Raw genomic sequence first — 45347 nt, forward strand, 5'->3', positions numbered from 1 at the left:
CTCGTGCTCGCCCCCCCACGACGAGGTGGCCTCGACGACGTACGCCGGACTCGGCCCGTGCGCCCCGAAGTTGAAGTACGCCGCCTCGGCGAGCGCCGGGACGTCCGCGCGCAGTTCGCGGGGGGTCATCCCCTCCGCCTCGGCTCCGGGGGCGTTCGCGGCGTCGGACATTCAGGCGGTGAGTCCGGCGACCACGTCGGTCAGGGCCTGCTCGGTCTGCGCGCCGACCATCCGATCGGCCAGCTCGCCGTCGGAGAAGACCAGAAGCGTGGGGATTCCCTGCACCCCGTACTCGCCCGCGAGGGCCTGATGGACGTCGACGTCGACCTTCAGGACGGTCGCGTCGGTGTCGCTCGCGATCGACTCCACGGCCGGCTCCATCATCTGACAGGGGCCACACCAGTCGGCGTAGAAGTCGACGAGGACGACGTCGTGGTCGGCGACGATCTCGTCGAAGTCGTCGGCGTCGGTCAGCTGGATCGGTTCCGTGGGGACGGATTCGGGTGAACTCATCATCGCACCGTACGCCCCGCGCGCTGATAATAGTTTTGGACAGATCTCACAATATCGCACACCGAGCCGTGATGCGACGACCGAAGGGCCGAGATACGGCGGCGAGGACCGAGCATCGTCGACGCGACCGCGGACGACGGTCGACAGTCATTAGGCGGAGAGGCACGGTCTCGTACAACGATGCACGACGCGACGCCCGAATCCGTCCGACGGCGAGCACGGACCCACCGAGCCCGGCTGCTCTCGACGCTCCGCGTTCAGTACCCGGACGTGCTCGCGGAGCGCGGGTACCGGCTCCTCCACCCGGAAACGGGGGACCGCTACACGGGCGTTCAACGACACCTCGTCGCCACCTGTCGGTCGGTCGCCAACTTCGCGGCGGGGGCGCTCGCTGACGGGCCGGACTGGTGCGGTTCGGCCGCCGAACACGGGCTGGCGTTCCTGCGGGAGGCCCACCGGGGCGACGACGGGGGCTACCACCTCGTCGTCGAGGAGGACGGGACGCCGGTCGACCGCACCCGGTCCGCGTACGGGCACGCGTTCGTGCTTCTGGCGTACGCCCGCACGGCGGACGCCGGCGTCGACGGCGCTCGCGACGGTCTCGCGGAGACACACGCGCTGATCGACGAACGGTTCCGCGACGGATCCGGTCTCCTCCGGAGCGACTGCGACGAGGACTGGGTTGAGCTGGCGGCCTACCGGGGTCAGAACGCCAACATGCACGCGTGTGAGGCGTACGTCGCCGCCTACGAGGCGACGGGCGACGAGACGTACCTCGAACGCGCGCGCCACGTCGCGGAGTCGATCGCGTTCGATCTCGCCGCCGAGACGAACGGGCTCCTGTGGGAACACTACACGGCTGACTGGGAGCACGACTTCGCTTACAACGCGGATCGGCCGCGCCACCAGTTCCGTCCGCCGGGGTACCAACCGGGTCACCACGCGGAGTGGGCGAAGTTCCTCGCTCTGCTCGACCGGTACGACGATCCCGACGCCTCGACCGCCATCGGGCCCGGAGACGGCTGGTACGCCCGGGGCCTCGACCTGTTCGACGCGGCCGTCGAGCACGGCTGGTCGGAGAACGGGTTCGTGTACACCCACGAGGCCGACGGATCCGTTCTCGTCCCGGATCGATACGGGTGGGCGCTCGCGGAGGCGATAGGCGCGTCCGCGGCGCTGGCCGAGCGGGCGGTGGCGCGCGGCGACGCGGAGGCGGCGGAGCGGCTTCGTCGGTGGCACCGGCGGTTCATCGTTCGAACGGACCTGTTCCGCGGCCCCGCGGGCGTCTGGTACGAGAAGCGGCTGCCGCCGGACGCGAACGGGGACCTCGTGGCGGCGGAGCCGCCCGGCGTCGAGCCCGATTACCACCCGGCCAGCGCCTACTTCGAGGGCTGGCGCTCGGCGCGCGGCGAGCTGGCCGGTCGCGACGCGTGAGGTCGTCGCGGCGGGTAGCGAGTTCGTCGCGGCGGGTAGTGAGTTCGCCGCGGTGGGTAGCGAGTTCGGCGACTGGGGCGTTGGCGGCGTTCACCGCCCCAGCATCATTTACTTAAAAACAACTCACCGCGGCGGGCCGTCGTTTCTATACCGATCGGGGAGATACGGGGCCGCCGCTGCGGGCACGAGGGAGATTGCGAGCGCGGCCAGCTCTGCGAGGTGGCGGCGGAGCGCGGTGTACGCGACCGCGACGATCAGCGTCGCGACTACGATCAGCCGGAGCGGGCCGTTGAGCAGGTAGAGGAGGGGAAGAGACAGACCAACGGAGAGCGCGAGATCCTCGACCGCTCCGTCGTACCGGACGCCACGGCGCGGCGCGATCCACCGCTTCCGGTAGTGGTCGTACACCGCGCGGTCGGAGGTTCCCTCCCACGGGCGGAGCTCCAACCCCCCGCCGTACATGTCCGCGACGCTGTGGATCGCCGCGCCGAGGGCGAACAGCGCGATCCCGACCGTGACGGCGGATGGCGCTACCAGCGCGGCGAGGACGGCGATCCCCGCGATCGCGGTGTAGTACACGGGGAAATGGAGGGTTTTCCGGTGGCCGACGTACATGTCGAGGTCCGGAAAGAGGCCGCCGAGGAACCCGGCGACGAAGCCGATCGGTGCCAGTTCCGGGGCCACGCGCACCAGCGGCGCGGCGAGCAGCATCCCGCCGAGCACGTGGGTCGGAAGCATCATCGTGCCGTTAGCGAAGCGACAGAAACATATGAACGTATCGGCCGACTCGTTGCGAGCCGTCGGCGTGAAACGGCTCGAACGCGCGCCACAGCCGTCGAATTCCTTCGATTTCTCTCGATTCGGCTCTGTTGAAAATCCTCTTTGTCAGATATAGGTGCGTGGCGCTGTTGAAATCCTGAGCCGATAGTAGGTTTCAACCGCCGTGCTGAATACAGCGGATGGATCGAGCAACGCTTGTGACCGATGGCAGCTATCCACGTATTTAGCTACCGGCCGGACATCGCAGTCCCCAGACAACTATGTTAGCAATGGTGCATGCTAGCTTATCTCGTCTGGGCGCGTCTCTACAAGTGGATTACCATGCCTGCACTAGTCGATAACAAGGAGATCGTCCGCCGGTTCGCGGAGGAGTTCATCAACGAGGGGAACTACGACACAGCCGAGGAGCTCCTCGCCGAAGATATCGCCGACCACACTCCGTTGGGCGATACGACCGGCCGTGAGACGGTCGTGGAAACCCTGAAGACGGTACGGACTGCGTTCCCCGACTTCGTCATTACCCCACAGGAAATCGTCGCGGAGGATGACACCGTCGCTGTTCGGATGACTCAGCGGGGAACCCATCAGGGCACGTTTATGGGAATCGAGCCGACCGGAAACGCGTTCGAGATCGAGGCGATGGCGTTCGTACGACTGGAGGACGGGAAGATCGTGGAGCGCTGGGGCAGGCCCGATTTGCTCGGACTGCTTCGGCAGCTCGGGCTGACGGAACTTCCTGCTGCGCCAGCCTGAAACGATCGTCGGGTCCCATATTTCTCCCTGGTGCTGCACTCGCGCCCTGTCTCTCACACAGCGTTCGTGACAGCGAGTGAGTGATTTAACGTTCGTCTCTTGTACTGGGTCCTTGGGGCACAAACTATCAACTTTTAGCTGGATATAGGGGCTAAGCCCCCACCCTCAACGGAGCGACCGAAGGGATCGGAGTAGGGTGGGGATACAGCGCCGTCATCACCTGTTCATATAGCGATACGGTTACAGGCCCACAGGCCCACGTAGTCGCAACGTTTTTGCGTTGGGGTACCGCATAATAGTACGAACCCAATGGAATACGACCTCGATTCGGGAGCGCATTCGACGTACTCCCTGCACTACCACCTGATACTCACCACGAAGTATCGGCGTGGAGTGCTAACTGAGGAGCGAACACAATTCATTCGCGGCGTTATCAGTGGGTTCACGGACAAGTACGGCGTCGAACTGACGAACCTCGACGGCGAGGACGACTACGTTCATATCCTGTTCCGAGCGAAACCCACCACCGACCTCGTGAAGTTCATCAATACGGTCAAGGGCGCAACCGCCCGCCGTATCCGAAACGAGTACCAGAATGAACTGAAGACCGAACTGTGGGGTGACTCGTTCTGGAACGACTCGTACTGTCTCATCTCGACGGGGCAGGTGTCTTTGGACGTTCTGAAACAATACGTCGAAGACCAGCGGGAGAACTGATGTACTACGCCTACAAGTATCGCCTCAAGCCGTCCGACGCCCAACGAGAGGAGTTGGACCGCCACCGCGATATTTGTAGGCAACTGTATAACCACACGCTCTACCGCCTCAACGAGTACCAAGACGAAAACGGTGAACTCCCGTCCATGACCACGCTTCGGTCGGAACTCCCCGACCTGAAGAAGTGGTGGGACGGTCTCTCGGACGTGTACTCAAAGGTTCTCCAGACCGTCGTGGAACGGCTGTTCGACAACCTCAAAGGCCTCTCCAAGCTCAAAGAGAACGGCTACGGCGTCGGTCAACTCAAATGGAAGCCACCACGGGAGTTCCGCAGTTTCACGTACAGTCAGTCTGGCTTCAAGCTCGACAAGAAGAGCGGTCAGACTGTCCTGTCACTCTCGAAACTCGCGGATATCCCGATCCGGCTCCACCGCGCCATTCCCGACGTTCATAAGAGCGACAGCTCTTGTGCAGCCCATCAGAAGTCTCCGATTTCTGAGGACGACGCGAATCTCAAACAGGTCACGGTCAAGAAAGAGCCGACGGGCGAGTGGTTCGCCACGTTTGGCGTCGAAATGGACCGAGAACCGCCCGAACCGCCTGAGAACCCCGAGCGGTGCGTCGGTGTCGACGTGGGGGTTCTCAAGTACGCCCACGACACCGACGGAACCGCCATCGGGTCGCTTGACCTTTCCGCCGAACGGGAACGACTGGAACGTGAACAGCGGTCCCTCTCACGGAAGGAACACGGGTCGAACAACTACGAGGCGCAACGGCGTCGAGTCGCGGAGTGCCATGCTGACCTCCGACGGAAGCGCCGCGACTTCTTGCACAAACTCTCGGCGTACTACGCGCGAGAGTACGATTTTGTGGCGGTCGAAGACCTAAACGTGAAGGGGATGATGGAGTCGCCGTCGAACAGCCGCAACACGGCGTCTGCCGCGTGGCGGACGTTCCTCTCGTTGCTCGAATACAAGTGCAAGCGAGAGGGGGCGCACTTCGTGGCGGTCAACCCAAGAGGGACGACCAAGGAGTGCGCTTGGTGCGGCGTCTCCACCGACAAACCGTTGTGGGTCCGTGAACACTCCTGTCCCGCCTGCGGGTTTGAGGCGGATAGGGACGCGAACGCGGCGTGGAACATCCTTTCTCGCGGTCTCGAAGATGTAGGAGTGGGACACTCCGAAAGAACGCCTGTGGAGAGTGCGCTCCCTACGGACACCTCCGTGTCTGCAAAGCGCGTCGTGGAATCAGGAAGCCCTACCCTTAAGGAGCGAACGGCGTCAGCCGTCAGCGAGTAGGGTAGGGTAGTTCACTAGTTTAATAGGGTCATTTACGTCTAAAACGCTGGTCGTTGACCAGTGTCGTCTGATCGTTTACGGGAGTGGGTATTGCACGCGGGTGGAGTGGTCATTTATAAGTGAGTGAGTGGTGTTGCCGGCGGCTGTTTATATATCGTTGCTGGCGCGGTGAATTGCTGTGTCTCTGGAGGTGATTGCGTATAAGTGATTGTTGTTGACAGAGCCGAGAACACCTCCAAAGCCCCAGCCGCGACGGCTCACGGCTTCGTCGCCGGCGGCTTCCAGAGGCGCTTCGCGCCGGCGACTGCCCCTTTGAGCCCCACCCGACCGCAACAGCCCCGCACCTCACGCCTCCCCAACCTCGCCGCTCGCTTCGCTCGCGGCGTCCCTCGCGGGCTCCTCGCGCCCTCCGGGCGCTCAGAGGCGCGCCGACAGCCTCGTTTATTTATAAGTAGCCGTCGCCGTCGCGCTCGACCATTTAAATACCGCGTCGCCGGCGGCGGATTGCAATACCCACTCCCGTTATTGCTCACCACGCTTCCTGTATTGACGGCACCCAGCACAGGAAATATCACTTGTTGAGAGTTTCAACAGGACCATCGATTCAGATATCTCGGCGTTGGAACAGCGCCTGCGCGAGGATGAGCAGGCCGACGAACGCGACGAGCAGGATGGCCGAATCGATCGGCTCGAACGACCCGTCTATCAGAATGGGGGTCGGCTCGTAGTACTGCGTCGGACTCAGGTACTGTATCCAGTCGTACGCGTCGGCCCCACCGACGACGGATTCGACGAGGTACAGGACGAAGACGGCCCCGACTGCGCCTCGCTCGGCGATCGCCGCGCGATCGACCGCGACCGAGAAGACGAGACCGATCCCCGCACAGACGAGGAGGAACGGGACGGACAGCAGGTGCGCGAGGAAGAGGTTCTCGACGGGCATCGACTCCCCGACGGCGACGACGAACAGGTAGATGATCGGGCCGCCGAGGGCGTTGACGGCGATCATTGGGACGAGCAGGGCGGCGAACTTCTCGACGAGCAGCCGGGCCCGCGTGACGGGAAACGACAGGAGGAGGTCCATCCGCTCCGTCTCGATGTCGCCCGCGACGGTGCCGCCGGCGACGTACGCGAAGTACAGCCCCAGCCCGAGCAGCCAGACGAAGTTGAACACCTGCGCGCCGAGGAACCCCTCGATCGTCGACAGGTTCTCGATGCCGAACGCCTCCAGCATCGCCGGCGGCAGGTCCTCGAAGACGTCCTCGTAGTTGACGCCCTCCAGCACGGTGAAGTACCAGACGATGAACCCGGAGTACGCCCCGACCCCGGCCGTGAGAATCGCGGCACCGCGAAGCCGCCGTCGCCCCTCGTACCGAACCGTCTCAAGCATTCGTCGTCCCCGCTCCGTCGCCCTCGCTCCCGTCCACCGCTCCGTCGCCCGCGGTCTCCTCGCCCTCGTCTGTCTCCTCTTCGTCCTCGCTTCCGATCGTCTCCTCTTCCACCACCTCCTCGCCCCCGTAGTAGTGAGCGAACACGTCCTCGATCGGAGGCTCGCCGATCTCCACGTCGCGGACGTCGTGGGCCGCGAGCTCGCGGAGGAGCGCGTTGGCGTCGCCGGCGTAGATGAACTGGGCCCCCTCGGCAAATCGCTCGGGGTCGACGACGCCGTCGAGGTCGGTTATCGCCGCGACCGCCGCGTCGCTCGCGTGAACGCGAACGTGTTTCCCGCCCCGGTGGAGCAGCGCTTCGACGTTCTCGAGTTCGACGAGTGACCCGGCGCGGAGGATGCCGACGCGGTCGCAGACGCGTCGCACCTCGCTCAACACGTGCGAGGAGAAGAACACGGTCGTGCCGCGGTCGCGCTCGTCCCGGACGAACTCGTTGAACCCCTCCTGTTTGAGCGGGTCGAGCCCGGCCGTGGGCTCGTCCATGATCACGAGATCGGGGTCGTGCATGAACGCCTGCACCAGTCCGAGCATCCGCTTGTTCCCGGTCGAGTACTCGCGTACCGGTCGCTCGATCGGCGGGGTGAAAAGCTCCAGCAGCTCGTCCCGGCGGCTCTCGCCTTTCACCGCGCCGTGGTAGTCGAGCACCGCCTCGCCGGTCACCTCCCCGTCGAACCCGAGGTGCGCGGGGAGGTAGCCGATCCGACGCTTTGCCTCGGTCAGCGCGGCCTCGTCGCGGATGTCGGCCCCGAGCACCGACGCCGTCCCCGAGGTGGGCTTTAACAGTCCCAACAGCATCCGGATCGTCGTCGACTTCCCCGCGCCGTTGGGGCCGAGGAAACCGAACACCTCCCCTTCCTTCACGGCGAAGGATACGGCGTCGTTCGCGACCACGCTACCGTAGTCCTTCGTGAGCTCTTCGACGACGAGAGGGTGATCAGCCTGGCCGGCCAGCGGCTGGTCTACTTCACCGGACATAGAACCACCACGCGCCGGCGGCGACGAGGATCAGGAGGATGATCAACACGCCGGCCTCGATGGGAATCTCGCCCCCGGACGACTCGACGACCGAGGCCGCGACCGTCGCGCGGTCTCCGGTGACGCGGATTCCGTCGGGGTCGGTGTGCGTGATCTCGACGGTCGCGGGGTACCGGCTCACCGGCGCGTTGCCGTCGACGGCGAGGTCGAACGCGACCTGATCCGTCTCCCCGGGCGGTAGCGACGGGATCACGGTCGTTCGGAACTCGCTCTCCAGCGGCTGGTCGACGGCGAGGCGCAGTTCGACGTCCCGGAGCTCGACGTCGCGGCGGTTCGTCACCTCGAGTCGCAACACGCCGTCCTCGCCGGCCGCGAACTGCGGATCGACCGCGGACACCGTCACCGCGTCCCGGCGTTCGGCGACGGGAACGCGGACCGCTTCCTGGGTCGTCCGTTCGGTGTCGGCGGCGCTCCGGTAGCTGGTCGAGAGATCCAGTTGCTGGGGAACCGAGTCGGCGTTCGCCGGGACCCCGCCGCGGAACCGGAAGGTGGCGTTCTCGCCGGCGGCGAGATCGCCGACGGCGTACCGCGGACTGCGAGGGACGAACGCCCCCTCGCCGACCGCGAGAACGACTCCCCGAACGTTGGTCGGCCCGTCGTTCCGGATCGTCCCGCTGACGGTTCCGTTCTCTCCGACGCGGAGCGTCGAGTCGTCGACCGCGACCGTGAAGGACTGCGCTGCGCGCGGTCGGAGCCCGACCGGAATTCCCTCGTGAGCGTCGCGGATGCCGTCGACGTCGGTGTATCGCACGGTACCGGTGAGGTCGAACGACTCCGCGGCCGCGTCCGTGCGGACACTCGCCGGGAACCGGACTGTCGCGTTCTCGCCGGGGTCGAGCCGCTCGATTCGAGCAGTGTTCCGTTCCGTCTCACCGAGCGCGAGGTCGGGGCCGTTGGCGGCGAGCTCGACCGAGAGGTCGCGCGCAGTCTCGCCGCCGACGTTGGTCACGTTCGCCGCGAGCGTTCCGGAGTCGCCGACCTGAACGTCGGCGTTGACCGTCCGCATCGCGAACCGGGGGGCGTCGTCGACGGTCACCGAGATCGATTCCGTCCGCGTCCGCGACCGGTCCTGAACGACCCCGCTCCGCGGCGCTGAGAGGTACGTGTGCGAGTACTCGAGCCGCACGTCGAGCGAGTACTCCCCCGGCTCCGCGTCGGCCGGCACCGCGACCGAGATGGGTACCTCGCGGACCTCGCCGTCACCGATCGAGCCGACAGCGAGTCGGTCCGTCTCGACGACGAGCGGCGAGTCGTCGTTCCGAACCTCGACGACGACGCTTCGCGCTGTCGTGACGGTGTCCCGTCGAACGTCCGACCCCGCCTCCACGTCGCCGTCGTTCGCGATCTGCACCGTGAGATCCGTCGCCGTCCCCGGCGACACTGTCGAGTCGGGGACGTACACGTCCAGTTCGGGCTCGCCGCGGATGAACGGCGGTTCCTCTTGGGCGACGGCGAATCCGGCGAACGCCCCGCCGAGAACTGCGAGGGTGACGAGGGCAGCGAGGACGGCGAGGACGTGGAGGGAGGGGGATCGTCGGGACATTCATCCCCCCGACCCGGCGGTCGCGTCGCATCCATCGGCCGGAAGGACCGACCGCGAGCGACAGTGATGGTCCCGTGTCATGTGTGTCACTCCGGTCGCCGATCATATATGTCTACGCGTGGTCCGTTGGCGCGCTCTCGCAGTGAGGGAGTCGCCCCGGTGGCCGTCGGTGCGGGGCGCTTATCTCGTTGGAATCGAGTGTCGACGTATGCTCATGACGCCGGGACCGACAGCGGTCCCCGCCCCCGTCCGCGACGCGATGAGCCGCGAGCTTATCAACCCCGACGTCGACCCCGAGTTCCACCGGATCTACGACCGGCTGACCGACCGGCTGGCGACCGTGTACGGCGTCGAGACGCCGACCGCGGCGGCCTCCGCCTCCGCCGGTGCACCGGTCGACTCCGCCGGTGCTTCGATCGACTCCGCCTCACCCGGTTCCCCGACCGTCGATTCCGAGGCGACGACCCGAGACGTCGTCGTCCCGGGCGGCGAGGGGATACTCGGGTTGGAGGCCGCGATCGCCTCGCTCGTTGAACCCGGAACCGAGGTGCTGTGTCTGTCCAACGGACTCTACGGCGACGGGTTCGCGGACTTCGTCGAGGACTACGGCGGGGAGGCGACCCTGCTCTCGGCCGAGTACGACGATCCGCTCCCGCTCGCCGACCTCGAAGCCGCGCTCGCCAACGACGGTCGACAGTTCGACCTCGCGACCATGGTTCACTGCGAGACGCCCACGGGGACGCTCAACGACCTCGGGCCCGCGCTCGATCTGCTGGGGGAGGCCGACGTCCTCACCGTCGTCGACGCCGTCTCGTCGCTCGGAGGCACCCCTGTCCCGACCGAGCGGATCGACGTCTGTCTCGGCGCGTCCCAGAAGTGCTTCAGCGCGCCGCCGGGGTTGACCACCGCCGCGATCAGCGACCGCGCGTGGAACGCGATGGCGGCGCGCGACCCCCACGCGCTGTACACGAACTTCCTGCCGTGGCGCGACACCGACGAGCGGTTCCCGTACACCCATCTCACCACGAACGTCGTCGCGCTCGACGAGGCGCTCGCGATCCTGCTCGACGAGGGACTCGACGACGCGTACGCCCGCCACGAGGCGGCCGCGGAGTGCTGTCGCGAGCGGGGGACGGATCTCGGACTGGAGCCGTTCCCGGATCCGGACCGAAGCTCCCCCACCGTGACGGCGTTTCACGTCCCCGGACGCGCTGGCGACCTCCAGCGCGCGCTCCGCGACGAGCGAGACGTGCTCGTCGCGACCGGGCTCGGCGACCTCGCCGACGACGTTCTGCGGATCGGTCACATGGGACACAACGCCCGGATCGAGCGCGTCGACGAGGCGATGGACGCGCTCGGGGCGGTGCTGCAGGGGTAGCGTACGTCGGCGTACTTCCGCCGTTTCGTCTCTCCGCCTGCGCTTCCCCTCGTCGACGCGTACCCCATCCGTGGTACGCTCAGCGCTCACGTCGTCGCGTCGGCGATCAGGGCCCCGCCGACCTGCTGGACGACGTAGTAGACGATGATCGAGACCGTCACGAGCGGGTCGGCGAGCGGGATCGATATGAGCAGCGCGATGCCGAGATTCTTCAGGCTCGTGGCGAAAAAGAGCGGAATCGCCCGTTTCCGGGCGACGCCCAATCCCCGCTCACAGACGGCGGTGACGCCAAGACCGAAGCCGAAGAGCAGGACCGAGACGCCGACGATGGCGAGGAGCGAGGAGCCGGCGATTCCGAACGCGTCCACGCCGGCGACCGCGGTGTAGATCAGGAGCAGTATCGCGAGCGTTGAGCCGCGCTCGACGAGCGCGGGGGAGATCGAATCGGACGGGACGATCGCCGTGAGTAGTACGCCGCCGCCGACGATCACCACGAGATCGGTAAGGATGGACGCGGCGGGGACGGTAAACTGCGATCCCACGAGCTGAGTGAGCACGATAGGGGTCGCCGCGGGCGCGATCAGGAGCGAGACGATCGAGATGATCGTCGCGAGCTGGACGTCCCCGCACGCCAGTCGGGTCCAGACGATCGCGCTCCCCGCCGTCGTCGGGACGGAGAGCGCGATCGCGAACCCGACGAGGGCCGTGTCCCGGAGGACCGACTCCGCGATTCGGGTCCCCACGACGGGCAGGAGGAGGTACGAGAGGCAAAGCGAGAGCGCGATCAACAGCGCGTACGACGAGTAGTCGATCTCCGCCAGTCGCAGACCCTGTAGCGACGTGTACACGAGAAAGACGACGAGCGGCGTGATCAGCGGGTCGAGGTACGGTCCGAGGTGCGGGACCGCAACGCCGACGCCGGCGGCCCCGAGCACGAGGAACACGTTGCCGAATCGGCCGATAATTCTCCGTACCATCGGGAAGCGAGGTCAACTCCGTCAGTATGTCTCGCCGAACGCCCATCGGCTTAGGGGTACTGATCGCGACCGTCGTTTCCGGTTGATGCCACCTACGCACTCGCCGTCTCGCCGCACCGAATCCTCGCCCGAATCGGCGCGAATCACAAGGGATATACTCGTCCTGACTGAATGGTCAGTCAGGATGGGGCGTAGCTCCGCGGACGGCACGGGCGACGAACGGCGGACGGACCGCTCGGTTACGCTCACCGACGGCGACCTGTTCAGGCCTCTCGTGGTGCTGTCAGCGCCGATCGTCTTCTCGCAGCTGCTGCAGGTCGGGTACAACCTCGCGGACACGTACTGGGTCGGTCGGCTCGGCGCGGAACCGGTCGCGGCGCTGTCGTACGCGTGGCCGATCGTCTTCCTGATGGTGAGCGTTGGCGGCGGGTTCACCGTCGCAGGGACCGTGCTCGTCTCGCAATATAAAGGGGCCGACGACGCCGCGAAGTCGCACCACGTCGCCGGACAGATCCTCTCGTTCGTCACGCTGATCTCGGTGGTCGTCTCGCTCGTCGGGTACCTGCTCTCGCCCACGCTCGTCTCGCTCGTCGGCGCGACGCCGGGGACCGAACCGTACGCGATGGCGGTGAGCTACACCCGGATCGTCTTCGTCGGCGTCGCGTTCATGTTCTGGTTTTTCATCTTCGACGCGCTCTCCCGAGGGTGGGGCGACACCCGGACGCCGCTGTACCTCATGGCGATAAGCGTCGCCATCAACGTCATCGTCGACCCGTTCCTCGTGCTCGGCTTCGACGGGAACCCTGTGTTCGCCTGGGTCGGACTGGGCGGACTCGGAGAGTCGCTGTTCGCCGCGACCGGGTTCACGGGATTCGGGATCGAGGGCGCGGCGGTCGCGACCGTGTTCTCGCGCGGTATCGCGGCGACCGTCGGGCTGTACCTGCTGTTCAGCGGGCGGGTCGGGCTCGATCCGTCGCCCGCGGACCTGGTTCCCGATCTCCCCGTCGTCCGGCAAATACTCGACATCGGCGCGCCGATCGCCGCCGAGCAGGGGCTCAGAGCCGGCGGGATCGCCGTCCTCACCGCGGTCATCGCCCTCGCCGGCGACGACGCGGTCGCGGCCTACGGGATAGTCAATCGACTCTCCTCGCTGATGTTCCTCCCGGCGTTGGGACTCGCGCGCGGTACCGAGACGGTCGTCGGACAGAACCTCGGCGCGGGGCAGGTCGACCGCGCCAGGCGGGCGGTCTACATGAGCGCCGGCGTGGTCGTGGCGGCGTTCGTCGTCGTCGTCGCCCTCGCGTACCCCTTTGCGGAGTCGATCGTCGGGTTCTTCCTGAACGTCGAGGCCGGCGGAGCCGTCGACTCCGTCGCGGTGATCGACATCGGCGCGCGGTACATCTGGATCACCGGACCGGTGTACGTCTTCCTCGGAATCTTCCAGATCGTCCTCGGCGGGATCCGCGGAAGCGGGAGCACTCGGGCGGCGATGCTGCTCTCGACGACGGAACTCTGGGTGTTCCGGATCCCTATCAGCGTCCTCCTCTTGGTCGGGTTTGGCGCAGGGATCGTCGGGGTCTGGTACGCGGTCGCGATCTCCTACGTCGGCTCCGCCGCGATCGCGGTCGCGTGGTTCCGCCGCGGAACGTGGACCGAGAACGCGATCACGGGACCGAACGAAGGAAGCGTCGCGCGCGCCGAGGAGACGGCTATCGACTGAGGCGCATCTCGGCTCTCGACCGAGCGATCCACATCCTCGTGGCGAGACCGCCGCCATCGAGACAAGAGCGCAGCCCCCGCGACGCGACTCTGCAGAAAGCGACGGAACCGTTTTAACCCACCACTCGAAGATACCACCGATGAATCCCACCGGATGGCGTGCGTATCTCGTGACTCAGGGGAGCCTGTCGGCGGGGCGTGACACGACGTCGATCGTCGAGGCGGCGATCGCGGGCGGCGTCGACGCCGTACAGTTGCGCGACAAGGACCGATCGGCGCGGGATCGGTACCGACTCGGACGCCGCCTGCGGGATCTCACGGCCGCCGCGGACGTTCCGCTGATCGTCAACGACCGGGTCGATCTGGCCGCCGCGATCGACGCCGACGGGGTCCATCTCGGGCAGTCGGATCTCCCCGTCGCGGTCGCCCGCGATCGACTCGGCGACGGGGCGATCCTGGGCTGCTCGACCTCGACGGTCGCGGAGGCGGAGGCCGCCCGGTCGGCGGGTGCGGACTACCTCGGCGTCGGCGCGGTGTACGGCACGGACTCCAAGGACGTGCCGGACGCGACGAACGGGATCGGCACGGATCGCGTCGCGGCGATCGCCGACGCCGTCGACGTCCCCGTGTTCGGGATCGGCGGGATCGACGCGACGAACGCCGACGCCGTCGCGGCGGCGGGCGCGACCGGCGCGGCGGTCATCTCGGCCATCACCGCCGCGGAGGATCCGGAAGCCGCGACCGCGACGCTCCGCGAGGTGATCGAGGATGCCCGCTGATCCGATCGACGGTGAGACAGTCCAGTCGGCGCTGTCCGCGGTGGGGGCGTCGTCACCGCTCGTCCATCACCTCACCAACGCCGTGACGATGAGCGAGACGGCCAACGTCACGCTCCACTGGGGCGGGCTCCCGGTGATGGCCGACGCTCCCGCGGAGGCGGGCGACATGGCCGCCGACGCCGACGCGGTCGTGATCAACACCGGGACCGCGTCGACGACCGACGTCGAGGCGATGATCGACGCCGGAGCGCGGGCGAACGAGGCCGGCGTTCCGGTCGTGCTCGATCCGGTCGGGTACGGTGCGACGCCCCACCGCGTCGACTCAGTCGGCCGGATCCTCGACGCGGTCGCCGTCGATGCGATCAAGGGAAACGTCGGGGAGATCAGGGGACTCGCGGGTGAGGAGGCGACGGTCAGAGGCGTGGAATCGGTCGCCGACGGCGACGTTGACGTCGCCGACGCGGCTCGCGCGCTGGCCGAGGAGACCGCCGCGACGGTCGTCGTCTCCGGTGTCGCGGACGTCGTCGCCGACGCGGCGGCGGCCTACGAGCTCGCGGTCGGGCACGGGCGGATGGGTTCGTTCGTCGGGTCGGGCTGCATGCTCGCGAGCACGGTCGGGACGTTCGCGGCGACGACGGGAACCCCGGACGCGCCGATCGAGACGGTGACGGATGCCGCGCTGGCGGCGACGGCCGCGTACGGTCTCGCCGGGGAGCGCGCGGCGGCGGCGGACCCGGACGGTCCCGCGAGCTACCGAACCGCGTTCATGGACGCGGTCGCGTCGCTCGCGGCCGAGGGCCCGGACGCGGATATCGCACCTCGGATAACTCCGATCTGAGACACCCAGTGGCGGCTTCGTTGAAGCCCATCTTCCGAATCACGTTCTCGAACGAACGTTCGTTCCGATATCCGAGCGCAGCGGCGACCATCGCTCATAAGTGAACGGTGCTATCGGCGTAGCCGGCGACCGGGGCTTTGGAAGCGGTCACCGTGCGGTTGGTCACCGCGCGGTCAACGATTTATAAGCGAGCGGTCGACTTAGGTCTCGGAGCCGGTTCACTTACCGGGTCGCGGCCTTCCACTCGCGGAGCCCGAGCCGCTCGCCGTTCAGGTCCTCGGCGGGGGCCTCGGTGGCCGCCCAGACGAAGAGCGGCGCGACGCTCTCGGGGGCGCGGGCGCGCTCTTTCCCGGTGAGGTCGGTCGCGACGAGTCCGGGGTCGACCACGCCGACCGTCGCGTCGAGGTCGGCCGCGAACCCCCGCGCGACCGCCTCGGCGGCCGCCTTGGAGACCGCGTACGCGCCCATTCCCGGCCGCGACTCGCGGGCGGCGGAGCCTGACGGAACGATCACCCGAGCGTCGTCCGCGAGGTGCGGGGTCGCCTCGCGGATCGTCGCGAAGACGCCGCGGGCGTTCGTCCGCATCGTGTCGTCGTACTCGGCGTAAGCCGTGTCGTCGGTCGCGCGCTCCCCCGGAGCGCCGTGGAGGACGGCCGCGTTCGCGACCGCGATGTCGATCGGGCCGGCCTCGCGGGCGACCCGCTCGAAGAAGCGTTCGAGGTCGAACTCGTCGCGTACGTCGGCGCGTGCGCCCCACGCGACGCCGGTCGACTCGTCCGCTTCGGTGCCGTTCAGCTCCGCGACGGTCCGATCGACGGCGTCGCCGTCGCGCCCGGAGACGGCGACGAACGCCCCCTCGTCGACGAACGCCTCGGCGACAGCTCGCCCGATCCCGCTCGTTGCGCCGGTGATCGCGACCGTCGGATCCATGTGGGGGTCCGCTACGAGCGTCGCCGACTTAGGCGTACTCACTTGAATCGTCTCGACGTGGGGCGATGACCGCACCCGGAAACGGCCGGGAGGTGACCGCCCCCGGAAACGACCGGGAGGTGACCGCACCCGGAAACGACCGGGCGGCAGCGTCTGGCCGCCATTTATACTTGCGCCGGCCGTGGGATCCGACATGGACGTGGCCCCGGACATCGACGCCGTGGCCGGCGAATCCGTCGTGGTGATCGGCGGCGGGTTCGGCGGCCTCTCGACAGCGTGTTACCTCGCAGACGCCGGCGCGGACGTCACCCTCCTCGAAAAGAACGAGCAGCTCGGCGGGCGCGCGAGCCGGCTGGAGTCCGACGGTTTCCGATTCGACATGGGCCCCTCGTGGTACCTGATGCCAGACGTGTTCGAGCGGTTCTTCGACCACTTCGGACGATCGCCGGACGAGTTCTACGAGCTGGAGCGGCTCGACCCGCACTACCGCGTGTTCTGGAAGGACGGCGATCGGGTCGACGTGCTCCCCGACCACGAGGCGAACAAGGCGCTGTTCGAGGAGTACGAGCCGGGCGCGGGCGAGGCGTTCGAGGACTACCTGGAGGAGGCGGAGCGAACCTACGAGATCGGGATGGAGCACTTCGTGTACGAGGACCGCCCGCGGCTCCGCGACTACGTCGACCGCGACGTGCTCCGGTACTCGTGGGGGCTCTCGCTTCTGGGGAAGATGCAGGGGCACGTCGAGGGCTACTTCGATCACCCGAAGCTCCAGCAGCTGATGCAGTACACCCTCGTCTTCCTCGGCGGGTCGCCGACGAACACCCCCGCGCTGTACAACCTGATGAGCCACGTCGACTACAACATGGGCGTCTACTACCCCGAGGGCGGGATCGGAGCCGTCGTCGACGGGATCGTCGAGCTCGGGGAGGACCTCGGCGTCGAGTACGTCACCGACGCCGAAGTGACGGCCATCGAAGGGCGACAGGGAGGGTTCGCGGTCGACGCTGTCGACGACGACCGCTATCTCGCGGATCTGGTCGTCTCCGACGCGGACTACGCGCACACGGAACAGGAGCTGCTCCCGCCGCGAAAGCGCCAGTACGCGGCGGAGTACTGGGAGTCGCGGACGTACGCGCCCTCGGCGTTCCTGCTGTACCTCGGCGTCGAGGGCGACGTGCCGGAGCTGGCCCACCACACGCTGGTGTTACCGACGGCGTGGGACCGCCACTTCGAGCAGATCTTCGATGACCCGTCGTGGCCCGACGATCCCGCGTACTACCTCTGTGTCCCCTCGGAGACCGACGACACGGTCGCGCCCGAGGGACACAGCAACCTCTTCGCGCTCGTTCCCGTCGCCCCCGGACTGGATGACACCCCGGAGATCCGCGAGGAGTACCGCGACCTCGTCATCGACGACATCGCGGAGAACGCGGGGACCGACCTCCGCGACCGGATCGTCTTCGAGGAGACGTTCTGCGTGAACGACTTCGCCGACCGGTACAACAGCTACCGGGGGAGCGCGCTGGGGCTGGCGCACACCCTGCGACAGACCTCGTTGCTGCGACCCCCCCACCGGTCGGACGCGGTCGACGGCCTCTACTTCACCGGCTCGACGACGACCCCCGGCATCGGCGTCCCGATGTGTCTGATCAGCGGCCAACTGACAGCCGAAGCGCTGTCGAAGACGGCGTGAGCGACACCGTGAGCGAATCCGACCCCGACCGGCGCTCGGCGGGAAGCGGGACCGAGCAGCGCTCGATCGCCGACCATCGTTCGATCGGCGACAGGCTCCGGTACCTGTTGGTGCTGTCGCGGCCCCGCTTCTGGCTCTACCTCGCGGGTCCCGTCGCCGTCGGCGTCGCGTACGGAATCGGCGACGCGAGCGAGCTGTTCACGCCCGTCACGGTCGCGCTCGCGGCCTACTTCCTCGTGCCGGCGAACGTGTTCCTCTACGGGGTCAACGACGCCTTCGACGCCGACGTCGACGAGCTGAATCCGAAAAAGGAGGGCCGCGAGGCGCGCTGGCGCGGGAGCCGCCTCGTCGCGCTCGCGGTGCTCGCCTCGGCGGCGCTCGGGATCGGGACCATCGCGATCGCGCCGCGGGTCGCGTGGCCGTATCTCGCGGGATTCCTGCTGCTCGGCGCGGGGTACAGCTCGCCGCCGGTGCGGTTCAAGACGACGCCGTTCCTCGACTCGATCTCGAACGGGCTGTACATTCTCCCGGGTGCGGCCGCGTACGCCGCGGTCGCGGGGATCCATCCCCCGCTGGCGGCGCTCGCCGGGGCGTGGCTCTGGACGATGGGAATGCACACGTTCTCCGCGATCCCCGACATCGAACCCGACCGGGCCGCCGGGATCCGGACGACCGCGACGCTGCTCGGCGAGGATCGGACCTACGCCTACTGTCTCGCCTGCTGGGTCGCCGCCGCGGCCGCGTTCGCCGCGGTCGATCCACGACTCGGGGCGCTGCTCGGGGTGTACCCGGTCTTCGTCGCGTGGGTCGCGACGTCGTCGGTCGCGGTCGACCGCGCGTACTGGTGGTTCCCGGCGCTGAACACCGCCGTCGGCGCGCTGCTGGCGATGGGCGGGCTCTGGCTCGTCTACCCGATCACGGAGGTGCTCGGATGAGCGACCCGGCCGGATCCCCCGAATCCCCTGAACCCGCCTCCGCGCCCGGACGATTCGACGCGCTCCGCGCCCGACTCCCAGACACCCGGGCAGAGACGGAGCGCCGACTCGACCGACTCGTCCGCGAGAACCGGTTCACGATCGCCGTGGTGTTCCCGCTCGTCGGGGCGTTCGCGCTCGTCGGCAGCGCGGAGGGGTGGGTGCCGGAACCGCTCGCGTTCAACCCGTGGTTCGTGCTGTTGGGCGTGCTGGTGATGCGCTCGCCGCTCGTCGTCGGCGTGCTTCCCGAGATCGACAGGCGGGCGCTCGGATGGCTCGGCGTCCTGATCGTGTACACCTACGCGATCGAGCTGTTCGGTGTCGCGACCGGATGGCCCTACGGCTCCTTCGAGTACACCGTGAGCCTCGGACCGATGATCGCCGGCGTGCCGGTCGCGCTGCCGGTCTTTTTCATCCCGCTCGTGGTAAACGCGTACCTGCTTTGTCTCCTCCTTCTGGGGCCGCGAGTATCGAACCGGTGGCTCCGACTCGCGACCGTGATCGCGGGGGTCGTCGCGATGGACGTGGTCTTGGACCCCGGCGCGGTCGCGCTCGGCTTCTGGAGCTTCGGCGGCGGCGCTTTCTACGGCGTCCCTCTCTCGAATTACGCCGGCTGGGTGCTGTCGGCGACGGTCGCGGTCGTCGCGCTTGACCGCGCGTTCGACGCCGACGGGCTCCGCGAGCGGCTGCGTGATTGCGAGTTCGCGCTCGACGACATGGTGAGCTTCGTGATCCTCTGGGGCGGGATAAACCTCTGGTACGGGAACCCGATCCCCGTCGCCGTCGCCGTCGCGTTCGGCGTCGGACTCGTCCGCGCCGATCGGTTCGACGCCCGGCTCTTCGCACCGCGGAGGTGAGCGAGTGCGGTGATGAGCGAGCGCTGAGATGAGCGAGCACGAGCCGCGTCGGTGCGTCTTATATACGGCCGGCTCGTCGGTGGACGTATGACCGATCGCGTCGCCGTCGCGTTCCGGACGGAGGGCGAAGCGTGAACCGCCTCGCCATCGAGTACGTGGGCCACGAGCGCGTGCGGGAGATCGTCGACCGACTGACCTACTGCGCCGAGCACGTCAGCGTCTCCTTCGACGGCTGGGACGAGCCCCACGTCAAGGGCCCCGGGCTGTACTTCGCCGTCGTGGCGGACCGAGAGTACGGGGCCTACGCCGACCCGATGGGCGACAACCGGTGGCCCCGCGAGCGGTGCCCCTCGGCGTTCGCGGCGGACGGGTTCGTCGAGGTCGTCGAGTCGGTGAGCGTCGAGCAGGACGGTGGCGTCGTCGTCGCGGTCGACGGCGAGATCGAATCGCAGATGGTCCGCTTCAGGGACCTCGGAACCCGCAGCGGCGAGTCGGACCTCGTCGACGACGTGAACTACGAGCCGTGGATGGGCTCGCGACACATGAGCGCGATCGAGACCTCGATCCGGCCGGAGGTCGTCGCGACGGTCACCCTCAGCGAGGAGACCGGGCGCGTGAGCGTCTTCCGGGACGGCGAGGCCGACTCGATGCAGCGGCACGAACTCGGCGGCCGCTGGCGCGCCGAGTGAGTGCCCGTCCCGCGGTCGACGACGCTCGACAACACATCGGGCACCGCCGGACACCGGCGAAAGCCAAAAGCCCGCTCGCCTCGGACGCGACGTATGAACGAGCCCGGCACCGAGGGCGTGCTGTTGGACCAGGCGACGCTCCACGATCGGCTCGACGACGCGCCCGGGTGGCTGCGGGAGCACTACCGGACGTTCCGCGAGTCGATGCTCGGCGACCGCGACGGGTCACCGTTCCCCTGTTACTTCGGCATCGAAGTCGAACGCGAGGGGGAACTGCTGTACGCCGCCTGCGAGTCGACGACCGACCCCGCCGCGCTCTTGCGGTTCCGAGACGTGCTCTCGGAGTACCTCGACGCCTACGCGGACCACGCCGACCGCGCCCCGCTCGCGGTGTTCTTTCGCCCCCCGGCCGGCGACCCCGGCGAGGCGCACTACCACGAGCGGCTGTGGCACGTCCTGGAGTTCCTCCATGTCCACGATCCCGAGCCGTGGCCGGAGGCCATTCCGACGGACCCGGACGACCCACACTGGGAATTCTGTTTCGGCGACGAGCCGCTGTTCCCCACCTCTAGGGCACCGTTCTATGACGAACGGGCGAGCAGGTACTCCCCGGTCGGCTTGGAGATAACCTTCCAGCCCCGAGCGGTCTTCGACGGGATCACCGCCGACACCGAGGCGGGCCAGCGCGCCAGAGAGACGATCCGCGAGCGAATGGGCGACTACGACGGCGTCTGCCCGCACGCCGATCTCGGCGACTGGGGCGTCGAGGGCGACCGCGAGTGGACGCAGTACCTGTTCCGCGAGGACGACGACGCGAGCCCCGACGCCTGCCCGTTAGCGCCGACCCGCGAACACCCGAAAGCACCGGAGCCACTGCTCGAATACGGAGCGTGGCGGCGGCTCGGGGGATCCAGGCCGTCGTCGTCGGACCGCTCCGGAACCGTGACGTCGGGGCTGGGCGATGACTGAAAAAGACTCGCGCGGGATCAGCGGCGGCCACGAAGTCTCCGACGCCGACTCCGCCGACCCACCCGTTCTCCTCCTGATCGACTTTCAGATCGGCTTCGACGAGCCGGGATGGGGCGAGCGCAACAACCCCGGCGCGGAGGCGGTCGCGGCCGCGCTGCTCTCGCGGTGGCGCGAGGCCGATCGGCCGATCGCGCACGTGAGACACGCCTCGACCGAGCCGGACTCGCCGCTCCGACCCGACGCGCCGGGGTTCGCGTGGAAGCCCGAGACGGCCCCGCGGGAGGGGGAAGCGACCTTTGAGAAGTCGGTCAACGGTGCGCTCCTCGACTCGGGACTCGACGACTGGCTCCGCGAGGGGGGACACGAGGCGCTCGTCGTCTGCGGGCTCACCACTGATCACTGCGTCTCGACGACGACCCGCGAGGCCGAGAACCGCGGCTACGAGGTGTCCGTCGTCGCCGACGCGACCGCGACGCACGCCCGAAAAGGTCACGACGGCGAGCGGATCGACGCCGACGACTCCCACCGCGCCGCGCTCGCGCACCTGCGCGGCGAGTTCGCCGAAATCGTCGAGAGCGCCGCGCTACTGGATTGACGGGATGAGACGGCCCTATTGTCGGCCCGATCCGCACGTTTTTGCCCCCTGCCCACCGTGGATTACGCATGCACCGCGGCCGTCGGAAACCGGACTGGCTGAAGTCGCGACCGCCGTCCGGGTCCCGGTTCACGGAGATCAAAGCGCGCCTCCGCGAGCGCGACCTCCACACGGTCTGTGAGGAGGCCAACTGCCCGAACATGGGCGAGTGCTGGTCGGGAGACGACGGACCCGGCACCGCGACGTTCATGCTGCTGGGCGACCGCTGCTCGCGCGGCTGTAACTTCTGTGACGTCGAGACCGGGGGAATGGACGCGCTCGACCCGGACGAGCCGGCGAACGTCGCCGACGCGGTCGACGAGATCGGGCTCGACTACGTCGTCCTCACCTCCGTCGACCGCGACGACCTCGACGACGGCGGCTCCGCGCACTTCGCCGAGACGATCCGCGAGATCAAGCGACGCGATCCGGGGATCCTCGTCGAGACGCTCATCCCGGACTTCCAGGGCGACCCGGCGGCGATAGACCGGATCGTCGACGCCGGCCCGGACGTGATCGCACACAACGTCGAGACGGTCGAGCGGCTCCAGTGGCCGGTTCGAGACCGGCGGGCCGACTACGAGCAGTCGCTCGCGGTGCTCGATCGGGTCGACCGCGAGTCGGAGATACACACGAAGACGAGCCTCATGCTCGGCGTCGGCGAGTACGACCACGAGGTGTATCACACGCTCGGCGACCTCCGGGAGGTCGGCGTCGACGTGGTCACCTTCGGACAGTACCTCCGGCCGTCTCGCTCGCACCTCGACGTGTTCGAGTACGTCCACCCCGACGCCTTCGAAACGTGGCGCGCCGTCGCCGAGGAGGAGTTCGAGTTCCTCTATTGCGCGTCCGGACCGATGGTCCGGTCCTCGTACAAGGCCGGCGAGCTGTTCGTCGAGGCGCTGCTCCGCGATGGGCGCTCGGCGGCCGACGCCCGTCGGCACGCGCGCGCCGCCGGCGGCGACTGAGTCGGGCGAGTCCGGCCGTTCGCACCGTCACACCAGCTGTCAAGCGTTTTCGAGCTCCTGATATCCGTCGAAACAGCGAGTTATTTACCTCTCGGTATCAGACCCTGCGTCAGTGAGACGCACACATGGGAACAACTGAATCGTCGGTCGTCGACTCGGTTCGGGCCCAACCGGGGCTCGCGCTCGTCGCGATCCTCGGCGGCCTGCTGCTCGTCGACCTCCTCGCGAAGCTCGCGGGGGTCTCTCTCGGCCCCGTCGGCGGGACGCTCTCGACCGGCCGGCTCCGGTCGAATCTCTGGAACGGGCTCGTGATCGGCCTCGTGATCGGGCTCGCGGGGATCGGCCTCTCGATGACGTACAGCATCCTCTCGTTCGCGAACTTCTCGCACGGCGACCTCGTCAGCACCGGTGCCTTCACCGGCTGGGGCGTGGCGTTCCTGCTCGCGGGCTTCGGTGACGTACCGCTTCGAACCCTGTTGACCGTCCGCGACGCCGGTAGCGCCAGTTCGGGGGACATCGGCGCACACATCCTCTCGACGCCGGGCGCGATACTGATCGGGCTCCTCGTCGCGTTCGCCGTCACCGCGGTGATCGCCGTCGTTCTCGATCGGGCCTTCTACAAGCCGATGCGCGACCGCGACGGGATATCGATCCTCATCGCATCGATCGGTGCCGCCCTGATCGTCCGGTACCTCCTCCAGTTCGTCTACGGCTCCGACCGTCGCGGGGTCACGACGAGCGTGGACGCCTCGAACCTCGTGGGGCCCTTCGGGATCTCGGTCAACGCCCACGAGCTGACCATCGTGGTCGCGGCGATCGGCTTGATGCTCGCGATGCACTTCATGCTCCAGCACACGAAGCTGGGAACCGCGATGCGGGCGATGGCCGACAACAAGGATCTGGCGCTGATCACCGGGATCCCGGCCGAGCGCGTCGTGACCGCGACGTGGATCATCGGCGGCGGGCTCGCCGGTGCCTCGGGCTACCTCTACGTCCTGCTCCGCGGCACGATCCAGTTCGACTTCGGCTGGCTTCTCCTGCTACTGATCTTCGCCGCGGTGATCCTCGGCGGCATCGGCTCGGTGTACGGAGCCATCGCCGGTGGGCTCGTCATCGGCATCGTGTTCACGACCTCGACTATCTGGATCCCGTCCGACTTCAACGAGGCCGCCGCCTTTGCCGTGATGATCCTCATGCTCCTCCTTCGCCCCGAGGGGCTCTTCGGAGGTGTTTCGACCGCATGAGCGACGGTTCGTCGGCGACGCCGGACGGGGGAAAAGCCCCCGACAGCGCCACGGCCGCGCTGATCGACGCCGCACGTCGGAGCGACCTCGGCCTCGTGCTCGGGACGCTGCTTTTGATCTACGCGGCCGCGACGGTCCTCACGTTCACCAGCGGGCTCAACAGCGTCGTCGGGCTGATGCGAACGCTGACCTTCCTCGGGCTCGTGTATGCGCTCTCGGCGCTCGCGCTGAACCTCCAGTGGGGGTACGCGGGGCTGTTCAACATCGGCGTCGCCGGGTTCATGGCGCTCGGCGTCTACACGATGGGGATCGTCGTCAGATCCCCCGACCCGGCCTTCGGCCCGCCCGGGTTCGGCCTCCCGCTCCCGGTTGGGATCGTCGCCGGGATGGGAATGGCCGCGATCGTCGGGCTGGTCGCCGCGCTCCCGGCGCTCCGACTCAAGGCCGACTACCTCGCGATAGTCACGCTCGGCATCTCCGAGATCGTCCGGTTGTTCCTCCAGTCGAGCGCCTTCGACACCTTCCTGCGGGAGTCGATCGGTGTCGGGACCGGCGGCGGTCGCGGGATGGGGATGCCCGACAACCCGGTCCGTGACCTCTTCCTCGTCGCCGGACAGTCCGGAAGTCCGACCCCGTTGGGAGACCTCGTCTTCGGGATCTTCGGCGAGGGTGGCCTCGGAATCTCGCACTCGATCCTCATCGACTGGGGGTACATCGCCGTGCTGGCCGCCTTCGTGATCGGGTTCTACGTGCTCTTGGAGCGGCTCGGGCGGTCGCCGTTCGGTCGGACGCTCAAGGCCATCCGCGAGGACGAACTCGTCGCGAACTCGTTGGGGAAAAACGTGGACCTGATCAAGATCAAGGTGTTCGTGATCGGCTGCGCGCTGATGGGACTCGCCGGCATCCTCTGGTTCGGGAGCCAAGGGAACGTCTCGCCGACGCCGCAGTTCATGCCGCTCCTGACGTTCTACGTCTTCGTCGCCGTCATCATCGGCGGGTCGGGCTCGAACACCGGTGCCGTCCTCGGCGGGATCGTGTTCGCGACGGTGCTGTTCGAGGGACCGCGTCGCGTCGGCTCCGCCGTCCGCGACGTCATCGACGCCGAGACGCCGTCGTCGTTCGCCGACGCGGTGGTCTCGCTCGATCCGACCGCGTTCCTTGCGTACGCGACCGACAACATCGCGCCGCTGCAGTTCGTCTTCCTCGGGTTTATCCTCGTGTTCATCATGCACCGGCGGCCCGACGGACTGCTCGGCGATCGGATCGAGACGGCCGCGGCCGTCGACCTCTCCGAGCGGCCTCACGGGGGTGACGCAGATGAGTAGCGACGCGCCCGACGCGCCCGACGCGCCCGACGCGCCCGACGCGCCCGACGCGGCGGACGAGGCGGGCGGACCGATCGACGAGCCCGAGGCGAACGACAGCGCGGTCGAGGAGGCGGCAAAGCACGTTCCCTCCGGGGCACCACCGCTCCGAGTTGAGGGACTCGTCAAGCGATTCGGCGGCGTCTCGGCCGTCGATGGGGCCTCCTTCCAGGTGGAGCAGGGCTCGCTGACCGGGCTCATCGGCCCGAACGGCGCGGGTAAGTCGACCACGTTCAACTGCATCACCGGCGTTCACGAGCCGACGGCCGGGAACGTCTACTTCAAGAACGAGGACGTCACCGGGAGCAAGCCGTACCAGATGGCGCGAAAGGGGCTCGTCCGGACGTTCCAGATCGCCCGCGAGTTGGAGGAGATGACTGTGCTGGAGAACCTGATGCTCGCGCCGAAGGGGCAGATCGGCGAGTCGGCGATCCGCTCGGTCACGCCGGGGCTCCGCGGCGCGGTTATCGAACAGGAGGAGGCGCTTCGCGAGCGTGCCTGGGAGACGCTCGACTTCTTCGAGATCGACCATCTCGCGACCGAACACGCCGGGAACCTCTCGGGCGGGCAGCGGAAGCTCCTCGAGATGGCCCGCGCGCTCATGACCGAGCCGGAGATGGTCCTGCTCGACGAGCCGCTCGCGGGCGTCAACCCGACGCTCGAAGAGAAGCTTCTCGACCGCATCCATCAGCTGCGCGAGGACGGGTACACGTTCCTCCTCGTCGAACACGACATGGACGTCATCATGAACAACTGCGAACGCGTCATCGTCATGCACCAGGGCAGCGTCCTCGCCGAGGGTACCGGCGACGAGATTCGGAACGACGAACGGGTCATCGAGGCCTACCTGGGGGAGGACCTATGAGCGACGATCCGACCGCGGACGACTCGCCTGCTGACGACGCACCCGCGAACGCCGCATCCGCGGACGACGCACCCGCGGATCCCGCGGCTGACGCCGCTCCAGTCGCCGAGGCGGGGACGACGCCGACGATCGACGGCGACGCGATCCTCCGACTCCGCGGACTCGACGCCGGATACGGCGACCTCCAGATACTCTCGGACGTCGATCTGGACGTCGCCGACGGGGAGTACGTCACAATCGTTGGTCCCAACGGGGCCGGAAAATCGACCGTGATGAAGACCGTCTTCGGACTCACGACGTACATGGACGGGACCGTCGAGTTCGAGGGCGAGCCGATCCACGGGCTCGCGCCCGAGCGGATCATCCGTGAGGGGATCGGCTTCGTCCCGCAGAACGACAACGTGTTTCCCGGACTGAGCGTGCGCGAGAACCTCGAAATGGGCGCGTACATCCTCGATAGCGTTCCTGAAGACCAGATAGAGACGATCTACGACCGCTTCCCGATCCTCCGGGAGCGCAGCGAGCAGAAGGCGGGCACCCTCTCCGGGGGCCAACGGCAGATGGTCGCGATGGGCCGAGCGCTGATGTTAGATCCCGACCTCCTGCTGCTCGACGAGCCGTCGGCGGGGTTGGCACCCGACCTCGTCTCGGACATGTTCGACCGGATCGACCGCATCAACGACGCCGGGACGGCGGTCCTGATGGTCGAGCAGAACGCGAAGGAGGCGCTGCGTCGCTGCGACCGCGGATACGTCCTCGTCAACGGCGAGAATCGCTACACCGACCGCGGAGAGGTGCTGCTCAACGACGAGGATGTGCGGAAGGACTTCCTCGGCGGGTAGGCCGGACTCCCGTCATCCGTCTCGCCTGTGACGGGCTCTGTGATGTCGTTTGCCCGATAGAAATACGAAGGGTGAAGCCGCTCTTTTCAGGCTGATCGCGTCCAGTTTACTGTCCGAGGACGCTCGACCACTGGCTGGTGTACGTCGCCTGTGCCGGCTCGAAGGAGACGCGCTCCGTGATCGTGCCGTCGCTCTCTTCGAACGCGGCCACGTACTCCTCTTCGAGCGACTGGCCGTAGGCGTCGTTGAGGTACAGCGTTCCCGAGGACTCGGCACCGACCGTATCGCCCCTCGCGAGTTCGGCCATCGCCGGGCCCTGAAGGAGGTCGGACGGACAGGTCCGGAAGACGTAGTCGTTGTCGTCCAAGTCGGTCACGTCCGGGCTCGTCGAGGACGGCGAGATGCCGACGACACCGTTGGGGATGTACACTTGGTCCGCGACCTGGAGATTCACGTTCGAGGCGGCCGGCCCGACGACGGCCGCGTACCCTGCGTCGACGAGCGAATTCGCGCCCGAGATGCCCGCCTGCGGATCGGTCTGGGTGTCCTCGACGCGGGTGTCCACCGTGACGTTCAGATCGGCGTCGTTGACCTGTACCGCGGCGAGCAGCGCGCCGTCGCGGATCGGACCGCCGAGAGAGCCGAGGTCACCGGTCTCAGGCATCAACACGCCGATCATCGCCTCGAACTCGCCGTCGATGCCGACGGGATCGGCTGCGGGTGCGTTGAGGTCCTCGTCAGAGAGCTCGTTCCCGAATTCCAGGGTATCGAGCGTCTCAATCTCGCCGTCTTGGAAGTCTTGGATGTCGTACGCCGCGGTGGCGATGTCGCCGTTGACGTCGAAGTTGACGCTCGACGACGCTCCGACGTAGTGGACGGGGTCGCCGGCCGCGACGGCCTCGACCGCGTCGGGCAGGCTCTCCGGACCGAACTCCTCCCCGCCGGGATTCGCGACGGTCCGGATGCGATCCCGGATGGCCTCGCCGTCGTTCTCGCCGGCGGCGGTCGCAGCGAGGATTTCGATCGCCATCGCGTCGTACGCCTGCGCCGTAAACACGCCCGGCTCCGAGTCGTACTCGGCCTCGTACTCGTCGGCGAAGAACTCGGCACCCGGGCCGCCGGCCGACGGCGCGGTTCCGATGACGTTGTTCATGTCGTTGTCCACCTCGCCCGGCAGGTCTGCATCGATCAGCCCGTCCGGAACGATGATGTCGAGGTCGGGAGCGTCCTCGGCGAAATCCGAGTAGAAGTCGCGGAACAGCTGGATGCCGGATTCCGGGAACCCCACGACCATCACGGCGTCGGGGACATCGCCGCCGTCGCCGCCGTCGCCGCCGTCGCCGCCGTCGCCACCGTCCCCGCCGTCGCCGCCGTCCTCGGTTGAACATCCTGCAACCGCTGCGATTCCCGCCGCGCCAGCGCCTCTGAGAACGTCACGTCGTCGTATGGTTCGCGTCATTCTGATACGGTCTATCATACGAGAGGTTATAAGTGTACCCACGCCCACAAATTCTATCCCCCCGACAACAAACACCTACATCCCGTACGAAGGCGACACGGGCCGCCTGTGGACCATCACGCCGATCGCTCCTCCTTGTGAACGCGGCACCGTTAAGAAGACAGACAGGTTTTGCCGGGTCATCTCTGTCGCTTTCACGCCCGGTCGGTGACAACCGCTTCGCTTTTCCGTCGACGACCGCCGGTCCCGTTCTCTCCCGCCTCATCGAGCCGAACGTCCCTCAGACGGCGGTCAGTACCCCTGTGCGTTTCCGTCCTTTCGCGGTTCGGTGGCGGCCGAGAGCACGCCGGAGTCGTTACGCGCGATCTGCGCGCCGCCGAACTGGATCGGCGAGAGCGTTCGGACGTCGTGATCCTTTCGGACCAGCTTCGCGGCGATCCCGTCGTCGAAGTGGGGTTCGAGCGCGAGCTCGCCCGTCTCGCGGTACCGCCAGCGCGGCTCGTCGAGGGCCCGCTGGAGGGGCATCTCGTAGTCGACGAGGTTCGAGATCACCTGCACGTGTCCCTGCGGCTGCATGTAGCCGCCCATCACGCCGAAGGCGGCCCAGTCGTCCTCGTCGAGCCGCATGACGCCCGGTATCAGGGTGTGGAAGGGACGCTTCCCCGGTTCGAGGCTGTTCGGATGGTCGGGATCGAGCGAGAACGACGCGCCGCGGTTCTGGAGGGCGATCCCCGTCTCGCCAGCGACGAGCCCGGACCCGAAGCCGGCGAACCGTGAGTTGATGTACGAGACGACGTTCCCCTCGTCGTCGGCGACCGTGAGCAGGACCGTGTCCGCGTCCTCGGCGTTGGCGTCGGGAACGCCGAACGAGACGTCGTGGTTGGCCTCGGACCCGATCGCCGCCGCGCGCCGCTCCGCCCACGAGGCGGATCCGAGCGGCGGGTGATCCTCGTACTCCGGGTCGGTGATGTACCGGTGGCCGTCGTGGAAGGCGACCTTCATGGCCTCCGCGAAGTAGTGAACGCGCTCCGCGGTGTCGCGGTCGTACTCGCCCGCACCCAGCTCTGCGGCGACGTTGAGCGCCTCCAGCGCGACGAGCCCCTGGTTGTTCGGCGGAAGCTCGTACACCTCCGCGCCGTTGTACGTCGTCGAGACCGGCTCCGGCCACTCGACTTCGAAGTCAGCGAGGTCGTCGACGGTCATGAACCCGCCCGCCGACTGAACCTCCTCGGCGATGGCCTCCGCGATCTCCCCCTCGTACACCACGTCAGCGCCCTCCTCGGCCACCAGCTCCATCGACCGTCCGAGCCGCGGGAGCGTGACCTTCTGTCCGGCCGTCGGGGACTCCCCGTCGAAGAGGAACGCCTCGCGGGCGTGCTCGCTCTCGAACAACTCCTCGCCGTTCGACCACCCGTCGGCGATCACCTCGCTGACCGGATACCCCTCCGTCGCGTAGCGGATCGCGGGCCGAAGGAGTCGCTCGAGACCGAACTCGCCGAATCGGTCGGCGGTCGCCTCCCACCCTCGTGCGGTCCCCGGCACCGTGACCGCGTGGGGGCCGGTCATCGGCATCTCGACCTCGTCGGGATCGTCCTCCTCCACGTCGTCGTCCGCCGCGAGCGCCTCCCTCGCGTTGTCGATCGTCGCGTCCGCCGGAGCACCGCCGCAGGCTCGCATCGCGCCGACCTCGCCGTCGGCGGTCCGGTACAGCGCGAAGACGTCCCCGCCGAGCCCCGTCGACGTCGGTTCGACGACGTTCAGCGCGGCCGCGGTCGCGACCGCGGCGTCGAACGCATTTCCGCCCTCCCGCAGCATCTCGATGCCGGCTTGACTGGCGAGGGGCTGACTCGTGGCGACGACGCCGCGCTGGCCGTAGACCGTCGATCGTCGAGACGCGAACCGGTCCAGATCTGGCTCCATACGCACACGCTCCGTACCGGCGTAGTATAAACACTCGACCGGATGTATTCGGTTTTCCCAGCAGGCGACGTTCCGACCGATCGGCTCGACCGACAAACGGTCGGTTTTCGCACGGACGGACATTTCTACTGAAGAATAGAATGGTTTTTAACACAAGAGTCGTACGTCTGGGTATGTCACACCGAGATCCCCGTACGAAACAGTCTTCAACCACTCGTCGTCGGGTGCTCGCCGCGATGGGAGGAGCGAGCGCCGTCGGCCTCGCCGGCTGCGTGGACGGCGGTGACGGCGACGACGGTACCACCGAATTCGTCGCGGCGGCCGGCGCGAACCCCGGGACGTTCGATCCGACGATCATCGCCGACGCCACCTCCAATTCCGTCGTCGGAACGATGGCATACGAGACCCTGATCGCGTCGCTTTTCGACCTCAGTGAGTTCCGCGGCGAGCTCGCGACCGACTGGGAACAGGTCGACGAGACCACGTTCAACTTCACGCTCCGCGAGGGCGTCACCTTTCACAACGGCGACGAGTTCGTCGCCGACGACGTCGCATTCTCCATCGAACGGATGCGGGGAACGACCAACGCCGCAACCGTCTCATTCGTCGATAGCGTCGACGTGATCGGCGATTACGAAATCGAGATAACCTCCGCGAACCCGCACGCGCCGTTCCTCGCGGACATCGCCGCGGTGCCGATCCTCCCGAGCGGGGCCGACGGCATCAGCGAGAGCCCCGCGGAGGATGATCACGACTTCACCGAGGAGAGTCTCGGGACCGGCCCGTGGGTGCTCGAAGAGTTCTCGGACGAGGACCGCGCGGTGCTCGTTCCCTACGAGGAGTACTGGTACGACGGCGACGACCACCCCGGGACCGCACCGTGGGACCGAGTGACGTTCCGCGTCATTCCGGAGCAGGTCTCACAGGAGGAGGCGATGGCCAACGGCGAGCTCGACATGATCGACAACCCGGCCCCGTTCGAGCTCGACCAGTGGGCGGACCAGACCGGCGAGATCATCACGGGCGACGCGGTCGGGTTCGACTTCATCACGTACCCGGTCCTACAGGAACCGTTCACGAACGAGAAGTTCCGCCGCGGGATGACTCGACTCATTCCCAAGTCGGACGTCATCGAAGCGGTGTTCGGCGGCAATGCGACGGAGCTTGCGGGACCGATCAGCCCCGGTCTCGGTGCCTTCTGGGACGAAGAACACGAGCAGGAGCTGCTCGACGAGTACGTCGGCCAGGACGAAGAGACAGGACTTCAGCTGATCGAGGAGGCTTTCGAGGAGGAGGACATCGAGGCTCCATTCGAGATCTCGTTCATCACCAACGTCAACCGGACCCGCGAGCGGTGGATGGAGATCATTCAGCAGACGATGGACGACACGGAGTTCTTCGACGCCGACCTCGACGTCCGCGCGTTCGACGACCTCGTCCCGTTCCTGCTCGACCCCGAGGGAGCCGCACAGAGTACCGACGTCGCCGGCATCGGCTGGACCGGGGGCTCCGACCCCGACGGACACGTGGCGGAGCTGCTCTCGTCGGAGCGGCACGTGCCGGACGGGTTCAACTGGAACCTCTACGAGAGCGAGGAGATGGACCAGCTCATCGAGGATGGCCAGCAGACGATCGACGTCGACGAGCGTCGGCAGGTTTACCAGGACATCCAAGAGCTCGTCGCACAGGACGTCCCGATGGCGAACATGTGGACCGGCGATCAGATCGACGTGGTGAACCCGGAGAAGCTCGAGTCGCTCGATCAGTGGTCGCCGCATCCGAACTCCAGTAACCGGTACAACACCCTGTACAAGCCGCATCTCGACGAGGTCGTCTACCCCGCGGAGTGACGGAGCGGAACACGTAATTACCAGACCGCACTCCCACTTTCACCTCGATGAGCCTCCAACGATTCGTCCTGAAACGCGCACTCATAACCATCCCGCTTCTCCTCGGAATCTCGATGCTCACCTTCGGGATGGTCCACGCCATCCCCGGCGACCCCATCGACTTCATCACCCTCTTCACCGAATTGGACCCGGAGACCGAAGCGCAGATACGCGCCGAGTACGGTCTGGATCAGCCGGTGTACATCCAGTACATCGACTGGGTGACGAGCGCGGCGACCGGTGACTTCGGGACGTCGATCATCTCTCGCAGTCCGGTGACGGACGAGATCGTGAGCCGGCTTCCGTACACGCTCGTGATGGGGATCATGGCGTTCGGCGTCACGATCGCGACGGCGATCCCGTCCGGTATCGTGGCCGCGTACTACCGGAACACCAAGATCGACCAGATCAGCCGCGTGTTCGCGCTGCTGGGGATCGCGATCCCGAACTTCTGGCTCGGACTCATCCTGCTCCTCGTCCTCGCGAGCTGGCTCGGCCTGTTTCCGATCCTCCCGCCGACGGACCGGGGGTTACTCAGCTACGACATGCTCGTCTACACGCTGCTACCGGCCATCACCATCGGAACCGGATCCACGGCGCTTTTGATGCGGCTGATGCGGTCGTCGATGGTCGAGGAACTCGACAAGGACTACGTCCGGACGGCGCGCGCGAAGGGACTCCCTGAGCGCACCGTCGTCCAGAAGCACGTGCTCCGGAACTCGCTGATCTCGGTCGTCACCGTGGCGGCGATCCAGGTCGCGTTCATCATCAGCGGCTCCGTGGTCGTCGAGATCGTCTTCTCGTATCCGGGCATCGGACGCCTCCTTGTCGACCGCGTCGGCAACCGCGACTTCCCGGTCATTCAAGCGATCGTCCTCCTCATCGGCGTCGCCGTGATCGTCGCGAACTTCCTCGCAGACGTGCTCTACGCGTATCTCGATCCGCGCATTCGATATTGATAATGTCATCCGAAAACTCACAGCAGACGACGGAACGCGGACGAATACGAGTCACCGGATTCGACGTCGAACGCGTTGAGTCCCGAGACTCGCTCTCCTCGTGGGAGCCCGACCTTCAGGCTGAGGAAGGGCGGGGACGTCTCGACTACGCGTGGATGCGGTTCAAGCGGAACCGCCTCGCGCTGTTCGGCGCTGCCGTCATCGCGGTCATGGTCCTTCTGGCCGTCTTCTCCCGCCCGATTCAGGTTCCAGGCGGGATTCCGCTTCTCGCCGAACGGACGATTCAGCCGTTCTCGCTCGCGCCGGCGGACCCCGCGGCACAGGACGTGATAACCGGGTATCAGCCGCCGACCCTCGAACACTTCCTGGCGTGGCCGCCGTCGGGCCTCTACCTGTTCGGCACCGACTGGGCGGGTCGAGACATCCTCTCACGGGTGATGTACGGCGGTCGATGGAGCCTCTCCATCGGCTTCATCGCCGTCGCCGTCGCGCTCGTCGTCGGGATCCCGCTCGGCTCGATCGCGGGGTACTACGGCGGCAAGGTCGACGAGCTCATCATGCGCGTCGTCGACATGCTGTACGCGTTCCCGTTCATCGTGCTCGCGATCGCGGTCATCGCGGTCCTCGGACGGGGATACTGGGAACTCATCCTCGCGCTGGTCGCCGTCGGGTGGCTGCCGTACGCCCGCATCATCCGGGGAGAGATCCTGAGCGTGAAAGAGAACGACTACGTCACGGCCGCGAAGGCGCTCGGGTCGCGCGACCGGTCGATCATCACGCGGCACATCCTCCCGAACGCGATGGCTCCGGTCATCGTCCAGGCGACGCTCAGCATCGGGACCACGGTCCTCGTCGCCGCCGCGCTCGGGTTCATCGGTCTCGGCCTCTCGCCGGCGAGCGCGGAGTGGGGCGTCATGCTCAACGTCGAACAGGACGCGATGGCCCGCGGTCGCTGGTGGGCCGGACTGTTCCCCGGACTCGCCATCTTTGCGTTCGTGATGGCGATCAACCTGGTCGGCGACGGCGTGCGGGACGCCTTCGATCCACAGGGCGAGAGCACCGATTCCGACACGGGGGGTCTTCGCTGATGGCGATGCTCGAAGTCGAGGACCTGAACGTCAGATTCTACACCGAAGACGGAGTCGTCAAGGCGACGAACGACCTCTCGTACCGCATCGAGGCGGGCGAACGGTTCGGCGTCGTGGGCGAGAGCGGAGCCGGAAAGAGCGTCACGAGCCTCGCGCTCATGCGGCTCCTCGACGACCCCGGCGTCATCGAGAGCGGCGAGATCCGGTTCAAGGGACGGAATCTCATCGAAATGGACGACGAGGAGATGCGCGAACTGCGCGGGAACGAGATCGCGATGATCTTCCAGGACGCGGGCACCGCGCTGAACCCGTCGTACACCGTGGGCGAGCAGATCTCCGAAGCGATCCGATACCACCTCGGACTGGACGAGGCGGCGGCTCGCGAGCGAGCGATCGAGACGCTCGAATCGGTCGGGATCCCCTCGGCTGCAGAGCGGTACAGCGACTACCCGCACCAGTTCTCCGGGGGCATGCAACAGCGCGTCGTGATCGCGATCGCGCTGTCGTGTGATCCCGACCTGATCATCGCCGACGAGCCGACGACCGCGCTCGACGTGACGATCGAGGCGCAGATCCTCGAACTGCTCGAGGAGGTCGCCACCGAGACCGATACCGCCATCCAGCTCATCACTCACGACCTCGGCGTCGTCGCCGAGTTCTGCGACAGAGTCATGGTGATGTACGCCGGCCACCCGGTGGAGATGGCACCCGTCGAGGACGTGTACTACGACCCGCAGCATCCCTACACGGTCGGACTGATGAGTTCGATCCCGCGGATCGGCGACGAGCGCGATCGACTCCAGACCATCCCCGGACGGATGCCGGACCTGATCGAGGTTCCGCCGGGGTGTAACTTCCATCCCCGCTGTCCGTACGCGGAGGAGTCGTGCACCCGGATCGAACCCCGGCTCGTGGATACCGAAACCGGCGACCCCGCGAATCCGATCGAGAGCGACTCGCAGGTCGCCGCGTGTCTCGCCCACACCGGCGAGCTGGAGGGGGAGCTCGACTACGAGGTGACGGTCCGCGGCGAGGACGATCCGATGGACCGTGGCGGACCCGCGGTCGCGTCGGAGGTGAACGACGGATGAGCGGCGACGAGCCGCTCCTCCGAGTCGAGGGCCTAGAGAAGTACTACGAATCCGAGACCGACTTCATCGATCGGCTCTTCGGCCGGCGGAAGGAGGTCAAAGCCGTCGACGGCGTCTCCTTCGAGATCCGCGAGGGCGAGACCCTGGGGCTGGTCGGCGAGAGCGGGTGCGGGAAGAGCAGCATCGGCCGCTCGATACTCCGGCTCCGCGAGCCGACCGCCGGCTCCGTCTACTTCAAGGGACGGGACGTCACGGCGCTCTCGGACGGCGAGCTCCGCGACCTCCGCAAGGAGATGCAGATAATCTTTCAGAACCCCCGGTCGAGTCTCAACCCGCGGCTGACGGTCAACGACATCATCGGCGAAGCGCTCGACATTCATGGTCTCGAGGACGATACCACCCGGGACGCCCGGATCAAGGAGCTGCTCGAACGGGTGGGGCTCAACGCGAGTCACGCCAACCGGTACCCTCACGAGTTCTCCGGCGGCCAGCTCCAGCGGATCGGTATCGCTCGCGCCCTCGCGGTCGACCCGGACTTCATCGTCTGTGACGAGCCCGTTTCGGCGCTCGACGTGAGCGTGCAGGCGCAGATCCTCAACCTCCTCGAAGACCTCCAGGAGGAGCTGGGGATCGCGTACCTGTTCATCGCTCACGACCTCTCCGTCGTCGAGCACATCTCCGATCAGATCGCCGTGATGTACCTCGGCACGATCGCCGAGATCGGGACGCCGGAGGAGCTGTTCGAGCCGCCACAGCACCCCTACACGGAGGCGTTGCTGTCGGCGATCCCGGAACCGGATCCGCTGTGGGAAGGCGATCGGGTGCTCCTCGAAGGGTCCGTTCCCTCGCCGATCGACCCGCCGTCCGGCTGTACGTTCCACACGCGGTGTCCCCGCGTCATCCCGCCGGCCGACTACGACTTCGAGCAGGAGGAGTGGCACGCGGTCATGTCGCTCCGACACCGCGCGCGAGAGGGGGACATCGCGCTCGCGGCGCTCGACGATGAAGACTCGCTTCCGGCGACGATCCGCGAGGAGTTCGACATCCCGTCGCCGCTGTCCGACCCGGCGGCCGAGAACGCGGTCGGCGAGGCGATCGAGGCGATCGCGGCCGAGCGGTTCGCGGACGCGGCGGAGCTGCTGAACGAGACGTTCGAGACGCCGTGTACGACCGACGAGCCCGCGCTGCGGAGGACCGACGCCGGCCGGATCGCCTGTCACCTGTTCGACCCCGACTACGCGGGGGAGCCGGGAGACGCGGAAGAGGCGGGCGGGGGCGGCGAGGCGGGAGACTCGGGAGCCGGAAGCACTGCTGACGACGAGGCCGTCGCAGGCTCGGCCGCGAGCGGCGGCGACTGAACCGAGAGGGGTCGCGGCGTCCACTCCGGGCGACCCGACCGCCCGTCTCCTCTCGACGGTTCGATCCCGACGACACGCTTATTCCCGACGATGGCGACGTTCCGGCATGCGTCGAGTACGCGGCGGGGACGGCGTCGACCGGGCGGACGACGATCCGTACCGACCGAACGAGTCCGACGCTCGACCCGAGCCGCGAGCCGCCCGGACGCTTCCGGCGGCGACACTGACTCGGTGGCTCCTTCCGCACGGTCTCCACCGCCGCGCCGTGTCGGTTCGCGTCCGCACGTCCGACGACGCGTACGACCGCGGCGATCCCGTTCCGATCGCGATCGAACTCCGAAACCCGATGCCGTTTCCGGTGACGGTACGGACGCGGTCGCCCGTGCCGTGGACCTGGCACGTCGACGGCCACCGGGACGCCTCGCACGTCCCGGAGCCCCTGCCAAACTCGGAGACGCGGTTCACGCTCGATCGCGGCGAGCGTCGGCGATTCACCCGGACCTGGGAGCAGTGCTTCAAGGTATCTGAAACGGACTGGCGGCCGGCCGAGCCGGGAGCGCACACGATAGGCGCGGGGCTCGCCGTGGAGGATCCCGCCGCGCACGGCGTTTACGACGAGACGACCGTGCGGATCGAGTGACGCGACCTTCGACGGCGGCGGAGTCCGCGATCTACTCCGCTGCGTCGTTCGGGACGTCGATCTCCTCGCGGTGATAGCGCTCGGTCGCAAGCTCGGCGACCGTCCGGAGCGCGGCGACGAGGTCGTCTCCTTCGTCGAGCGCGTAGCGTTTCCGTCCGTCTGCCGATTCGATCGCGTCAAGAATTCCGAACCCGTCGAGCGGATCGAGTGCCTCGTGGACGACGGTCTGGTCGACGCCGGCACCCGCGGCGATGCGGGCGACCGAAAGCGGTTCCGACGCGTAAAACAGCGTCGCGATCACCCGGGCTCGAACCCGATTCGCGAACAGCAGGGCGAGTCCGTTGTTCTCGACGAGCCGCGTGTATTCCTCGGTCGATTGCTCGTCCATGGCGGCCGTTCACGACCGAGCGCCATGACGGCTTCGGCCGAACCGTGGTGTCGCCGCCTCGTTCGGTTACCACGGACGTCGTGCTGTCACCCTCCGCTACTGCAACCGATACCGCAAGATTGCGGCGATCCCGCCGAGGTTCGAGAGCTGCTGGCCGGGGTCGAACTCCGAGGAGAAGACGACCACGTCGCCGCCCTGCTGTTCGACCGACTCGATCACCTCGTTGACGTCGATCGACCAGTCACCCTCCCCCTGTCGCTCTGTTCGAAGCCGGTCGTCGACGACGAGCAGGGTCTCGATCGCGCCGAACTCGGCGGCTTCGGCCACGTCCTCGGGGCCGTAGGTCGCCTTGGCACCCTGCGCGATCTCGGCGGTGAGGTCGTCGATGAGAGTCGCCTCTCTGGCGATCCGCGTCTCCTTTTGCACCTCGTCGACCGCCCCGCGTTTGAGCACCTCGTGGACCCCGCGATCGCCGGCTGCGGAGGTGTCGACCGTGGTTATACTGTCGGCGAGGTCGCGGTACTCCTCCCGTATGTAGTCGAGCGCGTCGGTCTTCGTGAACCCCGGTCCGGCCAGGATCACGGCGTCGGCGTCGAGGTGCGCGAGCGCCTCGCCCAGCTCGGCGAACAGCTCCTCGCGGGGCCGCGAGTAGTCGCCCTTCCCGGTCGGCTTCGTGAACGAGGCGTACTCCTCGGTGCCGTACTGCTGGACCGTGTGGACGTAGGCGGCCCCCTCCTCGACGGTCGCGATGGCGACGTCCGGGTTCTCGGCGGCCTCCGTCGCCTCCTCCAAGCGCTCCGTCTGGTCCGGCTTGAAGTGCTTTTCCACCGTGATCTCGTCGTGTTCCTCGACGTTGATCGTGTGGTGGGCGTTGAGCTGGTCCTCTCGCGAGCAGGCGACGATGACGCCCGAGACGCGGAGTCGATTCGCGAACCGCGCGAACTCTACCTCGTCGACTTCCAGCGTGACGAACAGGTGTTCGCGCTGGCCGCCGGTGTCCCGCATCTGGTCGTCGTTCCGCTGGATCCGGCGGGTGGTGTCGCCCTCGACGAGGTCCCCGGGTTCGAGGACGTGCGCGAGGTGCCAGAGGTCGTCGACGTTCTCGGGGACGAGGGTGAGCCGCTCCCTGCCCTCCTCGCCGTAGCCCCGGTCGGAGATGCGCATGATCGCCGCTTCGCCCGGGCTCGTATCAACTCTTGTCTTTGCCGCTCGCGACGCCGGGGCCCCACTCGAACGCGTCGCCGCCTCGATCGCCGTCCGCGTCATCGTTCGCGTCATCGTTCGCATCATCGTTCGTGCCATAGTTCGCGTCGCCGTCCAGATCGCCGTCCCGACCCCGATCGATCGGCGCGGTCCAGTCGAACCCGCCGTCTGCACCGACGACGGCATCGCCGTTGAGCGAAACCGTTCGACCCGATTGGACCGTCGGCGGAGCCTCGGGCGAGGGGGGTCGAACTCCGTCGTGCCCGTCGAGCCCGTCGCTGTCGACGGCGGTTCGCTCCTCGCTCCCTGCCGGTTCGTCTTCGTGATGCGCGTTCGAGTTGCGGTCCGACAGCGCCGCCGACGCTCCACGGCCGTACAGCCCGTGAGCGATCACGCGGAGCGCGAAGACGAACGCGACGCCGACTGCGAGCGGGACGAACGGTCCGGCGAGGACGTAGCCGGCCGAGAGCGTCGCCGCCGCGACGACCCACGCGGTCGCGTACTCGCCGTTTCCGGCGACGCGCGCGACCCGCTTCGGGCGGAGGCCGTCACGGACCCGTCCGGACGCGGCGAACGCGGCGAGCGCCGCCGGCCTGACGTACGCGAACGCGAGCAGGTACGCGGCAGCGACGACGGCCATCAGGCCGCCTCCGAGTCCGACGACCGCGGCGACGCCGCCGTCGCCGAACGCGTTCTCGATCGCGGTCACGATCGGACCAGAGTCGACGGCTCCTGACACGAGGGCCGAGCCTCCGAGCGCGACGAACGCGATCAAAAGGGCCAGCGGGGCGAGAAGGACGGCGCTCAACGCCGCGGATTTCGCCCCGGTTCGGTACAGATCGTTCCACGCGATGAAGGGGACGGCACCGTCCGCGTTCCCGGTCTCGACGCCGTCCGCGATGTGGCGGACGAGGTAGCCGCGGACGACGAAGGCCGGTGCGAGCGCGAGGGGCGCGAGCGCGACGAGCGGCGGGAAGGCGAGCGCTCCGCCGATCCAGACGGGCGTGACCGTCCACGCCACCAGCGTCAACAGCCCGCCGACGACGAGGATACCCACGGCATCGGCCGACCGCGTCACCGACGTCACCACCGCCCGGAGCATATCCGATCCTGTCCCGCGAAACTTATAAAGGGTGCCCGACTCAGCTGACAATCCGTGTCGTGATCGGTCTTTCGCCTCCGGGAGGACACTCCCGAGAGTTTATATAATTTCGTGGAGTACTACGAACCGGCCGCACGGGACAATCGTGTGCCTCTGACAGAATCGATCGCCGCCGTTGACTGCGGCGGCGCTCCCCGTCCGCGGCTTTCTGTGGATCGCTCCTAACAGTTCGTTCTGCGTTTCACGAGCTGCGTCGCCGTTCGCACGCCGGTACCGATTTATCCCGCCCCGTCGACGTTTCGCCCATGACCGGAGACGAGCGGACGAGTGAGGTGGAGCCCGCGCTCCGAAGCTACGGAGTCAGCGTCGAGTCGATCGACGAGGGCGAACCGCTAGATCTCACGTACATGACGGCGTTCCCCGGCCGCGAGGTGCACCGCGGGGAGATCGGACGCGCGCTCAACGCGCTCATCGACCGCGCGGAGGCGGACGCGTGGGATCCGGTACGGGTCGAGGGGACGGTCGTCCGCTCTCCGGGCGACGTCCTCGGCACGTGGCACGCCGAGGCGACGTGGTTCGAGGAACTGATCGGGTACGAGATCTCCGAGACTGAGTTCTCGACGCGCGTGCTGGAGACGCTGACGCACGTCGACGACGGTCGGGTCGACGCAGGGGATCACTCGTGACTCGACGACATCCGGTCAACCGCGCCCAGCGACGGCTCGACCGTCCGCCGCGCGAGCGGTTCGCCACTCGCGAGATCGCGTTCGACGTCGACGGCGACACCTGTCGCGGCACGCTGTACCTCCCCGGCGGCGACGGCGACGAGCCGCCGATCGTCGTGATGGCACCGGGGCTCGGTGCCGAGCGGACCTTCGGCTACCCGGCGATCGCTGAGCGGTTCGCCGACGCCGGATACGCCGCGTTCCTGTTCGACTACCGCGAGTTCGGTGCCTCGGACGGCCGCTCGCAGGCTATCCACCCCGCGAACCAGCGCGCCGATTACGAGGCGGCCGTCGAACGCGCTCGTCGGGTCGACGCCGTCGGTCGGGACGTCGTCCTCTGGGGCGCGTCGCTGTCGGCCGCGCACGTCCTCACGCTCGCGGCGGAGCGGCGCGACGTCGCCGCCGTGATCGGGATGGTGCCGATGCTCGACGGCCGAGCGATCGCCCGGCGACGCGGCGGGCGGTACCTCGCGAACGCGGCGCGTGTGGGGCTCCGTGACCTGTTCGGACACCGGTTCGGACGCGGACGCACGGTCCCGATCGTCGGCGAGGCGGAGGAGATCGCGGCGATCACGGAGCTGGGGGCGAAGCGCGCGTACCTCGACCTGGTCGATCGCGAGTCGACGTGGCGCAACGAGACGCCGGCGCGGTCGCTGCTGCGGGTCGCGAACTACCGTCCGGTCGAACGTCTCGGCGAGATCCGCGCGCCGACGCTGCTGCTCGCGGGCACCGACGACGCCATCGTCGACGCCGAAACAGTCGTTGACGCCGCCGAGACGCTGTCTCACGGGACCGTCGTCTCAATGCCCGCGGACCACTTCTCCCCGTTCGGCGAGGATTTCGAGCCCGCGATCGGCCACCAGCTTTCGTTCCTGCGCGACGCTATCGATCGGTGAATTCCGCGAGACGCCACCGATCGACGGACCGCCGTCGATCGGGCGACTCGTTTTTAAGTGACCGCGGCTCGCATGCACGGACATGACCGCAATCGCGATGTTGAGCGTCGCACCCGTTATCGAGGGGAGCATGGCGGGCGAGGTCGCGAAGGCCGTCGCGGCCCTGGACGACTTCGACGTGAGCTACGAAACGAACCCGATGGGAACCGTGATCGAGGCGGACGACGCCGAGACGCTGTTCGCGGCCGCCGCTGCCGCCCACGACGCCGTCGATGGCGATCGAGTTTCGACCGTGCTGAAGATCGACGACAAGCGGACCGCCGACACGACCGCCGACGAGAAGGTGACCGCCGTCGAGGAGCGACTCGGTCGCGAGGCGAAGCGGGAGCGGTGAGGGCGCACGGCCTCGCAGACGGATTTCAGACCGCGTCCACCTCGACTGCGCCCCCTGCCCCGGCGTCGCCGGCGGGGTTCTCGACGGTCACGTCGACGGTCGTCGTGCGCACGACGGTCGCCTCGTCGCCACCGCCGGCGACGTCCGCGCGGAACACGACGTCGAGCGTCGTCGTGGCGGACTCGCCGCCGAGCAGGTCGGGCGCGGCGAGCGACTCGCTCGTCACCGAGTCTCCGCGGGCCGTCGCGTCCGCCCGCTCGAAGGTCGCCGTGAGGCCGCCGTCGACCGCGTCGAAGTCGGGCGGGACCGGATCTCCGTCCCCGTCTCGGCTTTCGACTCCGGAGACGTCTCCCGGTAGCGCGATCGGGTCCTCCGCGTTCAGCGTCTCCCGGTAGATCTCGTCGACGCCGTCCGCGCCGCCGACGGCGAGCGAGAGCGTCACGGTCTCGACGCCTTCGGAGAAATCGGTCCACGAGACGTCTATCGACGGCGAGAGGTAGACTGACTCGATCCGCCCGTCGTTGCTGACGACCGTCGGCGCGTCGCCCGCCTCGAACGCGGCCGGGTCGCCGTCGACGGCGGCCGCCGGTCGGCTGAACGCCGCGAGGGTTCCGACGCCGGCGAGTCCGCCGCCGGCGAAGGCGGCGACGGCACCGAGAAGCGACCGTCTGCTGACGACGCCGGGATCGGCGTTAGTCGTCGAGCGGGCGTCGGTCGTCGAGCGGGCATCGTCGATCGGCTGGTCCCCGGTCATCTCGCCGCGAACTGGTGCGCTATCCGATATAAGGGGTCGGCGGGTGCGGTCGTTCCCCCCCGCCCCGGGCGCGTCTCATCCCTTGATGTTACAGACGGGGAACGTCCGCGCCACCTTGTCGCCGATGCCGAGTTCGTCGCTGACGCGGATCACCTCGTCGATGTCCTTGTACACGCCGGGTGCCTCCTCGGCGATCGTCGCGCCCGACTGCGCCTTCACGTAGATCTGCTGGCCCGATTCGAGGTCGTCGCGCACGTCGTCGCCCCAGAACTCCTGTTTCGCCTGCGTCCGGCTCATCAGCCGACCAGCGCCGTGGGCGGTGGAGCCGAACGAGACGCGCATCGACTCGTCGCCGCCGCGGAGCACGTAGGAGCCGGCACCCATGCTCCCGGGGATGATCACCGGCTGGCCCACGTCTCGGTAGGTCGCGGGCACGTCCTCGTTGCCGGCGGGAAACGCCCGCGTCGCTCCCTTCCGGTGGACGTACAGTTCCCGCTCCGCGCGGTCGACCGCCTCGTCGCCGACCGCGGGGCGGCCGTCCGCGTCGACGCCGACCTCGTGCGTCTCCTTCTTGCCGATGTTGTGCGCCACGTCGTAGAGCAGCTCCATCCCGAGGTCGTCGATCGGATCGGCGTCGAACACCTCGCCGAACGTCTCGCGTACCTGGTGGGTGATCAGCTGGCGGTTCACCCACGCGAAGTTGATGCACGCGCCCATCGCGCCGTAGTACTCGTCGGCCAGCGCGGAGCCGGCCGGCGCGGCCGCGAGTTCCTTGTCCGGGAGCTCGTCGAGGAGATCTCCGTGCTCCTTTTCGATCCGCCGCAGGTAGTCGTTGCAGGTCTGGTGGCCGAGTCCGCGGCTCCCGCAGTGGATCAGGACGACGACCCCGTCCTCCCTGAGCCCGTAGGCGTCGGCGACGTCCTCTCGGTAGACATCCGTGACGCGCTGCACTTCGAGGAAGTGGTTTCCGGAGCCGAGCGAGCCCAGCTGGTTACGGCCGCGGTCCATTGCCTTCTGCGAGACGTACTCGGGGCGAGCGTCCGGCCGGCACCCCTCGTCTTCACAGCGCGCGAGGTCGCTCTCGATCCCGTACCCCTCCTCGACGGCCCACTCGACGCCACGTTCGAGCGCGCCCTCGATGGCGTCGGCGTCACCGTCGATCACGCCGCCGCCGCCCAGCCCGGATGGGATCGCCTCGAAGAGCGCCTCGACGAGCTCCCGCTCGCGTCCCCGGACGTCGTCGTAAGTGAGCGTCGTGTTCACCATCCTGACGCCGCAGTTGATGTCGTACCCGATCGCGCCCGGGGAGATGCAGCCCGTGTGCGCGTCTATCGCGCCGACGCCGCCCACCGGGAAGCCGTACCCCTGGTGACCGTCTGGCATGCAGAGGGCGGGCTCGACCATGCCCGGCAGGTGCGTCGCGTTCTTCAGCTGCTGTAGCGAATCGTCCTCGCCGATCTCCTCGAGCAGTTTCTCGCTGGCGAGCACCCGCGCGGGAACGTTCATGTCGCCCTCGCGGGGGATCTCCCAAACGTGCTCTCGAACCTTCTCCAGCCGGATTCCGTCGAACTCGCGCGTGGTCATATCCGGTGTTCGGCGCGGGAGGGCAAGGGCGTTGCGTCAGGCGGCTGCCCGCCCACCGGCCCGGACGCTGCACGGTCACCGGCGAATACGTCGTCCAAAATGGGAACTGAGACTCCTCCTGAAATCCTATTGTTCAGAAATATTCTCATCTGAAACAACCCGCCGCTGACGGGGATTGAGTGATTGAGAGCGGGAGTAGGGATCTCATTGTGTGGGGGTGATCGTTTATACGTGAATGAGTGGTGTTGCCGGCGGCTGTTTATATATCGTTGCTGACGCGGTGAATCGTTGTGTTTCTGGTGTTGATCGCTTATAAGTGGTTGACTGCACGGTGAACCTCTTCAAAGCCCCAGCCGCGAGGCGAACGCACGCTCGCTGTGCTCCTCGTCACTCGCTGCACTCGTTCCTGCGGTGTCGCCGGCGCTCCGCGCCGGCTTCAAGAGGGACCTTCGGTCCCTCCCTGCTTACGTCGCCTGCGCCCGCCTCGCGGCAGCGAGGCGCGGAGCGCCTCTGGCAGCCGGCGGCAGAGCCGCCGGCGACTGCCCCTTTGAGTCCCACCCCGACCGCACCGCAGCCTCACCCCTCCCCAGCCTCGCGGTTCGCGCTCTCCGAGCGCTCACCGCGTCCCTCGCGGGCTCCTCGCGGCCGCTTATAAG

The 45347-nt window shown here is 67.6% G+C and carries 42 protein-coding genes and 1 pseudogene; 28 read left to right on the top strand and 15 right to left on the bottom strand.

The window, feature by feature from the left end; translation table 11 throughout:
* Both ACFQEY_RS08840 and trxA read right to left on the bottom strand, forming a co-directional pair.
* Positions 1-129 (bottom strand): annotated as a pseudogene (locus ACFQEY_RS08840) (aminotransferase class V-fold PLP-dependent enzyme); the annotation flags it as partial.
* A 42-nt stretch (positions 130-171) separates the two neighbouring features.
* Complete coding sequence (gene trxA / locus ACFQEY_RS08845) at positions 172-513, bottom strand: thioredoxin (RefSeq protein ID WP_379767350.1); 342 nt, start codon at positions 511-513, stop codon at positions 172-174.
* 180 nt (positions 514-693) lie between these two features.
* On the opposite strand from trxA, the gene ACFQEY_RS08850 reads away from it, so the two are divergent.
* Positions 694-1947, top strand: coding sequence for an AGE family epimerase/isomerase (locus tag ACFQEY_RS08850; protein ID WP_379767353.1), 1254 nt, complete (start codon positions 694-696; stop codon positions 1945-1947).
* Between the two features lie 123 nt (positions 1948-2070).
* On the opposite strand, the gene ACFQEY_RS08855 is transcribed toward ACFQEY_RS08850, so the two are convergent.
* A complete protein-coding gene (locus tag ACFQEY_RS08855; protein ID WP_379767356.1) occupies positions 2071-2688 on the bottom strand; it encodes a metal-dependent hydrolase in 618 nt (205 codons plus the stop codon).
* Positions 2689-3048: 360 nt separating this feature from the next.
* On the opposite strand from ACFQEY_RS08855, the gene ACFQEY_RS08860 reads away from it, so the two are divergent.
* The 3 genes from ACFQEY_RS08860 to ACFQEY_RS08870 all read left to right on the top strand — a co-directional run bounded on the left by ACFQEY_RS08860 (position 3049) and on the right by ACFQEY_RS08870 (position 5495).
* Positions 3049-3480 (top strand): ester cyclase, encoded by a 432-nt coding sequence (locus ACFQEY_RS08860; protein ID WP_379767360.1) that lies wholly within the window; start codon positions 3049-3051, stop codon positions 3478-3480.
* A 309-nt stretch (positions 3481-3789) separates the two neighbouring features.
* Positions 3790-4197, top strand: coding sequence for an IS200/IS605 family transposase (gene tnpA / locus ACFQEY_RS08865; RefSeq protein ID WP_379767363.1), 408 nt, complete (start codon positions 3790-3792; stop codon positions 4195-4197).
* Entirely contained in the window at positions 4197-5495 is a 1299-nt protein-coding gene (locus ACFQEY_RS08870) for an RNA-guided endonuclease InsQ/TnpB family protein (protein WP_379767366.1), read from the top strand. Before tnpA ends, ACFQEY_RS08870 begins: the two co-directional genes overlap by 1 nt.
* Before the next feature lie 604 nt (positions 5496-6099).
* Here the strand turns inward: ACFQEY_RS08870 and ACFQEY_RS08875 are convergent.
* From ACFQEY_RS08875 to ACFQEY_RS08885, 3 genes are read right to left on the bottom strand one after another with little or no spacing between them, the layout of a single operon-like run.
* Positions 6100-6885 carry an ABC transporter permease subunit gene (locus ACFQEY_RS08875; RefSeq protein WP_379767368.1) on the bottom strand — a complete coding sequence of 262 codons (786 nt, stop codon included), beginning with the start codon at positions 6883-6885 and terminating at the stop codon, positions 6100-6102.
* Positions 6878-7918, bottom strand: coding sequence for an ABC transporter ATP-binding protein (locus tag ACFQEY_RS08880; RefSeq protein ID WP_379767371.1), 1041 nt, complete (start codon positions 7916-7918; stop codon positions 6878-6880). Before ACFQEY_RS08880 ends, ACFQEY_RS08875 begins: the two co-directional genes overlap by 8 nt.
* Positions 7908-9521, bottom strand: a complete 1614-nt coding sequence (locus tag ACFQEY_RS08885; RefSeq protein ID WP_379767374.1) for a COG1361 S-layer family protein — start codon at positions 9519-9521, stop codon at positions 7908-7910. Before ACFQEY_RS08885 ends, ACFQEY_RS08880 begins: the two co-directional genes overlap by 11 nt.
* A gap of 208 nt (positions 9522-9729) precedes the next feature.
* On the opposite strand from ACFQEY_RS08885, the gene ACFQEY_RS08890 reads away from it, so the two are divergent.
* Entirely contained in the window at positions 9730-10899 is a 1170-nt protein-coding gene (locus tag ACFQEY_RS08890) for a pyridoxal-phosphate-dependent aminotransferase family protein (RefSeq protein WP_379767377.1), read from the top strand.
* Positions 10900-10985: 86 nt separating this feature from the next.
* Here the strand turns inward: ACFQEY_RS08890 and ACFQEY_RS08895 are convergent, their stop codons facing one another.
* Positions 10986-11876 carry a bile acid:sodium symporter gene (locus ACFQEY_RS08895; RefSeq protein WP_379767380.1) on the bottom strand — a complete coding sequence of 297 codons (891 nt, stop codon included), beginning with the start codon at positions 11874-11876 and terminating at the stop codon, positions 10986-10988.
* Positions 11877-12060: 184 nt separating this feature from the next.
* Between ACFQEY_RS08895 and ACFQEY_RS08900 the strand changes: the two genes are divergently transcribed.
* The 3 genes from ACFQEY_RS08900 (at position 12061) to thiM (ending at position 15212) form a co-directional block, all read left to right on the top strand.
* Positions 12061-13596 (top strand): MATE family efflux transporter, encoded by a 1536-nt coding sequence (locus ACFQEY_RS08900; protein WP_379767383.1) that lies wholly within the window; start codon positions 12061-12063, stop codon positions 13594-13596.
* 139 nt (positions 13597-13735) lie between these two features.
* On the top strand, positions 13736-14374 hold the full coding sequence (gene thiE, locus ACFQEY_RS08905; protein ID WP_379767386.1) for a thiamine phosphate synthase: 639 nt from the start codon (positions 13736-13738) through the stop codon (positions 14372-14374).
* Complete coding sequence (gene thiM / locus ACFQEY_RS08910) at positions 14364-15212, top strand: hydroxyethylthiazole kinase (RefSeq protein WP_379767389.1); 849 nt, start codon at positions 14364-14366, stop codon at positions 15210-15212. The genes thiE and thiM overlap by 11 nt, the downstream gene beginning before the upstream one ends.
* Before the next feature lie 222 nt (positions 15213-15434).
* Here thiM and ACFQEY_RS08915 read toward each other — a convergent pair whose 3' ends face one another.
* Complete coding sequence (locus ACFQEY_RS08915; protein ID WP_379767551.1) at positions 15435-16142, bottom strand: SDR family oxidoreductase; 708 nt, start codon at positions 16140-16142, stop codon at positions 15435-15437.
* A 193-nt stretch (positions 16143-16335) separates the two neighbouring features.
* Between ACFQEY_RS08915 and ACFQEY_RS08920 the strand changes: the two genes are divergently transcribed.
* The 11 genes from ACFQEY_RS08920 to ACFQEY_RS08970 all read left to right on the top strand — a co-directional run bounded on the left by ACFQEY_RS08920 (position 16336) and on the right by ACFQEY_RS08970 (position 27241).
* Complete coding sequence (locus ACFQEY_RS08920) at positions 16336-17835, top strand: phytoene desaturase family protein (protein WP_379767392.1); 1500 nt, start codon at positions 16336-16338, stop codon at positions 17833-17835.
* The gene (locus ACFQEY_RS08925) at positions 17832-18770 is read left to right on the top strand and encodes a prenyltransferase (protein WP_379767554.1); all 939 of its coding nucleotides are present in this window, start codon (positions 17832-17834) and stop codon (positions 18768-18770) included. Before ACFQEY_RS08920 ends, ACFQEY_RS08925 begins: the two co-directional genes overlap by 4 nt.
* The gene (gene cruF / locus ACFQEY_RS08930) at positions 18767-19666 is read left to right on the top strand and encodes a bisanhydrobacterioruberin hydratase (protein WP_379767394.1); all 900 of its coding nucleotides are present in this window, start codon (positions 18767-18769) and stop codon (positions 19664-19666) included. The genes ACFQEY_RS08925 and cruF overlap by 4 nt, the downstream gene beginning before the upstream one ends.
* Positions 19667-19797: 131 nt before the next feature.
* Positions 19798-20355 carry a hypothetical protein gene (locus ACFQEY_RS08935; protein ID WP_379767397.1) on the top strand — a complete coding sequence of 186 codons (558 nt, stop codon included), beginning with the start codon at positions 19798-19800 and terminating at the stop codon, positions 20353-20355.
* Between the two features lie 93 nt (positions 20356-20448).
* Positions 20449-21324, top strand: coding sequence for a YqcI/YcgG family protein (locus tag ACFQEY_RS08940; RefSeq protein WP_379767400.1), 876 nt, complete (start codon positions 20449-20451; stop codon positions 21322-21324).
* Complete coding sequence (locus tag ACFQEY_RS08945) at positions 21317-21919, top strand: cysteine hydrolase family protein (RefSeq protein WP_379767403.1); 603 nt, start codon at positions 21317-21319, stop codon at positions 21917-21919. The genes ACFQEY_RS08940 and ACFQEY_RS08945 overlap by 8 nt, the downstream gene beginning before the upstream one ends.
* A 68-nt stretch (positions 21920-21987) precedes the next feature.
* Entirely contained in the window at positions 21988-22926 is a 939-nt protein-coding gene (gene lipA, locus ACFQEY_RS08950; RefSeq protein ID WP_379767406.1) for a lipoyl synthase, read from the top strand.
* A 125-nt stretch (positions 22927-23051) separates the two neighbouring features.
* Entirely contained in the window at positions 23052-24170 is a 1119-nt protein-coding gene (locus ACFQEY_RS08955; protein ID WP_379767409.1) for a branched-chain amino acid ABC transporter permease, read from the top strand.
* Complete coding sequence (locus tag ACFQEY_RS08960; protein WP_379767412.1) at positions 24167-25495, top strand: branched-chain amino acid ABC transporter permease; 1329 nt, start codon at positions 24167-24169, stop codon at positions 25493-25495. Before ACFQEY_RS08955 ends, ACFQEY_RS08960 begins: the two co-directional genes overlap by 4 nt.
* Entirely contained in the window at positions 25488-26399 is a 912-nt protein-coding gene (locus ACFQEY_RS08965) for an ABC transporter ATP-binding protein (RefSeq protein ID WP_379767415.1), read from the top strand. Before ACFQEY_RS08960 ends, ACFQEY_RS08965 begins: the two co-directional genes overlap by 8 nt.
* A complete protein-coding gene (locus tag ACFQEY_RS08970) occupies positions 26396-27241 on the top strand; it encodes an ABC transporter ATP-binding protein (RefSeq protein WP_379767417.1) in 846 nt (281 codons plus the stop codon). Before ACFQEY_RS08965 ends, ACFQEY_RS08970 begins: the two co-directional genes overlap by 4 nt.
* A 106-nt stretch (positions 27242-27347) precedes the next feature.
* Here ACFQEY_RS08970 and ACFQEY_RS08975 read toward each other — a convergent pair whose 3' ends face one another.
* Both ACFQEY_RS08975 and ggt read right to left on the bottom strand, forming a co-directional pair.
* Positions 27348-28700, bottom strand: a complete 1353-nt coding sequence (locus tag ACFQEY_RS08975; protein ID WP_379767420.1) for an ABC transporter substrate-binding protein — start codon at positions 28698-28700, stop codon at positions 27348-27350.
* Between the two features lie 291 nt (positions 28701-28991).
* The gene (gene ggt / locus ACFQEY_RS08980; protein WP_379767422.1) at positions 28992-30620 is read right to left on the bottom strand and encodes a gamma-glutamyltransferase; all 1629 of its coding nucleotides are present in this window, start codon (positions 30618-30620) and stop codon (positions 28992-28994) included.
* A 173-nt stretch (positions 30621-30793) separates the two neighbouring features.
* Here ggt and ACFQEY_RS08985 point away from each other — a divergent pair, with 173 nt between their 5' ends.
* The 6 genes from ACFQEY_RS08985 (at position 30794) to ACFQEY_RS09010 (ending at position 37645) form a co-directional block, all read left to right on the top strand.
* Complete coding sequence (locus ACFQEY_RS08985; RefSeq protein WP_379767425.1) at positions 30794-32470, top strand: ABC transporter substrate-binding protein; 1677 nt, start codon at positions 30794-30796, stop codon at positions 32468-32470.
* Between the two features lie 47 nt (positions 32471-32517).
* Entirely contained in the window at positions 32518-33468 is a 951-nt protein-coding gene (locus tag ACFQEY_RS08990) for an ABC transporter permease (protein ID WP_379767428.1), read from the top strand.
* A gap of 2 nt (positions 33469-33470) precedes the next feature.
* A complete protein-coding gene (locus ACFQEY_RS08995; protein WP_379767431.1) occupies positions 33471-34556 on the top strand; it encodes an ABC transporter permease in 1086 nt (361 codons plus the stop codon).
* Positions 34556-35647 carry an ABC transporter ATP-binding protein gene (locus ACFQEY_RS09000; RefSeq protein WP_379767434.1) on the top strand — a complete coding sequence of 364 codons (1092 nt, stop codon included), beginning with the start codon at positions 34556-34558 and terminating at the stop codon, positions 35645-35647. Before ACFQEY_RS08995 ends, ACFQEY_RS09000 begins: the two co-directional genes overlap by 1 nt.
* Complete coding sequence (locus tag ACFQEY_RS09005; RefSeq protein ID WP_379767437.1) at positions 35644-37005, top strand: ABC transporter ATP-binding protein; 1362 nt, start codon at positions 35644-35646, stop codon at positions 37003-37005. Before ACFQEY_RS09000 ends, ACFQEY_RS09005 begins: the two co-directional genes overlap by 4 nt.
* 106 nt (positions 37006-37111) lie before the next feature.
* A complete protein-coding gene (locus ACFQEY_RS09010) occupies positions 37112-37645 on the top strand; it encodes a hypothetical protein (RefSeq protein WP_379767440.1) in 534 nt (177 codons plus the stop codon).
* A gap of 31 nt (positions 37646-37676) precedes the next feature.
* Here ACFQEY_RS09010 and ACFQEY_RS09015 read toward each other — a convergent pair whose 3' ends face one another.
* The 3 genes from ACFQEY_RS09015 to ACFQEY_RS09025 form a co-directional block, all read right to left on the bottom strand.
* Entirely contained in the window at positions 37677-38033 is a 357-nt protein-coding gene (locus ACFQEY_RS09015; protein WP_379767443.1) for a hypothetical protein, read from the bottom strand.
* A gap of 96 nt (positions 38034-38129) precedes the next feature.
* Positions 38130-39197 carry an mRNA surveillance protein pelota gene (locus ACFQEY_RS09020; RefSeq protein ID WP_379767446.1) on the bottom strand — a complete coding sequence of 356 codons (1068 nt, stop codon included), beginning with the start codon at positions 39195-39197 and terminating at the stop codon, positions 38130-38132.
* 25 nt (positions 39198-39222) lie between these two features.
* Entirely contained in the window at positions 39223-40338 is a 1116-nt protein-coding gene (locus ACFQEY_RS09025; protein ID WP_379767449.1) for a DUF4013 domain-containing protein, read from the bottom strand.
* A 305-nt stretch (positions 40339-40643) separates the two neighbouring features.
* Between ACFQEY_RS09025 and ACFQEY_RS09030 the strand changes: the two genes are divergently transcribed.
* From ACFQEY_RS09030 to ACFQEY_RS09040, 3 genes are all read left to right on the top strand, one after another.
* The gene (locus ACFQEY_RS09030) at positions 40644-41024 is read left to right on the top strand and encodes a DUF8159 domain-containing protein (protein ID WP_379767452.1); all 381 of its coding nucleotides are present in this window, start codon (positions 40644-40646) and stop codon (positions 41022-41024) included.
* Entirely contained in the window at positions 41021-41959 is a 939-nt protein-coding gene (locus ACFQEY_RS09035; protein WP_379767455.1) for an alpha/beta hydrolase, read from the top strand. The genes ACFQEY_RS09030 and ACFQEY_RS09035 overlap by 4 nt, the downstream gene beginning before the upstream one ends.
* 82 nt (positions 41960-42041) lie before the next feature.
* On the top strand, positions 42042-42353 hold the full coding sequence (locus tag ACFQEY_RS09040) for a thiamine-binding protein (protein ID WP_379767458.1): 312 nt from the start codon (positions 42042-42044) through the stop codon (positions 42351-42353).
* A gap of 25 nt (positions 42354-42378) precedes the next feature.
* Here the strand turns inward: ACFQEY_RS09040 and ACFQEY_RS09045 are convergent, their stop codons facing one another.
* Both ACFQEY_RS09045 and ACFQEY_RS09050 read right to left on the bottom strand, forming a co-directional pair.
* Complete coding sequence (locus ACFQEY_RS09045; RefSeq protein WP_379767461.1) at positions 42379-43107, bottom strand: hypothetical protein; 729 nt, start codon at positions 43105-43107, stop codon at positions 42379-42381.
* Positions 43108-43182: 75 nt separating this feature from the next.
* A complete protein-coding gene (locus ACFQEY_RS09050) occupies positions 43183-44691 on the bottom strand; it encodes an RtcB family protein (RefSeq protein WP_379767463.1) in 1509 nt (502 codons plus the stop codon).
* Positions 44692-45347: the final 656 nt, after the last annotated feature.

This window comes from Halorubrum trueperi, assembly GCF_042662525.1.
Classification (GTDB): domain Archaea; phylum Halobacteriota; class Halobacteria; order Halobacteriales; family Haloferacaceae; genus Halorubrum; species Halorubrum trueperi.

Bases quoted from the DNA above. Each gene is read 5' to 3' on its own strand.
- trxA (WP_379767350.1), bottom strand. From the start codon at position 513: ATGAGTTCACCCGAATCCGTCCCCACGGAACCGATCCAGCTGACCGAC.
- ACFQEY_RS08850 (WP_379767353.1), top strand. From the start codon at position 694: ATGCACGACGCGACGCCCGAATCCGTCCGACGGCGAGCACGGACCCAC.
- ACFQEY_RS08855 (WP_379767356.1), bottom strand. From the start codon at position 2,688: ATGATGCTTCCGACCCACGTGCTCGGCGGGATGCTGCTCGCCGCGCCG.
- ACFQEY_RS08860 (WP_379767360.1), top strand. From the start codon at position 3,049: ATGCCTGCACTAGTCGATAACAAGGAGATCGTCCGCCGGTTCGCGGAG.
- tnpA (WP_379767363.1), top strand. From the start codon at position 3,790: ATGGAATACGACCTCGATTCGGGAGCGCATTCGACGTACTCCCTGCAC.
- ACFQEY_RS08870 (WP_379767366.1), top strand. From the start codon at position 4,197: ATGTACTACGCCTACAAGTATCGCCTCAAGCCGTCCGACGCCCAACGA.
- ACFQEY_RS08875 (WP_379767368.1), bottom strand. From the start codon at position 6,885: ATGCTTGAGACGGTTCGGTACGAGGGGCGACGGCGGCTTCGCGGTGCC.
- ACFQEY_RS08880 (WP_379767371.1), bottom strand. From the start codon at position 7,918: ATGTCCGGTGAAGTAGACCAGCCGCTGGCCGGCCAGGCTGATCACCCT.
- ACFQEY_RS08885 (WP_379767374.1), bottom strand. From the start codon at position 9,521: ATGTCCCGACGATCCCCCTCCCTCCACGTCCTCGCCGTCCTCGCTGCC.
- ACFQEY_RS08890 (WP_379767377.1), top strand. From the start codon at position 9,730: ATGCTCATGACGCCGGGACCGACAGCGGTCCCCGCCCCCGTCCGCGAC.
- ACFQEY_RS08895 (WP_379767380.1), bottom strand. From the start codon at position 11,876: ATGGTACGGAGAATTATCGGCCGATTCGGCAACGTGTTCCTCGTGCTC.
- ACFQEY_RS08900 (WP_379767383.1), top strand. From the start codon at position 12,061: ATGGGGCGTAGCTCCGCGGACGGCACGGGCGACGAACGGCGGACGGAC.
- thiE (WP_379767386.1), top strand. From the start codon at position 13,736: ATGAATCCCACCGGATGGCGTGCGTATCTCGTGACTCAGGGGAGCCTG.
- thiM (WP_379767389.1), top strand. From the start codon at position 14,364: ATGCCCGCTGATCCGATCGACGGTGAGACAGTCCAGTCGGCGCTGTCC.
- ACFQEY_RS08915 (WP_379767551.1), bottom strand. From the start codon at position 16,142: ATGGATCCGACGGTCGCGATCACCGGCGCAACGAGCGGGATCGGGCGA.
- ACFQEY_RS08920 (WP_379767392.1), top strand. From the start codon at position 16,336: ATGGACGTGGCCCCGGACATCGACGCCGTGGCCGGCGAATCCGTCGTG.
- cruF (WP_379767394.1), top strand. From the start codon at position 18,767: ATGAGCGACCCGGCCGGATCCCCCGAATCCCCTGAACCCGCCTCCGCG.
- ACFQEY_RS08940 (WP_379767400.1), top strand. From the start codon at position 20,449: ATGAACGAGCCCGGCACCGAGGGCGTGCTGTTGGACCAGGCGACGCTC.
- ACFQEY_RS08945 (WP_379767403.1), top strand. From the start codon at position 21,317: ATGACTGAAAAAGACTCGCGCGGGATCAGCGGCGGCCACGAAGTCTCC.
- lipA (WP_379767406.1), top strand. From the start codon at position 21,988: ATGCACCGCGGCCGTCGGAAACCGGACTGGCTGAAGTCGCGACCGCCG.
- ACFQEY_RS08955 (WP_379767409.1), top strand. From the start codon at position 23,052: ATGGGAACAACTGAATCGTCGGTCGTCGACTCGGTTCGGGCCCAACCG.
- ACFQEY_RS08960 (WP_379767412.1), top strand. From the start codon at position 24,167: ATGAGCGACGGTTCGTCGGCGACGCCGGACGGGGGAAAAGCCCCCGAC.
- ACFQEY_RS08965 (WP_379767415.1), top strand. From the start codon at position 25,488: ATGAGTAGCGACGCGCCCGACGCGCCCGACGCGCCCGACGCGCCCGAC.
- ACFQEY_RS08970 (WP_379767417.1), top strand. From the start codon at position 26,396: ATGAGCGACGATCCGACCGCGGACGACTCGCCTGCTGACGACGCACCC.
- ACFQEY_RS08975 (WP_379767420.1), bottom strand. From the start codon at position 28,700: ATGACGCGAACCATACGACGACGTGACGTTCTCAGAGGCGCTGGCGCG.
- ggt (WP_379767422.1), bottom strand. From the start codon at position 30,620: ATGGAGCCAGATCTGGACCGGTTCGCGTCTCGACGATCGACGGTCTAC.
- ACFQEY_RS08985 (WP_379767425.1), top strand. From the start codon at position 30,794: ATGTCACACCGAGATCCCCGTACGAAACAGTCTTCAACCACTCGTCGT.
- ACFQEY_RS08990 (WP_379767428.1), top strand. From the start codon at position 32,518: ATGAGCCTCCAACGATTCGTCCTGAAACGCGCACTCATAACCATCCCG.
- ACFQEY_RS08995 (WP_379767431.1), top strand. From the start codon at position 33,471: ATGTCATCCGAAAACTCACAGCAGACGACGGAACGCGGACGAATACGA.
- ACFQEY_RS09000 (WP_379767434.1), top strand. From the start codon at position 34,556: ATGGCGATGCTCGAAGTCGAGGACCTGAACGTCAGATTCTACACCGAA.
- ACFQEY_RS09005 (WP_379767437.1), top strand. From the start codon at position 35,644: ATGAGCGGCGACGAGCCGCTCCTCCGAGTCGAGGGCCTAGAGAAGTAC.
- ACFQEY_RS09010 (WP_379767440.1), top strand. From the start codon at position 37,112: ATGCGTCGAGTACGCGGCGGGGACGGCGTCGACCGGGCGGACGACGAT.
- ACFQEY_RS09015 (WP_379767443.1), bottom strand. From the start codon at position 38,033: ATGGACGAGCAATCGACCGAGGAATACACGCGGCTCGTCGAGAACAAC.
- ACFQEY_RS09020 (WP_379767446.1), bottom strand. From the start codon at position 39,197: ATGCGCATCTCCGACCGGGGCTACGGCGAGGAGGGCAGGGAGCGGCTC.
- ACFQEY_RS09025 (WP_379767449.1), bottom strand. From the start codon at position 40,338: ATGCTCCGGGCGGTGGTGACGTCGGTGACGCGGTCGGCCGATGCCGTG.
- ACFQEY_RS09030 (WP_379767452.1), top strand. From the start codon at position 40,644: ATGACCGGAGACGAGCGGACGAGTGAGGTGGAGCCCGCGCTCCGAAGC.
- ACFQEY_RS09040 (WP_379767458.1), top strand. From the start codon at position 42,042: ATGACCGCAATCGCGATGTTGAGCGTCGCACCCGTTATCGAGGGGAGC.
- ACFQEY_RS09045 (WP_379767461.1), bottom strand. From the start codon at position 43,107: ATGACCGGGGACCAGCCGATCGACGATGCCCGCTCGACGACCGACGCC.
- ACFQEY_RS09050 (WP_379767463.1), bottom strand. From the start codon at position 44,691: ATGACCACGCGCGAGTTCGACGGAATCCGGCTGGAGAAGGTTCGAGAG.